This is a genomic window from Mesorhizobium sp. M1182, assembly GCF_040318335.1.
In the GTDB taxonomy this organism is placed as follows: Bacteria; Pseudomonadota; Alphaproteobacteria; order Rhizobiales; family Rhizobiaceae; genus Mesorhizobium.
The window spans coordinates 1-54,675 of record NZ_JAMYMD010000037.1; the positions used below are offsets into that span (position 1 = coordinate 1).

At 62.3% G+C, this 54,675-nt stretch carries 57 protein-coding genes and 1 tRNA gene; 28 read left to right on the forward strand and 30 right to left on the reverse strand.

What is annotated here, in order from left to right; all coding sequences use genetic code 11:
• The first annotated feature begins 345 nt into the window (after positions 1–345).
• Entirely contained in the window at positions 346–1,233 is an 888-nt protein-coding gene (locus NKH33_RS28175; RefSeq protein WP_352922545.1) for an alpha/beta fold hydrolase, read from the forward strand.
• A 314-nt stretch (positions 1,234–1,547) separates the two neighbouring features.
• On the opposite strand, the gene NKH33_RS28180 is transcribed toward NKH33_RS28175, so the two are convergent.
• From NKH33_RS28180 to NKH33_RS28195, 4 genes are all read right to left on the reverse strand, one after another.
• On the reverse strand, positions 1,548–2,606 hold the full coding sequence (locus NKH33_RS28180; protein ID WP_502906780.1) for a tyrosine-type recombinase/integrase: 1,059 nt from the start codon (positions 2,604–2,606) through the stop codon (positions 1,548–1,550).
• A gap of 238 nt (positions 2,607–2,844) precedes the next feature.
• Positions 2,845–4,014, reverse strand: a complete 1,170-nt coding sequence (locus NKH33_RS28185) for a porin (protein WP_352922548.1) — start codon at positions 4,012–4,014, stop codon at positions 2,845–2,847.
• 98 nt (positions 4,015–4,112) lie between these two features.
• Positions 4,113–4,364 (reverse strand): GIY-YIG nuclease family protein, encoded by a 252-nt coding sequence (locus NKH33_RS28190; RefSeq protein WP_352922550.1) that lies wholly within the window; start codon positions 4,362–4,364, stop codon positions 4,113–4,115.
• Positions 4,365–4,457: 93 nt separating this feature from the next.
• Positions 4,458–4,548, reverse strand: a tRNA-Ser gene (locus NKH33_RS28195).
• 449 nt (positions 4,549–4,997) lie between these two features.
• On the opposite strand from NKH33_RS28195, the gene NKH33_RS28200 reads away from it, so the two are divergent.
• Positions 4,998–6,149, forward strand: a complete 1,152-nt coding sequence (locus tag NKH33_RS28200) for a porin (protein ID WP_352922553.1) — start codon at positions 4,998–5,000, stop codon at positions 6,147–6,149.
• A 230-nt stretch (positions 6,150–6,379) separates the two neighbouring features.
• On the opposite strand, the gene NKH33_RS28205 is transcribed toward NKH33_RS28200, so the two are convergent.
• Positions 6,380–8,032, reverse strand: coding sequence for a tetratricopeptide repeat-containing sulfotransferase family protein (locus NKH33_RS28205; protein WP_352922556.1), 1,653 nt, complete (start codon positions 8,030–8,032; stop codon positions 6,380–6,382).
• 121 nt (positions 8,033–8,153) lie between these two features.
• Between NKH33_RS28205 and NKH33_RS28210 the strand changes: the two genes are divergently transcribed.
• Entirely contained in the window at positions 8,154–9,260 is a 1,107-nt protein-coding gene (locus NKH33_RS28210; protein ID WP_352922559.1) for a pyridoxal phosphate-dependent aminotransferase, read from the forward strand.
• A 32-nt stretch (positions 9,261–9,292) separates the two neighbouring features.
• Here NKH33_RS28210 and NKH33_RS28215 read toward each other — a convergent pair whose 3' ends face one another.
• Both NKH33_RS28215 and NKH33_RS28220 read right to left on the reverse strand, forming a co-directional pair.
• Positions 9,293–9,562: a MarR family winged helix-turn-helix transcriptional regulator gene (locus NKH33_RS28215; protein WP_352922622.1), complete on the reverse strand. Its 270-nt coding sequence runs from the start codon at positions 9,560–9,562 to the stop codon at positions 9,293–9,295.
• Entirely contained in the window at positions 9,514–9,792 is a 279-nt protein-coding gene (locus NKH33_RS28220; protein WP_352922562.1) for a hypothetical protein, read from the reverse strand. The genes NKH33_RS28215 and NKH33_RS28220 overlap by 49 nt, the downstream gene beginning before the upstream one ends.
• A gap of 198 nt (positions 9,793–9,990) precedes the next feature.
• Between NKH33_RS28220 and NKH33_RS28225 the strand changes: the two genes are divergently transcribed.
• From NKH33_RS28225 to NKH33_RS28275, 11 genes are all read left to right on the forward strand, one after another.
• Entirely contained in the window at positions 9,991–10,269 is a 279-nt protein-coding gene (locus NKH33_RS28225) for an acylphosphatase (RefSeq protein WP_352922565.1), read from the forward strand.
• Between the two features lie 148 nt (positions 10,270–10,417).
• Complete coding sequence (locus NKH33_RS28230; RefSeq protein WP_352922567.1) at positions 10,418–11,080, forward strand: TetR/AcrR family transcriptional regulator; 663 nt, start codon at positions 10,418–10,420, stop codon at positions 11,078–11,080.
• Between the two features lie 47 nt (positions 11,081–11,127).
• A complete protein-coding gene (locus NKH33_RS28235) occupies positions 11,128–12,291 on the forward strand; it encodes an isovaleryl-CoA dehydrogenase (RefSeq protein ID WP_352922570.1) in 1,164 nt (387 codons plus the stop codon).
• An 82-nt stretch (positions 12,292–12,373) separates the two neighbouring features.
• Positions 12,374–12,766: an AbrB/MazE/SpoVT family DNA-binding domain-containing protein gene (locus NKH33_RS28240; RefSeq protein WP_352922572.1), complete on the forward strand. Its 393-nt coding sequence runs from the start codon at positions 12,374–12,376 to the stop codon at positions 12,764–12,766.
• Positions 12,763–13,146: a type II toxin-antitoxin system VapC family toxin gene (locus NKH33_RS28245; protein WP_352922575.1), complete on the forward strand. Its 384-nt coding sequence runs from the start codon at positions 12,763–12,765 to the stop codon at positions 13,144–13,146. The genes NKH33_RS28240 and NKH33_RS28245 overlap by 4 nt, the downstream gene beginning before the upstream one ends.
• Positions 13,147–13,150: 4 nt before the next feature.
• Positions 13,151–14,758 carry a carboxyl transferase domain-containing protein gene (locus NKH33_RS28250; RefSeq protein WP_352922578.1) on the forward strand — a complete coding sequence of 536 codons (1,608 nt, stop codon included), beginning with the start codon at positions 13,151–13,153 and terminating at the stop codon, positions 14,756–14,758.
• 1 nt (position 14,759) lies between these two features.
• Positions 14,760–15,290 (forward strand): O-acetyl-ADP-ribose deacetylase, encoded by a 531-nt coding sequence (locus tag NKH33_RS28255; protein WP_352922580.1) that lies wholly within the window; start codon positions 14,760–14,762, stop codon positions 15,288–15,290.
• A gap of 115 nt (positions 15,291–15,405) precedes the next feature.
• On the forward strand, positions 15,406–15,780 hold the full coding sequence (locus tag NKH33_RS28260) for a hypothetical protein (protein ID WP_352566208.1): 375 nt from the start codon (positions 15,406–15,408) through the stop codon (positions 15,778–15,780).
• A 29-nt stretch (positions 15,781–15,809) separates the two neighbouring features.
• A complete protein-coding gene (locus NKH33_RS28265) occupies positions 15,810–16,190 on the forward strand; it encodes a hypothetical protein (protein ID WP_245274740.1) in 381 nt (126 codons plus the stop codon).
• A 43-nt stretch (positions 16,191–16,233) separates the two neighbouring features.
• A complete protein-coding gene (locus NKH33_RS28270) occupies positions 16,234–16,608 on the forward strand; it encodes a hypothetical protein (protein ID WP_023677798.1) in 375 nt (124 codons plus the stop codon).
• Positions 16,609–16,719: 111 nt separating this feature from the next.
• A complete protein-coding gene (locus NKH33_RS28275; RefSeq protein ID WP_352922583.1) occupies positions 16,720–18,708 on the forward strand; it encodes an acetyl/propionyl/methylcrotonyl-CoA carboxylase subunit alpha in 1,989 nt (662 codons plus the stop codon).
• A 99-nt stretch (positions 18,709–18,807) separates the two neighbouring features.
• Here the strand turns inward: NKH33_RS28275 and NKH33_RS28280 are convergent, their stop codons facing one another.
• Together NKH33_RS28280 and NKH33_RS28285 are read right to left on the reverse strand one after the other, a co-directional pair.
• The gene (locus NKH33_RS28280) at positions 18,808–19,929 is read right to left on the reverse strand and encodes a branched-chain amino acid ABC transporter substrate-binding protein (RefSeq protein WP_352471026.1); all 1,122 of its coding nucleotides are present in this window, start codon (positions 19,927–19,929) and stop codon (positions 18,808–18,810) included.
• 390 nt (positions 19,930–20,319) lie between these two features.
• On the reverse strand, positions 20,320–20,586 hold the full coding sequence (locus NKH33_RS28285; RefSeq protein ID WP_010915070.1) for an SEL1-like repeat protein: 267 nt from the start codon (positions 20,584–20,586) through the stop codon (positions 20,320–20,322).
• Positions 20,587–21,045: 459 nt separating this feature from the next.
• Here NKH33_RS28285 and NKH33_RS28290 point away from each other — a divergent pair, with 459 nt between their 5' ends.
• The 5 genes from NKH33_RS28290 (at position 21,046) to NKH33_RS28310 (ending at position 24,691) form a co-directional block, all read left to right on the forward strand.
• A complete protein-coding gene (locus tag NKH33_RS28290) occupies positions 21,046–21,390 on the forward strand; it encodes a DUF2147 domain-containing protein (RefSeq protein WP_023677801.1) in 345 nt (114 codons plus the stop codon).
• Between the two features lie 210 nt (positions 21,391–21,600).
• Positions 21,601–21,753 carry a hypothetical protein gene (locus NKH33_RS28295; RefSeq protein ID WP_023718367.1) on the forward strand — a complete coding sequence of 51 codons (153 nt, stop codon included), beginning with the start codon at positions 21,601–21,603 and terminating at the stop codon, positions 21,751–21,753.
• A 41-nt stretch (positions 21,754–21,794) separates the two neighbouring features.
• Positions 21,795–21,989: a hypothetical protein gene (locus NKH33_RS28300; RefSeq protein ID WP_352922586.1), complete on the forward strand. Its 195-nt coding sequence runs from the start codon at positions 21,795–21,797 to the stop codon at positions 21,987–21,989.
• Positions 21,990–22,070: 81 nt separating this feature from the next.
• The gene (locus NKH33_RS28305) at positions 22,071–23,573 is read left to right on the forward strand and encodes an AMP nucleosidase (protein WP_352922587.1); all 1,503 of its coding nucleotides are present in this window, start codon (positions 22,071–22,073) and stop codon (positions 23,571–23,573) included.
• 80 nt (positions 23,574–23,653) lie between these two features.
• The gene (locus NKH33_RS28310; RefSeq protein WP_352922589.1) at positions 23,654–24,691 is read left to right on the forward strand and encodes an endonuclease/exonuclease/phosphatase family protein; all 1,038 of its coding nucleotides are present in this window, start codon (positions 23,654–23,656) and stop codon (positions 24,689–24,691) included.
• Between the two features lie 30 nt (positions 24,692–24,721).
• On the opposite strand, the gene NKH33_RS28315 is transcribed toward NKH33_RS28310, so the two are convergent.
• From NKH33_RS28315 to NKH33_RS28325, 3 genes are all read right to left on the reverse strand, one after another.
• Positions 24,722–25,318, reverse strand: a complete 597-nt coding sequence (locus tag NKH33_RS28315) for a DUF922 domain-containing protein (protein ID WP_352620715.1) — start codon at positions 25,316–25,318, stop codon at positions 24,722–24,724.
• 111 nt (positions 25,319–25,429) lie between these two features.
• Positions 25,430–27,109 (reverse strand): electron transfer flavoprotein-ubiquinone oxidoreductase, encoded by a 1,680-nt coding sequence (locus NKH33_RS28320; protein ID WP_352471023.1) that lies wholly within the window; start codon positions 27,107–27,109, stop codon positions 25,430–25,432.
• 106 nt (positions 27,110–27,215) lie between these two features.
• Positions 27,216–27,398 (reverse strand): hypothetical protein, encoded by a 183-nt coding sequence (locus NKH33_RS28325; RefSeq protein WP_198023574.1) that lies wholly within the window; start codon positions 27,396–27,398, stop codon positions 27,216–27,218.
• Here NKH33_RS28325 and NKH33_RS28330 point away from each other — a divergent pair.
• The 3 genes from NKH33_RS28330 to NKH33_RS28340 all read left to right on the forward strand — a co-directional run bounded on the left by NKH33_RS28330 (position 27,349) and on the right by NKH33_RS28340 (position 29,833).
• The gene (locus NKH33_RS28330) at positions 27,349–27,993 is read left to right on the forward strand and encodes a hypothetical protein (RefSeq protein ID WP_023677808.1); all 645 of its coding nucleotides are present in this window, start codon (positions 27,349–27,351) and stop codon (positions 27,991–27,993) included. The two genes, NKH33_RS28325 and NKH33_RS28330, sit on opposite strands and share 50 nt — an antisense overlap.
• Positions 27,994–28,030: 37 nt before the next feature.
• Positions 28,031–28,912, forward strand: a complete 882-nt coding sequence (locus NKH33_RS28335; protein ID WP_352922591.1) for a uracil-DNA glycosylase — start codon at positions 28,031–28,033, stop codon at positions 28,910–28,912.
• 105 nt (positions 28,913–29,017) lie between these two features.
• The gene (locus NKH33_RS28340) at positions 29,018–29,833 is read left to right on the forward strand and encodes a helix-turn-helix domain-containing protein (RefSeq protein WP_352471021.1); all 816 of its coding nucleotides are present in this window, start codon (positions 29,018–29,020) and stop codon (positions 29,831–29,833) included.
• On the opposite strand, the gene NKH33_RS28345 is transcribed toward NKH33_RS28340, so the two are convergent.
• Complete coding sequence (locus NKH33_RS28345; RefSeq protein ID WP_352540752.1) at positions 29,834–30,787, reverse strand: DMT family transporter; 954 nt, start codon at positions 30,785–30,787, stop codon at positions 29,834–29,836. It abuts the gene before it with no gap.
• A 20-nt stretch (positions 30,788–30,807) separates the two neighbouring features.
• Positions 30,808–31,032, reverse strand: coding sequence for a hypothetical protein (locus NKH33_RS28350; RefSeq protein WP_352685916.1), 225 nt, complete (start codon positions 31,030–31,032; stop codon positions 30,808–30,810).
• A gap of 154 nt (positions 31,033–31,186) precedes the next feature.
• Between NKH33_RS28350 and pepN the strand changes: the two genes are divergently transcribed.
• On the forward strand, positions 31,187–33,832 hold the full coding sequence (gene pepN / locus NKH33_RS28355) for an aminopeptidase N (RefSeq protein ID WP_352922594.1): 2,646 nt from the start codon (positions 31,187–31,189) through the stop codon (positions 33,830–33,832).
• Between the two features lie 188 nt (positions 33,833–34,020).
• The gene (locus tag NKH33_RS28360; RefSeq protein ID WP_352922597.1) at positions 34,021–36,345 is read left to right on the forward strand and encodes a PAS domain-containing sensor histidine kinase; all 2,325 of its coding nucleotides are present in this window, start codon (positions 34,021–34,023) and stop codon (positions 36,343–36,345) included.
• A gap of 50 nt (positions 36,346–36,395) precedes the next feature.
• Here NKH33_RS28360 and NKH33_RS28365 read toward each other — a convergent pair whose 3' ends face one another.
• From NKH33_RS28365 to NKH33_RS28430, 14 genes are all read right to left on the reverse strand, one after another.
• A complete protein-coding gene (locus tag NKH33_RS28365; protein ID WP_352685904.1) occupies positions 36,396–36,875 on the reverse strand; it encodes an EF-hand domain-containing protein in 480 nt (159 codons plus the stop codon).
• Between the two features lie 145 nt (positions 36,876–37,020).
• Positions 37,021–39,987, reverse strand: a complete 2,967-nt coding sequence (locus NKH33_RS28370) for a bifunctional [glutamine synthetase] adenylyltransferase/[glutamine synthetase]-adenylyl-L-tyrosine phosphorylase (protein WP_352922599.1) — start codon at positions 39,985–39,987, stop codon at positions 37,021–37,023.
• Positions 39,987–41,456, reverse strand: a complete 1,470-nt coding sequence (locus tag NKH33_RS28375; protein ID WP_352922602.1) for a sensor histidine kinase — start codon at positions 41,454–41,456, stop codon at positions 39,987–39,989. The genes NKH33_RS28370 and NKH33_RS28375 overlap by 1 nt, the downstream gene beginning before the upstream one ends.
• Before the next feature lie 6 nt (positions 41,457–41,462).
• The gene (locus NKH33_RS28380; RefSeq protein WP_254819962.1) at positions 41,463–42,137 is read right to left on the reverse strand and encodes a response regulator transcription factor; all 675 of its coding nucleotides are present in this window, start codon (positions 42,135–42,137) and stop codon (positions 41,463–41,465) included.
• 399 nt (positions 42,138–42,536) lie between these two features.
• Entirely contained in the window at positions 42,537–44,093 is a 1,557-nt protein-coding gene (locus tag NKH33_RS28385; RefSeq protein ID WP_352922605.1) for a Do family serine endopeptidase, read from the reverse strand.
• Positions 44,094–44,209: 116 nt separating this feature from the next.
• Positions 44,210–44,674, reverse strand: a complete 465-nt coding sequence (locus NKH33_RS28390) for a cytochrome c-type biogenesis protein (RefSeq protein ID WP_352616899.1) — start codon at positions 44,672–44,674, stop codon at positions 44,210–44,212.
• The gene (locus NKH33_RS28395) at positions 44,671–46,659 is read right to left on the reverse strand and encodes a heme lyase CcmF/NrfE family subunit (RefSeq protein ID WP_352922608.1); all 1,989 of its coding nucleotides are present in this window, start codon (positions 46,657–46,659) and stop codon (positions 44,671–44,673) included. The genes NKH33_RS28390 and NKH33_RS28395 overlap by 4 nt, the downstream gene beginning before the upstream one ends.
• 14 nt (positions 46,660–46,673) lie before the next feature.
• The gene (gene ccmE, locus NKH33_RS28400) at positions 46,674–47,117 is read right to left on the reverse strand and encodes a cytochrome c maturation protein CcmE (protein ID WP_352471012.1); all 444 of its coding nucleotides are present in this window, start codon (positions 47,115–47,117) and stop codon (positions 46,674–46,676) included.
• 3 nt (positions 47,118–47,120) lie between these two features.
• A complete protein-coding gene (ccmI, locus tag NKH33_RS28405) occupies positions 47,121–48,257 on the reverse strand; it encodes a c-type cytochrome biogenesis protein CcmI (protein ID WP_352616903.1) in 1,137 nt (378 codons plus the stop codon).
• A 279-nt stretch (positions 48,258–48,536) separates the two neighbouring features.
• The gene (locus NKH33_RS28410; RefSeq protein ID WP_023677823.1) at positions 48,537–48,971 is read right to left on the reverse strand and encodes an RT0821/Lpp0805 family surface protein; all 435 of its coding nucleotides are present in this window, start codon (positions 48,969–48,971) and stop codon (positions 48,537–48,539) included.
• 121 nt (positions 48,972–49,092) lie between these two features.
• The gene (locus tag NKH33_RS28415; RefSeq protein ID WP_352471109.1) at positions 49,093–50,520 is read right to left on the reverse strand and encodes an ATP-binding protein; all 1,428 of its coding nucleotides are present in this window, start codon (positions 50,518–50,520) and stop codon (positions 49,093–49,095) included.
• A gap of 10 nt (positions 50,521–50,530) precedes the next feature.
• Positions 50,531–51,196: a response regulator transcription factor gene (locus NKH33_RS28420; protein WP_023718390.1), complete on the reverse strand. Its 666-nt coding sequence runs from the start codon at positions 51,194–51,196 to the stop codon at positions 50,531–50,533.
• A gap of 64 nt (positions 51,197–51,260) precedes the next feature.
• On the reverse strand, positions 51,261–51,560 hold the full coding sequence (locus tag NKH33_RS28425; RefSeq protein ID WP_352471009.1) for a hypothetical protein: 300 nt from the start codon (positions 51,558–51,560) through the stop codon (positions 51,261–51,263).
• Between the two features lie 380 nt (positions 51,561–51,940).
• A complete protein-coding gene (locus NKH33_RS28430; RefSeq protein ID WP_352922611.1) occupies positions 51,941–52,351 on the reverse strand; it encodes a DUF3168 domain-containing protein in 411 nt (136 codons plus the stop codon).
• A 276-nt stretch (positions 52,352–52,627) separates the two neighbouring features.
• Between NKH33_RS28430 and NKH33_RS28435 the strand changes: the two genes are divergently transcribed.
• Together NKH33_RS28435 and NKH33_RS28440 are read left to right on the forward strand one after the other, a co-directional pair.
• Complete coding sequence (locus NKH33_RS28435; protein ID WP_352471007.1) at positions 52,628–52,843, forward strand: hypothetical protein; 216 nt, start codon at positions 52,628–52,630, stop codon at positions 52,841–52,843.
• 43 nt (positions 52,844–52,886) lie between these two features.
• On the forward strand, positions 52,887–53,078 hold the full coding sequence (locus NKH33_RS28440) for a hypothetical protein (RefSeq protein ID WP_352501784.1): 192 nt from the start codon (positions 52,887–52,889) through the stop codon (positions 53,076–53,078).
• A 30-nt stretch (positions 53,079–53,108) separates the two neighbouring features.
• Here NKH33_RS28440 and NKH33_RS28445 read toward each other — a convergent pair whose 3' ends face one another.
• A complete protein-coding gene (locus tag NKH33_RS28445; protein WP_352922614.1) occupies positions 53,109–53,375 on the reverse strand; it encodes a DUF1488 family protein in 267 nt (88 codons plus the stop codon).
• A complete protein-coding gene (locus tag NKH33_RS28450; RefSeq protein ID WP_352471005.1) occupies positions 53,372–53,644 on the reverse strand; it encodes a hypothetical protein in 273 nt (90 codons plus the stop codon). Before NKH33_RS28450 ends, NKH33_RS28445 begins: the two co-directional genes overlap by 4 nt.
• A gap of 242 nt (positions 53,645–53,886) precedes the next feature.
• On the opposite strand from NKH33_RS28450, the gene NKH33_RS28455 reads away from it, so the two are divergent.
• Both NKH33_RS28455 and NKH33_RS28460 read left to right on the forward strand, forming a co-directional pair.
• A complete protein-coding gene (locus tag NKH33_RS28455) occupies positions 53,887–54,225 on the forward strand; it encodes a co-chaperone GroES (protein WP_352471004.1) in 339 nt (112 codons plus the stop codon).
• A gap of 101 nt (positions 54,226–54,326) precedes the next feature.
• The coding region (locus NKH33_RS28460) for a TCP-1/cpn60 chaperonin family protein (RefSeq protein ID WP_352922617.1) at positions 54,327–54,675 on the forward strand (349 nt) is incomplete at its 3' end.

Sequence of the window (54,675 nt, forward strand, 5' to 3'; positions counted from 1 at the left end):
GGCATCCCGAACCTCCCGGCGCAAAGCGCGCCAAACTGTTCGCGATGTCCTCGCACACCTGTTCGCGATGTCTCCGGTCCAAACAGGGGGGAGGGGTCAGGGGTGGGGGTCCGTCGTAGAGCGAAAGCCTCGACTTTCCATCTGCAATAGCCCTGCCCCCAAGTGGGAGATCGGCAGCTTCGGGGACAGTGCCTTTCTGCATCCTACGAAACCTGGCGAAAGCGACTATGGCAGCCAATCTTCCCGTTGAGGGACCTCCAACGCCGGCGCCTTCCCTATTTGACCTTACCTGCCCCTCGCCTGTAGCAATCGAAGCGATCCGGCGGTGAGAGGAACGGAGTCTACATGCCCATCGAGCAGGGTTTTTCCGATTTCTTCTACGCCGCGCCGGACGGGCTGTGCCTGCACGCCCGCATCTACGGCGAAGCGAATTCCGGCGGTTGGCCAGTCGTTTGTCTGCCTGGCCTGACCCGCAATTGCCGTGATTTTCACGATTTGGCGCTTTATCTGTCGACGCAGGCGAGGCGTAGGGTTGTCGCCTTCGATTATCGCGGGCGCGGGCAGTCCGCCTACGATGCCGATATCGGCCATTACAATATCGGCATCGAAGCGGGGGATATTCTCGCCGGGCTGGCTGCACTTGGCGTCGACGAGGCTGCCTTCATCGGCACCTCGCGCGGTGGACTGATCATCCATGTGCTCGGGGCGATGCGGCTGGCCTTGCTGAAGGCCATCGTCCTCAACGACATCGGCCCGGTGATCGACTCGCAAGGTCTCGCCCATATCCGCTCCTACCTCGACCCCGCGCCAAGGCCGAAGACGTACGCGGAGGTGGTCTGCGGCCTGCGCAGCACCCATGGCGCGGATTTTGCGGCGCTGACCGATGCGGATTGGGAGCGGATGGTATCAGCCCTCTACCGCGAGACCGAGGAGGGATTTCTGCCCGATTTCGATCCGAAACTGGTCGAGACACTGGCGGGGCTCGATCCCAGCCGGCCGCTGCCAGATCTGTGGCCACAGTTCGACGCACTGGCGGCCATCCCGATGCTCGTCATACGCGGCGCCAATTCGAAGCTGCTGTCCGCTGAAACGCTCGAGCAGATGCGGACGCGCCATACCGATATCGAGACGATCACCGCCGACGGCCAGGGGCATGCACCGTTTTTGGACTCCGGGATCCTGCCGAGCAGGATCGCTGGTTTTCTTGACCGGGCGGAGCAGCGGGGTGGTTAGAAGTAAAGCTCGGCCGAGCGAAGTAATTCACGCGCAAGTTTTGCGTCGGTCAAAGCATTCCGGCGGCCGTTGACAGTTCCGCTGGAATTAGCGGTGAAATAATTTTATCGATGTCGGCGCTGCCCCTCATCCGCCTGCCGGCACCTTCTCCCCGTATGGCGACGGGGAGAAGGGAGGTATCTGCAACGCTGGGGATTAGCGAAATCTTTCCAAGAGCGCCTTTCTCCCCGTCGCTATACGGGGAGAAATGCCCCGCAGGGCAATGAGGGGCAGCGCAACCCTGAGCGGCTGGCTGATATCTCACGTCAGATCCGTCAGGATTTGGCGCTTCTCTTCGCTCGCTTTGGGGCCTTGCTTGCGGCCGGCTCGCCTTTTGGCCCTCGCCTTGCCGGAGGTGGAGCAGACAAAGCGCTTGCGCCGCCACTGTCCGCGCCACTGCACCGCGGCGTCTCCAGCACAGTGACGCAGCCATCGAGGTCGTTGGTGGCCAGATGCGCGTAGCGCATGGTCATCGACAGCGTCTGGTGGCCGAGCCACATCTGCACACGCCTGATATCGATGCCGCCCTGGACCAGACGCGAGGCACAAGTATGGCGCAATATATGCGGCACGACCTGATCGTCGGCGCCAAGCCCGACCTCGGCCTTGGCATCGTTCCAGATGGCGCGAAACTGCGCCTGGCTGAGCTTGGTGAACGGGCCTTTGGGCCGGCGGCCCTCGGTGGCCGGCAGCTTGATCACCTCTTTTACCCGCTCGGTCATCGGAATGGTGCGGCTGCGGCCGGATTTGGTGATCCAGAAACTGACGCGGTGCTCCTGGATATCGTTCCAGATCAAACCCAGCGCTTCGCCGAGGCGGCAACCGGTGTCGACGAGAAAGACGGAAAGCCGATAAGCGTCCTCGCTGCGGCTCTTGATGGCGGCGAACAGCCTGGCTTCCTCGTCCCTTTCGAGGAAACGAATCCGTCCCGCCCGCTCCTTCTGGCGACGGAACTCGGGCAGGCTGTGGATATCTCCCATCTTGTGAGCCTTGCGCAGCAGTTTGCTGAGGGCAGCCATCTTCCGGTTGATGGTTGCGTTGCTGTTGCCGCGCTGGCGCAAGGTGCCGATAAGATTGTCGAGGGTGCTTTGGTCAAAGGCGCTGAAACGCTCCCCAAGGAGGATCTCGTCTATTTCGCCGATGAAGGAGCTGACATTGTATTTGTGCCGCCCGTCATCCCAAAGTATGTCCCGGTATGCTGAAAACAGTTCTCCGATCCTGTGCGACTTTACTTCTCGTATCTTGTTATAACTGTATTTTATCTTGGCAGTTTGAGAAGAAAACATCGAAAAATGATCAGAGGTTCCTCCCTCTTGAATCGCATCGTTCGTCATTATTCGCCACACCCCCGAGTGGATAGGCCTAGACCTACCTGCTTGGCGGTGCCCTTTCAAGAGTTTTAAGCGCTGCGGCCGATTTCATCCACCAGTGGCGGATCCCAACGACATCGTTCCACAACCCTGTTCAGCTACCGAACCCCCTTTTCCTTCTGTTTGCTACCAGTCGCGAAAACAAAAACAGCCCGGGCGTTAAAGCGCCCGGGCTGGATTTCATTTGCCTTAAGTCCAGCCCTTAGAACGAGCGCTGGAAGCGGAGGAAGCCGCCAACGGCGTTTTTCTTGTCGCCCGGGATGCCGGTCCAGTTGTATTCATAACCGGGCAGCGAGTCGCTATCGATGTGGTGGCTGTTATGAGCCCAGTCCACTTCGGCCGTGATCGTCATGCCGGGAACGATGTCGTAGGCGATATTGGCAGCGACACCAGCTTCCTTGGCTTCGTCATACGACGCCTGCAGGTTGAACGAGGTCTTCTCGTTGATGGTGTAGGTACCACCACCCCAGACTGCCCAGTTGCCGCCCCACTGCTTGTAGAAGTTGCGCGGGACATTGTCGTCAGAGCCGTAGCCGGCCATCAAGAACAGCGCCAGATTCTGCATCGGCGTGACGTCGAGGCGAATCTTGCCGGCCCACTCTTCCAGGCTGCTGTCATAGGCAACAACACCGCTGATGGAGCCCCAGCCCTGCGTGTACTTCACGCCGCCGACGACATACGGGACATAGCTGTCGATCGAGTCGTGACCGAGGCCGCTGAAGTCGAAATTAACGAAGCCTTCACCGGTTTCCAAGGAGGCCACCGCCGAGAAGCCGTTGCCGGCATCGAAGTAATACTGGACGACGTTGGTATCGAAGCCGCCGTAGGGAACGATCGTATCCTGGATGACATTGCCGGCGTAGCCGGTGAACGTGTTGAAGGCTGTTTCGTCCTTACCGACGCGGAGACCGCCGAGCTGGATCCAGGCGAAGTTCAGCGAAACGCCTCTGCTGCCAAAGTCGGAATAGCCACTAGCGTAACCGGTTCCCCAGTTAAACCGGGTCTCGGTGTAGGTCTTCAAGGTGCCCATCTCGGTTTCCTGGCCGGTGTAGGTCCTCAGCGTGAAGCGAGCCTGCTTGTAGTAGCCGTCGTTGGTGCTGGGATCGCCATTTATACCATCCAACAGGTCCTGGTACCTGGCGCCGTCGAACGAGCCTTGCTGGCCAACGCTGATGTCATAGCGGACGTAGCCGCCGATGCGCAGGCAGATTTCGGTGCCGGGGATGTAGTAGTAACCAGCGCCGTAGACGTCGCAAATCTTGACGTATTCAGCGGGTTCCGGCTCGGCGACGACGACGGCGTCGGCGGCGCGCGCACCGGAAACTGCGATCAGTGCCGCAGCGGAGCCGAGAAGAAGGCTCTTGATGTTCATTTTCTGACCTCCAGTCAGAATCGAGGGCGGAGGTCGGCAAAAAGCAGCTCGTTCGGCTGTTTTTTGATTATATTTCAAATAGACAAGTCCTAAGGTCGTCAGTGAGGCCCTGTCCGCCAAAAACGCTTGCTGGCGAAGGCCTTGCCTGAACCGGTCTTGAAATATCGCTCGAGTTGCCGTGCGTTGGCCTCGGTTTCAACCCCGACGTAGGACTTCAAAGTTACAGGCAGATAGGCCTTGGTCGAAGTCACATAGCCTGATCGATGCGATTCGAAACAGCGTCGAAGGTCGTTGGTCGACCCGACGTAGACATCGCCGTTACGAAGTTGCAGGAAATAGACGTACCACATGGTCCCCTACGCTACTTCGTAGCTTCGGGCGACACCCTACGCCCAAAATGCGGGTCCGGGTGGCCTGCCACCCGAAGCCCGCAGGGCGTAGGGTGGCGGAGAGGATGGGATTCGAACCCACGAGAAGCTTTTGACCTCTACTCCCTTAGCAGGGGAGCGCCTTCGACCACTCGGCCACCTCTCCGTTGCGCCGGTGGATAAAGAAAAGCGCCGGCACAATCAACAAGCTGACGCTATTATCCTTGAAAAATCGACCCTTCGCCAAAGCGCCGCGCGGCGATGTGGCGATTCTACGGCAATTCCCTGGTTCGCGACTCGGGCCATGGTCACATTTCGGGCTGACCATCGCCGGAATCCGCGGTTTGCAACGGCTTGCGAAGGGCCGTTGGTTAACGGGAGCTTTCGGAGTGAGGCCAAATCGTGTCATTTGTGCAACAACGCCGGGGTATAGCGCCAACACAAACCTTTTGCCGGTACGATCGTGGTTGAACGCCGCCGTCTCATGGGTAATGTCGGGTTTGAAGGAGCGGCGCGGTGCGCATCTTTTTCGGTAGTGGGGATGGGGCAGGGAACGCTGTCCTTCAGCAAAGAATACCCAGACCCGTTTTTTAACTTTTGACTGGAGGTCAGAAAATGAACATCAAGAGCCTTCTTCTCGGCTCCGCTGCGGCACTGATCGCAGTTTCCGGTGCGCGCGCCGCCGACGCCGTCGTCGTCGCCGAGCCGGAACCCGCTGAATACGTCAAGATCTGCGACGTCTACGGCGCTGGCTACTTCTACATCCCCGGCACCGAAACCTGCCTGCGCATCGGCGGCTACGTCCGCTATGACATTGGCATCGGCGACGTCGGCTCATTCGACGGTGCAAAGACTACCGATCAGCAGGACGGCGACTCGCAGGATACCTACTACAAGCACGCCCGCTTCACGCTGAAGACCTGGACCGGCCAGGAAACCGAGCTCGGTACCTTGAAGACCTACACCGAGACCCGCTTCAACTGGGGTAACCACAACGATTACCTTGATGACAACTTCAATGGCGGTACGAGTGTTTCGCTGAACTTTGCCTGGGTCCAGCTCGGTGGTTTGCGCGTCGGTAAGGACGAATCGGCCTTCGATACCTTCATCGGCTACGCCGGCAACGTCATCCAGGATACGCTGGTCCCTTACGGCGGCTTCGACACCAACGTCGTCCAGTATTACTTCGATGCTGGCAACGGCTTCTCGGCCGTGGCTTCGTTGGAAACCGGTTCGGGCAGTGCCGCCGCAGATCCTGGCATTTTCCAAGACAGCAACAGCGGCAATGATTCCATCGACAGCTATGTCCCGTATGTCGTCGGCGGTCTCAAATACACGCAGGGCTGGGGCTCGATCACCGGTGTTGCCGCCTATGACAGCACCTGGGAAGAGTGGGCCGGCAAGGTTCGCCTCGACGTTACGCCGATACAGAACCTGACACTGTTCGTCATGGCCGGTTACGGTTCTGACGACAACATCGACCGCAACTTCTACAAGCAGTGGGGCGGCAACTGGGCAGTCTGGGGTGGTGGCACCTACACCATCAACGAGAAGACCTCGTTCAATCTCCAGGCCTCGGTTGACGACGACAAGAACTACGGCGTCGCGGCTAACGTCGCTTACGACATCGTGCCCGGCTTCACGATCACGGCTGAAGTCGATTGGGCCCACGACGGTCAGTTTGATAAAGCCTATGATCGCAACTGGACCAATGCCGACGACAAGGACAGTATTGGCGGCATGCTCCGCTTCCAGCGCTCATTCTAACAGTCCGAGCCAGATTGAGATTGAACCCGGCGGGCGACCGCCGGGTTTTTCTATCAGGGCGACTCCGCTATCAAGCCGCGTGAGCATGGCGCCGGTTACAGGTCGCGATCGTTCTCTGCCAGTTGCTGAGAAATTCTACCGACTGATATCTGGCCGCACGCTGGAAATCAGCCGTAAGCCTGCGCGGTTCAGATATCACGATCCACGCAATGTGGACCGCCAACTCCAAATCAAATCTCGGCGAGATCGCCAAGCGACTGGATCAGCGGCTGGATCGTACTCTCATACTTTTTCCAGCGTTTGACCGATGATGTATAGATCGGCTGCCGCACCTGCCAGCGGCTGGGGGTATTGACCGACCTGTCCTTCTCGAAAAAGCGAAGGCAGGAATCGTCCCACGGCAAGCCGAGATGATCGATGAGACGGCGCGATTGAGCCTCCTGATCCGCAACCAGCGTTTCGTAGCGGCTTTCGAAGATACGTCCGGGAAAGATCTTGTCCCAATGCCGTATCAGACGATCATATTCCCGGTAATACAGTCCGAGAGTCTCAAGGTCGGCGTTGTAACCATGCTCCTTGCTGAAATTCAGGACGAAGCACGAGACGCAATTGTCGATGGCATCGCGGCGGCAATGAATGATGCTCGCGTTGGGAAAGAGAATTCCGATCAAGCCGACAAGCTCGAAGTTGTGAGGCATCTTGTCGACGATGCGCAACGCGCCAGGCGCGTGTTGACGCAGATAGGACAGGTATTCTTCGGCCAGCGATCTCGACTGATCCCTCGTCATCGACATGATCGAACTGCGCAGGTCCTCATCCGAGTGCGTTCTAAAGCCCATCGAGCTTGCGATTCGCCGCAGCTTCGTAAGCTCCCCGGCGCCATGAACATCCGGATGGCTCGCACAGATTTGCTCGGTGAGCGTCGTCCCCGACCGGGGCATGCCCAGCACAAACACGGGCAACGCGGACGGGCTACCGTGGCCGGCTTTGGTTGCCAATAGTGACGGGGTGAATATCTCGATCATGGAATCGACACTGCGGCGGTAGGACGCCAGGTCATAATCGTGGCCAACGGCCTTTTTTGCCTTCTGGAAGTGATCCATCGCCTCTTCATAACGCTGAAGATCGTTCAGCACTTTGCCTGCGGCGTGATGGAGCTGCGATGCAATATCCGGGTCAAGCTTGGGATTGGAGAGTTCGCGCAGGATAGAGTCGAGCTCGGCAGGTTTTTCGGTGAATTTGCGCGTGTCGACCAGGCTATTGTAGGCCTCTCCAACATCGACGCGACGTTCGATTGCCTGCTTCAGATACGCTCCGGCTTCGTCCATGCGACCGACGCTGGTGAGCGCACCAGCCAGACCAATCCGGACCATGGGATGGTCGCCGTTGATCTTTAGCGCCTTCTCGTAAAGGGGCAAAGCCATCTCGGCCTTGTCGAAGTTGACGTAGGCACGTGCTAGTCCGCAAAGCGCTTCCACCAGGTCGGGCTTCAATTCGCAGGCGCGCTGCAGGTGCCTGATCGCAAGCAAGCTGTCGCCAAGCTTCAGACCGGCCTCTCCCAGGCTAAGGTGGAAATATGGATTCTGAGGCGTCTGGCTTACTGCCCGCGCAAAATATTTGAGAGCCAACTCGTCGTCGATACCGAGCCCCAACGTGCCGAGGATGTAGAGCGAAAGCGGGTGGTTGGGCGTGCGGGCGAGAACGCGATGGCATAATTCCTCCGCCTCCGGGAGCCGCTTGGCTTGCTGAAGTTCGAGCGCCTGTCGCAACAGCATGTCGTCGGCCGGCGCGCGCGACGGCGGTTTCGCTTTCGGCGGTTGCACGTTCGGCGCCGAACGTGACTTTATATGTTTGGACCAAGCGGGCGGCAGTCGGTTGCTCATCATGTCTCGCTAGCAAAATGGTCCGGTAGAATCCAGCCTGACCGTTGCCGCTGGCCCTGGAACTTGCGCAGGCCCAGCCAGCAGGCTAGCAAGAAGGCCCCTTTTCGAACGAGCCTTTGCCATGCGCCCTCCCCTTACGCCACTTATCGCCGCGCTTCCTTCCACGGTGCCGTTTGTCGGCCCTGAGGCACAGGAGCGCGACCGCGGCCGCGCCTTTCGCGCCCGTATCGGCGCCAATGAGAGCAGCTTTGGCCCTTCGCCGCGCGTCGTTGCCCGTATGGCCGAGATTGCCGGCGACATGTGGATGTACTGCGACCCTGACAATCACGATTTGAAGGTAGCCGTGGCCCGGCATCTCGGTGTCGGCGCCGAAAACGTCATCGTCGGCGAAGGCATAGACGGGCTGCTCAGCCTGGTTGCGCGCATGTATGTGGCGCCGGGCGATGCGGTGGTGACCTCGCTCGGCGCCTATCCGACCTTCAACTTTCACGTTGCCGGCGTCGGCGGCCGGCTGGTCGCAGTGCCCTACGAGAACGATCGGGAAAACCTCGACGGCCTGCTGGCGGCAGTGGCCAGGGAAAAGGCGCCACTGGTCTACCTGTCCAATCCGGACAATCCGATGGGCAGCTGGTGGGAAGCCGCCGAGCTCAGCCGCTTCATCGAAGCCTTGCCGGAGACCACAACGCTGGTGCTCGACGAAGCCTATGGCGAATTAGGGCCAGCCTCAGCGCTGCCGCCGATCGATGTCGCGCGGCCGAACGTCATCCGCATGCGCACCTTCTCCAAGGCCTATGGGCTGGCCGGCATACGCTGCGGCTATGCGGTGGCCGAGGCCCAGGTGATTCGGGACTTTGAGAAGATCCGCAACCACTATGGCGTCAGCCGCATGGCGCAGATCGCCGGTGTCGAGGCGCTTGCCGATCAGGCCTGGCTGGATAGCGTGGTGGCGCGGGTCGCCGCCGGCCGTCGACGTATTGCCGCAATAGCCGAAGCGAACGGGCTGAAGCCGCTGGCTTCGGCGACCAATTTCGTCACCATCGACTGCGGCCGCGACGGCGCCTTCGCACTGAAAGTGCTGCAGGCGCTGTTGTCACGCGACGTCTTCATCCGCAAGCCGATGGTGCCGGTTCTCGACCGCTGTATCCGGGTCAGTGTCGGCCTCGACCACGAACTCGACATCTTTGCCGAGGAACTGCCTGGCGCACTGGCGGCAGCGCGGGGGAACTGAAGAGCGCAACGCCGGGATTCCAGTGCTGCCCGCTATTTCTCTCCGAGCAGGCGCATGACGCGCTTCAAGGCGTCCGATAATTCGGCAGCCGCGTCATCGGCGAGGCCGGCCGTCAGCCGGGCGAGTTCGCGATCCGCCGCAGCCTGAAGCCTGGCGAGCTCAGCACTTCCGCGAGCGGTCAGCGACAGGATACGTCTGCGCCGATCGGCTGGGTCAGAGCGTGTCTCGGTCAGGCCAGCGGCGGCGAACCTCCTCAGGACGCGCGAGACATAGGCCGGATCGAGCCGGAGTTCGGCAGCGATTTCGGAGGCCGCCGGCCGTAGATCGAGGTGGAACGCCCGTGCAAGAACCCTGCCTCACCGCCGCTATTGGCGACAGCGCGGGATCGACCGCCCAATTCGAACAGCAGCCGCGCCTCGCCCAGCGTATAGGCGCTGTGCGTCAAGGTCAGGTCGAGCAGCCCGATCAGGCGCGTGTAGAAGCGATTGAAGCCACGTATCTCCGCGACAAGGGCATTCCGATCGGCCGGCATGTCGACCTCCTTCGGACGGACCGCTCCGTCAGGGCCATGATCGCCTAATTATTTGACTTAGTCAATCATTAATGGAGACGCCGCCTATTTCGCACGTGAAGCTGGCGGATAGCGACCGGAGAGAGACCTTCGATGCACGTTGCGCGGTTGAATTTGCACGGCGATGCGCCAGACTCGACTCAAAGGATGGAGAGCGCGATGACCGATCGTACGGTGCAGGTACGCATCTACGGCAAGGTGCAAGGCGTCAGCTACCGGGTCTGGGCGCGGCGCGAGGCGTCGGCGCTTGGCCTTGCCGGGTGGGTGCGCAACGAAGTTGACGGCTCGGTGACAGCCTTGATCGCAGGGACCGGTGCGGCGGTCTCGACAATGATCGAACGGTTTTGGCAAGGACCGCCGGGGGCAGCAGTTTCGAAGGTCGATGTCGAGGAGATCGAGTCACGCAACATGTCCGCGGGTTTCAGGATTGTTGCCTAGCAAGGCATGATCCTGCTCATTCGCTTCCATCGCACAAATCTCCAGGGTGCAGATAGAGCAAACCTGAAGCCATTGCCCTGCGCGGACATGCCTCGGTCCTTGAATTAATTGAACGTTTGTTTTATTGTCCGCGAAAAGGCGGCTTGTCATGGCGCGTACGACCGGTTCCGACGGAGAGAAGACCGAAGCTGCGATCCGCGAGGCGGCGGTCAACCTGATTGCGCGTCTCGGCTACGAGGCGATGTCGATGCGCCAGCTGGCGGCCGAGGTCGGCGTCCAGGCAGCGGCGCTGTACCGCTACTTCCCGACCAAGCAGGACCTTCTGTTCATGCTGATGAGTGAGCATATGGAAGGCTTGATCGAGGCGTGGCGCGCAACACGCCCTGTCGGCGCCGATCCGGCAGCGCGGCTTGCCGCTTATGTCGAAAACCACATCGCTTTCCATATCGAACGCCGCCACTCCACCCATGTCTCGAACATGGAGCTGCGCAGCCTGTCGCATAAAAAACTCACGCAGATCCTGCGCATGCGCACGGCCTACGAGAAGGAGCTGCGCGCCATCCTGCGCGACGGCGTCGAAGCGGGGTTATTCAGCATCGAAGACACCGGGCTCACCGCCATGGCGCTGATCCAGATGATGACCGGCGTCATCGTCTGGTTCCGGCCGGGCGAACGGCTGTCGATCGCCGAAGTCACCGCTACATATCTAGCAATGACAATGCGCCTTGTTGGAGCAAAGAGCGATGGCGCGTCAACGAGCTACGACGCCGCGCCTCTATTCGGGCGCGCAAAGGACGCTCTAGCAACTTGATTTCGCGCATGATCCCGATTTCGGGATCGTGCGCCGGGAGGAACGGCATGTACATGCATACGCTCAACTTCGGGCTTGACGAAGACATCGAGGCGCTGCGCGACCTGGTGCGGCGCTTCGCCCAGGAAAAGATCGCACCGATCGCCGCCGAGATCGACCGCTCGAACGAATTCCCGGCACATCTGTGGGCGGAGCTCGGCGGGCTCGGCCTGCTCGGCATCACCGCCGATCCCGATTTCGGCGGCAGCGGCATGGGCTACCTCGCCCATGTCGTGGCGATGGAGGAGATTTCGCGCGCCTCGGCCTCGGTCGGCCTCTCCTACGGCGCCCATTCCAACCTCTGCGTCAACCAGATCAACCGCTGGGCAACGGAGGCGCAGAAGGAAAAGTATCTGCCTTCGCTCTGCAGCGGCGAAAAAGTCGGCGCACTGGCGATGTCGGAATCGGGTGCCGGCTCCGATGTGGTGTCGCTCCGCCTGCGCGCCGAAAGGCGCAACGACCGCTATGTGCTCAACGGCACCAAAATGTGGATCACCAACGGGCCGGATGCCGAGACGCTGGTCGTCTACGCCAAGACCGATCCGGAACTCAATTCGCGCGGCATCACCGCTTTCATCGTCGAAAAGGCTTTTGCCGGTTTTTCCGTGGCGCAAAAGCTCGACAAGCTTGGCATGCGCGGCTCGAACACCGGCGAGCTGGTGTTCGAGGATGTCGAAGTGCCGTTTGATAATGTGCTGCACGAGGAAGGGCGCGGCGTCGAGGTGCTGATGTCGGGCCTCGACTACGAACGCGCCGTGCTGGCCGGCGGCCCGGTCGGGCTGATGGCGGCCTGCCTCGATGTGGCGATACCGTACGTGCATGAACGCAGGCAGTTCGGTCAGCCGATCGGCGAATTCCAGCTGGTGCAAGGCAAGCTCGCCGACATGTATGCGACGATGAACGCGGCGCGCGCCTACGTCTATGCCGTGGCCGCCGCCTGCGATCGCGGTGAGACGGCCCGCAAGGACGCCGCCGGCTGTATCCTCTTCGCCGCCGAAAAGGCGACGCTGATGGCGCTCGACGCGATCCAGCTTTTGGGCGGCAACGGCTACATCAACGATTACCCGACCGGCCGGCTTTTGCGCGACGCCAAGCTTTATGAGATCGGCGCCGGCACTAGCGAAATCCGTCGCTGGCTGATCGGGCGGGAAATCATGGTGGAGGGCGCCTGATGGCGTCTTTTTGAGATTTTGCCAGAAGCCGCACAATGTGGCACACTTCGGAATATGTGCCATAACACAGGCGAGACGGACCATGGCTGGCAAAACGGGAAAGTCGGGATTTGACGAAGATCCGCAAGCACGGTTCGATGCCGGCGCTCGCCAACCACAGCTTCGTGCTCCGGCGAAACGCGAGCGTGTCAAGCTTGGCGAGGGCGGGCGCTTCGTCATTCCTGCCGCGATGCGCGAGGAGATGGGCGTGAAGCCTGGCGAGGACATGATCCTGCATGTCGAAAACGGCGAGCTGCGGGTAAGATCGTGGCTGCAGAATCTGCGACGCGTCCAGGCCGAATTGTCGGCGTTGAAACAGCCCGGTGAAAGCGTCGTCGACGAATTTCTGAAAGAGCGACGGGAAGAGCAGCGTCGAAGCGACAAGCGTCTCGACCGGCTTCACGCCGACGGGACAACGGGAAAGCGGACGAAATGAAGCCCTACGTCATGGACAGTTCGGCGGCGCTCGCAATCCTGCTCAACGAGCAAGGCACCGACAATGCTTTGGGGTTCGCGCTGGACGCACAATGCAGTTCGGTCAATGCGGCCGAAATCATCGCCAAGCTGATCGACAAGGGACGCAGCATGGAACAGGCCGCGGACGACCTCGCCAGTCTCGGCATGCCGATCGCCGTTTTCGACGACGCGATGGGCATCGCCGCCGGGCAGCTTCGCCAATTGACGCGGCATCGCGGCTTGTCGCTGGGCGATCGGGCTTGCCTGGCGCTGGCAATTCGCGAGAATGCCATTGCCGTCACCGCTGATCGCGATTGGGGCGACCTCGATGTCGGCTGCAAGATCGAGCTGATCCGGTAGCGCCATGGCCCCCCTCACCTCTCAGATGTCGTCCGCCTCCGATGCCTTCCGCGGCAATGCCGAGCGCATGCGGGCGCTAGTCGCCGATATTGCTGAAAAAGCCGCCGCCATCGAGCGCGGTGGCTCGGAAGAGGCGCGTGAGCGGCACGTCTCCCGCGGCAAGCTCCTGCCGCGGCAACGCCTAGCCCAATTGCTCGATACAGGCTCGCCCTTCCTCGAAATCGGCCAGTTCGCGGCATGGTCGATGTATGGCGAGGACATCCCTTCGGCCGGCCTCATCGCCGGCATCGGCCGCGTCGAAGGCACCGAAGTGATGGTCGTCGTCAATGACGCCACGGTGAAGGGCGGAACCTATTATCCACTGACGGTGAAGAAGCATCTGCGTGCACAGGAGATCGCATTGCAGAACAATCTGCCTTGCGTCTATCTGGTCGACAGCGGCGGCGCCAATCTGCCCAACCAGGACGAGGTGTTTCCCGACCGCGATCATTTCGGCCGCATCTTCTACAACCAGGCCAACATGTCGGCCGCCGGCATTCCGCAGATCGCCTGCGTCATGGGTTCGTGCACGGCCGGCGGCGCCTATGTGCCTGCGATGTCGGACGAGACAATCATGGTGCGCAACCAGGCAACCATCTTTCTCGGCGGGCCGCCGCTGGTGAAGGCGGCCACCGGCGAGGACGTCACCGCCGAGGACCTCGGTGGCGCCGACGTGCACACAAGGCTTTCCGGCGTTGCCGACCACTATGCGCTCGACGACGAGCATGCGCTGGCCATATGCCGGCGTATCGTCAAAAACCTGAATCGGAACAAGAATGTAAGCCTTGCCTTACAGAAATCGATTCCACCGCTTCACGATCCACATGAACTCTACGGCATCGTTCCGACGGATCTGCGCCAGCCCTACGACGTGCGCGAGGTGATCGCCCGCACCGTCGACGGCTCCGAGTTCGATGAGTTCAAGCAGAATTATGGCACCACGCTTGTCACCGGTTTTGCCCATCTCAGCGGCATGCCGGTCGGCATCGTCGCCAACAATGGCGTGCTGTTTTCGGAAAGCGCGCTAAAGGGCGCGCATTTCATCGAGCTGTGCTGCCAGCGCAGGATCCCGCTGATTTTCCTGCAGAACATCACCGGCTTCATGGTCGGGCGAAAATACGAGGCCGGCGGCATCGCCAAGGACGGCGCCAAGCTGGTCATGGCGGTCGCAACGGCCAAGGTGCCGAAGGTGACCGTGATCATCGGCGGCTCGTTCGGTGCCGGCAATTACGGCATGTGCGGACGCGCCTATTCGCCACGCTTCCTGTGGATGTGGCCGAATGCCCGCATTTCGGTGATGGGCGGCGAGCAGGCGGCAACGGTGCTGGCCGTGGTCAAGCGCGAAGGCATCGAGCGCAAGGGCGGGGAATGGAGCGCTGAGGAGGAAGCGAAATTCAAGAAGCCGATCCTGATGAAGTACGAGCACGAGGGACACCCGCTCTATTCGTCGGCAAGGCTCTGGGACGACGGCATCATCGACCCGGCCAAGACCCGCGAGGTGCTGGCGCTCAGCCTTTCGGCCGCGCTCAACGCCGAGATCGAGGAGACAAAATTCGGCGTGTTCAGGATGTGAGATGAGCGAAATCGGCCAGAGGATTCGCATTCAAACCGGCGACATCACGAAGCTGGCGGTCGATGCCATCGTCAACGCCGCCAATACCTCTCTTCTCGGAGGCGGCGGCGTCGACGGCGCTATCCACCGCGCGGCCGGCCCCGAGCTTGTGGCAGAATGCCGGACCTTGCATGGCTGCAAGGTCGGAGACGTAAAAATCACCAAGGGCTACAGGCTGCCCGCGCGCTACGTCATTCATACGGTCGGGCCGGTCTGGCAAGGTGGCAGCAAAGGAGAAGCCGAACTGCTCGCCTCCTGCTATCGCCGGTCGCTCGAAATCGCCGCCGCAAAGGACTGCCGGACGGTGGCGTTTCCTGCGATCTCGACCGGGGCCTACCGCTATCCGAAGGATCAGGCGACGCAAATTGCTGTCGGGACCGTGAGCGCCTTCATCGGCCAGAACATCGCTCCGGAAACCGTCATTTTCTGCTGCTTCGACGAGCCGACGGCCGAATTGTATCAGCGGGTCGTCGCTGCACTCGGCAGGGTGTGACCCTGCGCGGGAGACAACCCACCACATCTCCAGACTATTTTTTGCTTCTCGATCTGGCCAGACGAAAGAATCACGGCTATTGATCATCGCAAATACCAATGGGGATTGGGCGAAGATGAGGCGGCGCGTTTTTCAGAGAACAACTGTGCATTTACTTGCAGGGTTGCTTATATTAGTGACCCCTGGCATCGGCGCAGCGCAGTCGCTGGCGGGAAGCAAGGGCGAGACCCGTTTCTATCCCTATTTGCCGCAGAGCCCGAAGGATCCGTGTACCAGGGCCTACAAGGCCTATGTAGCGGCCGGCGGCCATTCAGCCTATGCAACCACTCCGTATTCCCGGGTGCGTTTTCTGTACATCATCTGCGGCTCGCGCTTGAATGCACCGTCACAGCAAGCTGCCGAAGAATTGGCGTTGAAATCCTGTCAGGCCGCCCGCAACAGTTACAGAGTTACAACAGGCGGCGGCTGCGAAATCGCTGCCTCCAAGTAGGCGAATATATTTCAGTGTTTGGGGTTCAAATGGGTTTGGCAATGAAATCTTTATCAATCAAGCGAGCAACCATGTCGGTACTTGCACTGCTTGTGGCCTCTGCACCGAATGTCGGCGCCGCCGAATCGCTGGCGGGAAGCAAGGGCGACAGCCGCTTTCCGGTCTATTTTGCACCGGGTACAATCGGAGGCTGCGGCAAGAATTACAAGGACTATGTGGCGGCTGGCGGTCACTCGGCCTATGCGATGACGCCATTCAACTGGGCAACCGAATTCACTATTTGCGGTGCTTATCTGAATGCAACATCCCAGAAGGCTGCGGAGGCGCTGGCGTTGAAATCCTGCCAGTCCGCGCGCAGCAAGTACAAGGTCACGACTGCAGGGGCCTGCGCCATAGCTGCCTCCAAATAGACCGACACTCGTCGGCCTTCGACATATTCAATGGGTGGGAAAAATGAAATCTATAAGCGTCAAACAAGCAGTCTTCTCGCTAATAACCGGGTTGCTTCTAATCTCGAGCCCCAATGTCGGCGCGGCGGAATCGCTGGCTGGAAGCAAGGGCGACGTCCGCTTCTACCCGTATTTTCCGGCGACCGCGGATCGGCCATGCACCAAGGCATATAAGGCCTATGTGGCGGCCAGCGGCCATTCAGCTTATGCGACCACTCCGTATTCCCGGGTGCGTTCGTTGTACATCCTGTGCGGCTCGCGCTTGAATGCGCCCTCGCAAAAGGCTGCCGAGGATATGGCGATGAAATCCTGCCAGGTCACCCGCGACCGTTACAGGGTCACGACCGGGGGAGCTTGCGAAATCGCGGCCTCAAAGTAGGCAGGCCTCGCTTGCCTACCCTTTGACCGCCAGACTACAAAGCAGGGCATTGCCGCAGTTCGCGTGACGAGAATTCGCGCCGTTGGCGGCAGCTCTGCCTGTGGAGGCCCGATGTTCGCCAAGATCCTGATCGCCAACCGTGGCGAGATCGCCTGCCGGGTGATCCGCTCGGCACGCAGGATGGGTGTGCGCAGCATCGCCGTGTATTCCGACGCCGACGCTCACGCCCTGCATGTCGAAATGGCCGACGAAGCGGTGCATATCGGCGCCTCTCCCGCCAACGAAAGCTATCTGCGCGGCGACAAGATCATCGCGGCGGCCTTGGCCACAGGTGCCGAGGCCATCCATCCGGGCTACGGCTTTCTTTCGGAAAACCCCGATTTCGTCGACCAGGTGGTCGCGGCGGGGCTGATCTTCATTGGGCCGTCGGCGGCCTCGATCCGTGCCATGGGACTGAAGGACGCGGCCAAGCGGCTGATGGAAAAGGCCGGCGTGCCTGTCGTTCCGGGCTATCACGGCGAAGCGCAGGAGATCGTGTTGCTCGCCTCCAAGGCGCGCGAGATAGGCTACCCCGTACTGATCAAGGCGCGCGCCGGCGGCGGCGGCAAAGGCATGCGGCGCGTCGAGCATCCCGATGATTTTTCGGAAGCACTGTCGGGCGCGCGGCGCGAGGCGAAAGCCGCGTTCGGTGACGACCGCGTCTTGGTGGAAAAATATGTCGACAAGCCGCGCCACATCGAAGTGCAGGTGTTTGGTGACAATTTCGGCAACGCCGTGCATCTTCACGAACGCGACTGCTCGGCGCAGCGCCGCCACCAGAAGGTGATCGAGGAGGCGCCTGCCCCCGGCATGACGCCGGCACTGCGCAAGGCGATGACGGAGGCGGCGGTGAAAGCCGCCAAGGCAATCCACTATTCCGGCGCCGGTACCATCGAGTTCATCGTCGATGCCTCGCAAGGTCTGAAGGCCGACCGTTTCTGGTTCATGGAAATGAACACCCGTCTGCAGGTCGAGCACCCCGTCACCGAAATGGTTACCGGCATCGACCTGGTCGAGTGGCAGTTGCGGGTAGCCGCCGGCGAAAAACTGCCGAAGACGCAGAGCGAGATCGCGCTCTCCGGCCACGCCTTCGAGGCGCGCATCTATGCCGAGGACGCGGCAAGAGGGTTTTTGCCGGCGACCGGCACCTTGCACCATTTGAAATTTCCGCAGCCGGCACCGGAGGGTGCGACCATGCGCGTCGAAACCGGTGTACGCGCTGGCGATGCGATTTCGCCGTTCTACGATCCGATGATCGCCAAGCTGATCGTTCATGGCAAGGACAGACGGACGGCGCTCATCGCGCTTGGCACGGCACTGTCGCAGACCGAAATCGCCGGCTCGACGGTCAACACTGGCTTTCTTGCCGCGCTGGCCGCTGATGCGGATTTTGCGGCGGGCGATGTCGATACCGGCCTGATCGCCAGGCACCAGCAGGCGTTGACGGCGGTTCCGCCGCCGAGCGGTGAGACGATTGCCGCCGCGGCACTTGCCGCGTCCGGTGCGCGCGACTTGCCGTCCTCGGACGATCCCTGGTCGTCACTGGCCGGCTATGCGCATTTCCACGCTGTAGCGCGGAGCACCCTGCTGAAGTTTGGCGAGCAGGAGATCGGCGCGCGCGTGTCGGTGCGGCCGGACGGGCGGTTCGAGGTGGCGCTGGATGCGCCCTATGACAGCGTCAATTCGCGGGATCTCCGCGCGGCGCCTCGCCTCGCCCGCTGGCCGGGCCACGTCACGGTCTTCGATGGCGCCATCGGCTACGGTTTTGCCGTGCCGGATCCGCTGGCCCGAGCCGACGAAGCCGCCGCCGCTTCCGTCAGCCTGCGCGCTCCAATGCCCGGCCTGGTCAAATTGGTGCGTGCAGGCAAAGGCGAGTCCGTGATCAAGGGCCAGCCGCTGCTGATCCTGGAGGCGATGAAGATGGAGCACACCATTGCCGCGCCCCATGACGGGGTTATCGCCGAGATTGCTGCCGAAGGCGCGCAGGTAACCGACGGCACCGTGCTGGTTCGCTTTGTCGAGGAACCTCAGTTGACTGCTGTTTCCCTATCCACGAAGTGATCTCGAACGCGTGACAAAGGCGTCGCCAAAAAAAATGTGGCCGGGTTTGACCCCCGGCCATGTTCGATTACAGCAGCGCGTCTTGCGGCGCCGCGGCCATCACGGTTGGATCGGCGCGTATTTGCCGTCATGCCACTGGTTGATGTCGTAGCTCGCGTTCTTGAGGTCGCCCTTCTCGTCGAAGGTGACCGAGCCGACAACCGTGCTGATCGGCTGGCCGTTCTTTAACGCTTCGGCGACTTTTGCCGGATCGTCGCTGCCGGCGCGTTTGATGCCTTCGGCGAAGGCCTGGATCACCGCATAGGAAAACAGCGTGAAGCCCTCAGGCACGAAGCCGCCGGCCTTGATCTTGGCGATGGCCTCCTTGGCTTCGGGCTTCGCCTGCGGATTCGATGGGAAGACGAACATGGTGCCTTCGCCGGCCGGACCGGCAACCTGCCAGAATTCCGGCGAAGCGATCGAGTCCGGCATGATCAACTGGAACTTGAGGTTCTGCTCCGCCGACTGGCGCAGGATCAGGCCGGCTTCGGGGTGATAGCCGCCGAAATAGACGACGTCGGCTTTCAGCTCCTTGAGCTTGGTAACAAGAGCGGAATAGTCCTTCTCGCCAGCGTTGATGCCCTCGTAGAGGATTTCATTGAGACCGTTCTGGTTCATCGTTGCCTTCACGGCATCGGCCACGCCCTGCCCATAGGCGCTCTTGTCGTGCAGGATGACGACTTTCTTGCCGGCATATTTCTTGGCGATCCAGGGACCGATGAAAGCGCCCTGCGCATCGTCGCGCGTGTAGAGGCGCATGATCGTCGGCCAGCCGGCTTTCGCCGCTGCATCGGTCAACACCGGGTTCGAGGAAGCCGGACTCATCATCAGCGCACCGGCTTCGGCGTAGACAGCGGAGGCCGGGATGCTGGAGCCCGAGCAGGCGTGGCCATCGATGAACTTGACACCGTTGGCGATGATGCGGTTGGCGACCGAAACCGCCTGCTTCGGATCGCACTGGTCATCCTCGATGTCGAGCTTGATCTGGCGGCCGTCGACGCCGCCCGCCGCGTTGATCGCGTCGGCGGCGGCTTGCGCGCCTTGCTTAAACTGATCGCCGATGTTGGCAAGCTGACCGGTCATCGGTCCGACCACCGAAAAGGTGATGTCATCGGCGAAGGCGACCGGCGCGGTCATCATCAGGCCAAATATGGCTGCGCTGAAAATACTGAATTTCTTCATGGTGACACAACTCCTCCACTCTCGCGCGACCATCCCGGCCGCGCCTCTTCCAGAATGGCGGGAGAATTTCATCCTTCACCGGAGCTGTCTAGACGCATCGTCGGCGCTCGATTGGGCCTGTAATGCGCTGTTCCAAAGACAAAGCCGCGCCAGCCTTGTTCCGGCCGGTCGCAGCTTTTCTCATCGAGTTCCCGAGGTATCCCCACCAGGATCCGCTCGCCTTCCCTGTTTGTACGGTTTATGGCGCGGCTCGTCCGCCGTGTTCTTGATCTTGTTGGCCCGGCCGTCTTGCGCGGCCTTGATTTTTCGGGCCCGGCCCTCTGCGCGGCCTTGACCCGAAGCGTCCCTGTCGTGAGGTCAGTACCCCTTGTGAGGTCGATGCCGGCGAATTCAGTGCATCGTCATCCATTCGCGAGCTTCGCGCAGCGCCTTGGCGATCTCGACCTTCGACATGGCGGCAGACAATTCGGAGCGCAGTTCCGCGGCGCGGGCCGAACCCTTGATCGCGGCGATGTTGAACCATTTGTGGGCGGCGACGACGTCGGTCTCGCAATCGCGACCAGTCGCATACATCATGCCCAACTCGAAAAGAATATCGGCCTGGGCGGTTGCCCCCATGGCGCCGAAGCCGGCTTCAAGCATTTCAAAACGTGCCATTTCAAATCCCCTGTTCTGGCTCCCGAGAGCTGTCTCCGTATGTCCCTCGGTGTCCTTGATTACCGTCGGGGGCGGCCGCTCTTTCGATGCTTTCGAGAATGCCCCGGAGGCTTAAATCCGTCGTTAAATGGCGTGCTTAATTTGAGGAAAACAAAGCTAAAACAAGAGGTAAACGCGAAAATTCGTTAAGGATACAAATCCAGCAATCGCGCCGGTTTGCACAAGATTTGAAGAAAACTTGCGAGGCGCGGATCAAGACTCCGCTAACCACAGAAGACAAAGACGTGTGCGGCCCGTTTCATTTTTCGCCGGCGCGGCCGATCGGGAGCGGGCAAAAACCCGCAACCCTTCCGTCGCGGCACCGCTTTTGTTTTTCCGGGAGCTGGACTAGCTTACGTTTGCGTAAGGGGCAGACACCCGGGACGGAGCCCGATTGGACTTACCTGAGGGAGGAAAGACATGTTTCGACAAGTGAGCCTGGCCCTCGCGGCCGCAATAATGATGACCGGCGCGGCGTGGGCCGATCCGATCGAAGGCAATTGGAAAACGCAAGCCGGATCGACTGCCGCCATTTCGGGTGGCGGCGGGGCATTTTCGATTACGCTCAAATCCGGCAAATTTGCCGGCAAGAACATCGGTTCACTGAAGGTTGCCGGCGACAACAAATATGCCGGCACCATAACCGACCCGGAAACCGACAAGACCTATTCGGGCAAGGCTTCGCTTTCCGGCAGTTCGCTCAAGATGAGCGGCTGCGTGCTCGGCGGGCTGATCTGCAAGAGCCAGACCTGGCACAAGCTCTGATCGTGCCCTTCCTGCCGGGTTGAGCGGGGCCAGTCGGCCCCGTTTTCATGTTATCGGTCTCGCAGCCATGGCGTCGCCATGGGTCGCTGCACTCAAGGCGGACCCTCTCAGAGATCATCAACCATTTTTGAACCCCAGATGAACGCCGGGATCAGAGCCGGTTCACGCTGGGCAAGGCATTGTCATGCGTGTTGAAGGAGACACCGCGCAATGCTTGCCCGCCGCTTCACCATCGTCTGCCTGCTGATGAGCCTGTTCGGCATGTTGTTCGCCGTCCTTGTCGCCGAAGCCGGCCGCCCGGCCCGCGCCTGGGACGTCGCCATTTCCTGCCGGCTCGGTTGCCCGAACCAGCTTCGCCACTGAAACGACAAAGAGCTGAACCTTTAGAGAAAAGCAAAACGCCAATGAACCGCCTCGCCGCCAACACCCTCAAGACGCTTCGGCTGCTGCCGCGCGCGGCGCTCATCCTGACTGTTCTTTCGGTACCGGTACTGGCGGTGCCGACGATGCGCACCAATGCCGGCTCGACGATCGAGGCGCCTGCGTTGAGGAAGTCAGGCCTCGGCTTTGTGCTGCTGGTTAGCCTTCAGCGCGCTTAGCAGACCGAAAAAACGCCGACAGCGCGTATTGAGGCCGCCTTACCCCCTCCCAACCGCGCGTCCAACTCTCTATATTGGGTCATGGAAAAGCGAATCTATCCCCAAGCCATTGAATCGGTGGTCACGCCGGAGCCGTTTGGCCGGCAGAGCTTCAACGACGCCAAGAAGGCCGTCGCCGCCCTACAGGTGCTTTACGACCGCAACACCAAGTTCCTGCGCGATTCGTTTGCCGCGCTCGCCGCGGGCGGCGACAACAACAAACGCTACCGCGCTTTCTATCCGGAGATCGGCGTCACCACGAGTTCCTTCACGCAAATCGACTCGCGGCAGGCCTATGGCCACATGCCGACGCCGGGGCATTTCTCAACCACCGTCACCCAGCCTGCTCTTTTCGAAAGCTACCTCACCGAACAGCTTCGGCTAATCATGCGCAACCACGGCGTTCCCGTCACGGTTTCGGAATCGACCACTCCCATCCCGCTGCATTTCGCCTTCCTCGAAGGCACCCATGTCGACGGCGCTGCTGCCGAACGCATCAAACGGCCGATCCGTGACCTGTTCGACGTGCCGGATCTCGACGGCACCGACGACCAGATCGCCAACGGCACGTTCGAAGTGGCATTGGGCGAGGCACGGCCGCTGGCGCCGTTCACCGCGCAACGCATCGATTATTCGCTGCACCGGATGTCGCACTATACGGCGACCAGCCCCCAGCATTTCCAGAACTTCGTGCTGTTCACCAACTACCAATTCTATATTGACGAATTCGTCGCCCGTGCACGCGAATTGATGGCCAATGGCGGTGATGGATATGTCGAGTTCGTCGAGCCGGGCAACATCGTGACCAAAGCAGGGGACGGCGCGCCCGGTGAGGGTGCCGCGCCGCCTCGCCTGCCGCAGATGCCGGCCTATCATCTGAAGAAGCCGAATCATGGCGGCATCACCATGGTCAATATCGGCGTTGGGCCTTCCAACGCCAAGACGATCACCGACCATATCGCGGTGCTCCGGCCGCATGCCTGGGTGATGCTCGGCCATTGCGCCGGCCTGCGCAACACGCAGGCGCTCGGGGATTATGTGCTGGCCCATGCCTATGTACGAGAAGACCATGTCCTCGACGACGATCTTCCGGTCTGGGTGCCGATCCCGCCGCTAGCCGAAATCCAGGTAGCTCTGCAGGAAGCGGTCGCCGAGGTCACCGGGCTTTCCGGATATGATCTCAAGCGCATCATGCGCACTGGCACCGTCGCCACTATCGACAACCGCAATTGGGAGCTGCGCGACCAGCGCGGGCCGGTCCAGCGGCTGTCGCAGTCGCGGGCGATCGCGCTCGACATGGAATCGGCGACGATCGCCGCCAACGGCTTCCGCTTCCGGGTGCCCTATGGCACGCTGCTTTGCGTATCCGACAAGCCGCTGCATGGCGAATTGAAGTTGCCGGGCATGGCGACCGAGTTCTACAAGCGGCAAGTAGCGCAGCACCTGACCATCGGCATCAGGGCGATGGAGAAGCTGGCTGAAATGCCGATGGACCGACTGCATTCGCGCAAACTCAGGAGCTTTTCGGAAACTGCCTTCCAGTAAATGCCGAATCGCATGTGTCGGTCCAGGTCAGGACATTTCGTCATCTTGATTGAGCCGCACTTCTGCCGATAGACAAAGCGATGGCACGTGTTCGGGACATGACGGTTGCGCTGGCATTCGTCGCAATGCTTGCACTCTCGGCCGCGCTGGTGGCCGGGTTCTTCGGATCGCTGCATCCGGCCCTCGATTCCTTTGCTCATTTCCGCGTCCATTTTTCGGTGCTGATGGCGCTTTGCGCGCTGCCGCTGCTCGCCACCTCGTTTCGCCTGCAGGCCGCGGTCGCATTGCTGTTTGCGATAGCCTCCTTTGCCACCACGCAGAATGCCTTGCCGCTTTCGCGGCTATGGCAGGTGCAGGCCGCCTACGAAGCCAAACTCGGTGACGAGCCAGTCTACCGCCTGCTGCAGATGAACCTCAGGTTCAACAATCCAACGCCTGAGAAGGTGCTGTCGCTGATCGGCCGGACCCAGCCTGATGTTATCACCCTCGACGAGGTGTCCGAAACGTGGAAGGCAAAGCTTGGGCTGCTATCCGGCGGCTATCCCTACCGGATCCTCTGCCCATATCCCAATGGCGTGTTCGGCGTTGCGCTGCTGTCCAGACGACCGTTTGCCATAGGCACGGAGCCGCACTGCGACAGCCGCGGCGCGATGGCGATCGCCACGGTCGATTTCGGCGGAACCGACGTCGATGTCGCCGCCATCCACCTCACCTGGCCATGGCCGCACAACCAATCACGGCAGATTGGAGGGTTGTCTGGCGAAATCGCCTCGCTTGGCGAGACGTCAATCCTGGCAGGCGACTGCAACGCAGCGCCATGGAGCGCCGCCGTCCGGCGCGTCGCATCGCTTGGCAAGCTGACTGTAATGCCGTCGGTCGGGCCGACCTGGCTCTACAGAAGGCTGCCGGATTTCCTGCGCTTCGCCGGACTGCCGATCGACCAGGTCTTCAGCAAGGGCGCCATTGTTATCCATTCGGCGTCGACCCTTGAGGACACCGGCTCAGACCATCTGCCGATGCTGGTGGAGTTTTCGCTACGGTCGGATGAACAAAAGCCGCTCGACGAGCACCAGACGGCGACCGCGCTTGCAGCGCTGCCTGGCGGGACGCGAAGCTGAAAATCCGCAGTCCAATCTCGACCTGGCTTATTACTGGCCCACAAAAGCGCGGATGAGGTGCTCGACAGGGCCGCCGTCGCGATGCTCGTGCGCATCGAAGGCGATCTGCTTTGCCTCGTATTCGGCATAGATGGCATTGATCCGGCGCTTTGCCTCGCGACGTGCCTCGAAACAGTGCGGGTCATCACCGACTGTCAGCCCTCGAAGCGACTTTTCGGTGGCCCGCATCATCTGTCTGGCGATGCGGCCATGGGTCTCTTCATGGGCGCGGACGCCAGCGAAGAACCGCTTCCAGCGCTTCTGCAGCGCAGGCGACGTGGCTGAGACTAGTTTGGGATAGGTGTAGAAGAGATTGAGCGTCCCGTTGGCCTGGCGCAGGCGGCAGACGCCGTTTTCCCGATGGGCGTCGAAGGTCCAATCATCGACGCTGTAGCCGGTCTGCGCGATGGCGTGGGTCATGAAGCCGTGCTTCGGCCCACTGCGATCCATGGCCTCGATCAGGGCCGCGCCGGTGGTTCCGGCAATGCTGTAAGTTCGTGTCTTGACCAGCACCTTAGTGCCGGCCAAGGCTGCAGGGGCGCACAATGCCCCGATCGCCACAACGCTCGTCAGAACTGCCAGGCGCATTTTTCCTTCCTCCCTGTCGCCGCAGAAAGGAAACACAGGCAGGCGGTTTATTCAACAATCCTACGGTTGCGCTGCTCCTCATCTTGTCTAGTCCGGAGCAAACCTTGTGACTTACATGTTCTGGTAGACCGGGCCCTCGCCGCCCTGTGGCGGCACCCAATTTATGTTCTGGTTCGGATCCTTGATATCGCAAGTCTTGCAGTGCACGCAGTTCTGCGCGTTGATGACGAAGCGCACATCCTTGGCCGCAGGATCGGCGGCGGCATTGCCATCCTTGTCGACCCATTCGTAGACGCTGGCCGGGCAGTAACGCGTCGAGGGTCCCGCATAGACGTCATGCTCAGAGCGCTTCTGCAGGTCCATGTCGGCGACGAGCAGATGCACCGGCTCGTTCTCCTCGTGGTTGGTGTTGGACAGGAACACCGACGACAGCCGGTCGAAGGTCAGCACCCCGTCCGGCTTCGGGTAGGCGATCTTCTGGTGCGCGGCGGCCGGTTCCAGCGTCGCATAGTCGGCCCTGCCGTGCTTCATCGTGCCGAAGGGCGAGAAGCCGAACAGCGTGTTCAGCCACATGTCGAGGCCGCCAAGGCCGACGCCGACAATGGTGCCGAAGCGCGACCATAGCGGCTTGACATTGCGCACTTTCTTCAGGTCCTTGCCGATATCGGTGGCGCGCCAGGCGGCCTCGTAGGAGGCCAGCTCGTCATTGGTGCGGCCGGCGGCTATCGCATCACAGACATGCTCGGCCGCCAGCATTCCGGAGAGCACGGCATTGTGCGAGCCCTTGATGCGCGGCACGTTGACGAAGCCGGCTGCGCAGCCGATCAGCGCACCGCCAGGGAAGGACAGTTTCGGCACCGATTGCCAGCCGCCTTCGGTGATGGCGCGGGCACCATAGCCCAGCCGCTTGGCACCCTCGAAGGTGCCGCGGATCGCCGGATGGGTCTTGAAGCGCTGAAACTCGTCAAAGGGCGACAGATAGGGATTCTTGTAGTTCAGGTGAACGACGAAGCCGACTGCCACCTGGTTGTCCTCGAGATGGTAGAGGAAGGAGCCGCCGCCGGTCTTCAAATCGAGCGGCCAGCCGAAGGAATGCTGGACAAGGCCCGGCCGGTGGTTTTCCGGTTTGATCTGCCAGAGTTCCTTGAGGCCGATGCCGTATTTTCCGGGCTCACGACCGTCGGAAAGGTGGTATTTGGCGATCAGTTGCTTGGCCAGCGAGCCGCGCGCGCCCTCGCCGATCAAGACATATTTGCCCATCAGCGCCATGCCCGGCGCAAAGCCCGGACCGTGCGTGCCGTCCTTCTCGACGCCCATGTCGCCGGTGACGACGCCAGTGACCGCACCGGCCTCGTTGTAGAGCAGGCCGACCGCGGCAAAGCCCGGATAGATCTCGACGCCCAGCGCCTCGGCCTTGGTCGCCAGCCAGCGGCAGACATTGCCGAGCGAGACGATATAGTTGCCGTGATTGTTCATCAGCGGCGGCATCAGGATATTGGGCAGACGGAACGAACCGGCGGGGCCGAGAACCAGGAAATGGTCGTCGGTGACCGGCGTCCTGAAGGGATGACCCTCCTCTTCGCGCCAGCCGGGCAGCAGCCGGTCGATGCCGATCGGATCGACGACGGCGCCGGACAGGATGTGCGCGCCGACTTCGCCGCCCTTTTCCAGCACGACGACGGAAAGCTCGGGATTGACCTGCTTGAGACGGATCGCGGCGGCGAGGCCGGCCGGGCCGGCGCCGACGATGACCACGTCGAATTCCATGCTTTCGCGTTCGATATCGCTCATCGATCCCTCACTGGCTCGCTATTCCCGGCATCTTGCTGGCTCACGCGCTGCATAGCGCATCAAATAGCGACGGGAAACCGGCGCGGACGTGACAATACCGATTTCATCAAAAAGTCGCGTCCTGCCGCACAGATTCGCGGTGACGAGCATCAATCTTCAATCCTATTCCGTTTGCACAGATATGTCGCACTGATGTTTTTAATTGTTCGACGGCTTGCTTATCGGCCATACTTCCCGCCATGCGCATATTCGGGCCGGCTGGCTTTTCATCGACGCGCTTTTTTTTCACGCCCGGCCGGTTTTGCCGTGCGGCGCTCTTGGCGCTTCTGCCACTGACGGCCCTCGATGCCCGTGCCGAGCAGCAACTGGTCTGGGCGACCGGCGCCTATTCCTTTTCCGACGAGCGCGGCGGTTTCCGCATCACCGGGGCTTCCGGCATCGGCACGAAAGAGGATCCGCTGGTCATCACCGAAGAGCTGAATTCAGCGACGCCGGTAACGCTGGCCATTCGCACGACAAGGCCGATCCAGCCGTTCGGCAAGGCGGGAGACTTCGCCAATGGTCTGATGTATATGCGCATCGACGTGCTCAACAATAGCGGCCAAGCCTGGGTCGAGTTCCAGTTCGAACTCCAGGAGATCCTCGACCAGCCGAGCGTGTTCGGCGACGGCCTGTCGTTCGACCAGCGCAACAAAACGCCCGAAAATATCTGGTCGAGCAGCTACGCCGATTTCGACCGCAATTTCGAACCGTATGATCGCCTGCTGTTCAAGAACGGCAAGATCGACCCGCTGAAGACCGCCAGCTTTTATTTCCTGATCACCGACTACACGCCGCGCTGGACGTTCTATCTGGTGCAGGATCCGCGCATACCGTCGAGCTGAACTTGCAAATTCAAGCTCCGCGGCCGAATGTGAGACCATGACTGCCGCCCCCCACACTAGCCGAGCCGATCTCGCCGAGCTGCTGGCCTTCTACGCCAGCGCCGGCGTCGACGAGGCGCTTGAAGAACAGCCGGTAAACAGGTTTGCAGAAGCCAGGCCGCCCGAGCGGGTGCCTGCGGCGGCCGCTCTGCCGGCCGGTGAAAATGCATCGCCTCATCGGTCGACGAGCGTGTCGCGCGCCGAAATGGGCGAGAGACCGAATACGGCACCGGCAGTGCGAACGTCCCCGGCCATGTCAACGGTGCCCGACGAGGCGCAGGCGGCATTGGCGCGGCAACTGGCGAGATCGGCGGCAAACCTCGACGAGCTTCGCCAGCACATGGCGGCATTCGACGGCTGCAATCTTAAATTCACCGCCAAGAACCTGGTGTTCGCCGACGGCAATCCGACTGCCGCGGTGATGCTGGTCGGCGAAGCGCCGGGCCGCGACGAGGACATAGAGGGCTTGCCGTTCGTCGGCCGCTCGGGCCGGCTGCTCGACCGCATGCTGGCCGCGATCGGTCTTGACCGGACATCTGCCTACATCGCCAACGTGATTCCCTGGCGGCCGCCGGGCAACCGCACGCCGACGCCGCACGAGACCGAGATCTGCCGGCCGTTCATCGAGCGGCAGATCGAACTGGTCAATCCGAAGGTGCTGGTCAATCTCGGCGGCCCGTCGGCAAAGACCCTGCTCAACACCTCCGAAGGCATATTGCGGCTGCGCGGCAACTGGCGCGTCCACACGACCCCGTCTGGCGTCGCCATTCCCGCCATGCCGACCCTGCATCCGGCCTATTTGTTGAGAACGCCTGCGCACAAGAAGCTGGCGTGGCGGGATTTCCTCGAAGTGAAGGCGAAGTTGCGGGCACTTGGGTAACGGTGCAGAATGCGTCTTCCGTCCTCCCCTTGCGAGGAAGGAAGGGCGGCATCATGATCTCGCAGGTAATTGAAATGCGCCCACTGCCGGCCTAGTCATCTCGTTATGACAGCAGCCCAGATTTCCGCCGGCAGTCTCATTCGCGAATGGCGTACACGCCGGCGCATGAGCCAGCTCGACCTCGCCATGGAGGCCGAGATCTCGCAGCGGCATCTGAGTTTCGTTGAAAGCGGCCGCGCCGCACCCTCGCGTGACATGGTGCTGCATCTGGCGGAGCAGCTTTCGATCCCGCTCAGGCAGCGCAACCAGCTGCTGCTGGCCGCCGGCTTTGCCCCGAGCTTCAGCGAACGACCACTTGACGATGCCTCGATGGCACCGGCGATGGCGGCGGTCGAGACCGTGCTCAAGGCGCACGAGCCGTTCCCGGCGCTTGCCGTCGACCGGCATTGGAACCTGGTGTCGGCGAACGCCGCCATCGGCCCGTTCCTCGCCAATGTCGCCGACGCCTCCCTGCTGAAGCCGCCGGTCAACGTTTTGCGCCTCAGCCTGCATCCCGGCGGCATCGCGCCGCGCATCGTCAACCTTGCGGAATGGCGGACGCATCTTCTGGAGCGGCTGAAGCGGCAGAACGACGCTGCCGCCGATCCGGTTCTGGTCGAGCTCGAGCGCGAGCTTCGGGCCTATCCGTCCGGCCTTAAAAGCAGCCGGCCGGCGCCGGTCGAACCGAACGCGATTGTCCATCCGCTCAAGCTTGCCCATGGCGACGCGGTGCTGTCGTTCATCAGCACCATCACCGTGTTCGGCACGCCGCTCGACGTGACGCTGGCGGAGCTGGCGATCGAATCTTTTTTCCCCGCCGACGAGCAGACGCGGGCGGTGTTGATGCGGCTGGCGAAAGAGCGGACCGACGCAGCGGGCTGATCACCCTTCCGGCGCGACGGCCTTGCGGGTGCGGGTGCGTTCGAGACCCAGCTGGCGCTCGCGCCAGATGATGAAAATCCCCGCCGCAACCACGATCATGCCGCCGACCAGCATGTTGATCGTGGCGATATCGCCAAAGACCAGATAGCCGACGACGACGCCGAGGATCATCGAAGTGTATTCGAAAGGTGCTACGACGGAAGCCTCGGCATGGCGATAGGCCGAGGTCATCAGAATCTGGCCAAGCCCGCCGCAAAAACCCGCGGCAATCAGAAGCCCCGCCTGTGCTGGCGTCAGCGCCTGCCAGCCGAATGGCAGCGAAAGCAGCGCCATGACGCTCGCGGTTACCGAAAACCACAGCACGATGGTCGCCGTCCGCTCGCTCTGGACGAGGTTGCGAACCAGGAGCATGGCGATGGCCGAGATCGCCGCGGCTATCAGGGCGGCGATGACGCCAAGCACCTCCTGATCGCCAAGGGCAGCGCCCGAACTGAGCAGCGTCAGTTCCGGCCACGAGATGATCAGCACCCCGACCAGGCCGACGGCAACCGCACTCCAGCGATAGATGCGGATGGCTTCGCCGAGGAAGATCGAACTGAACACCACGACCAGCAGCGGCTGCGCGTAGTTCAGTGTGATCGCCTCCGGCAGCGGCAGCCGCGTCAGCGCGAAGAAGCCGAGCCCCATGGCACAGACACCGACGACGCCGCGCGCAATGTGGTTGAGCGGGCGCTTTGTCGAAAAGGCGGTTCCGAGTTTTCCCTGGAAGGCGAGGAAGGCGATGATCGGAAAAATGGCAAAGAAGGAGCGGAAGAAGACGATCTGGCCCGCCGGCACGGTGCCTGCCGCCTTGATGCAGGACGACATGCCGACGAAGACCGCCACCGATACGATCTTGAGCAAGATCCCGGTCAGCGTGCTGTGCTCGCCGGCAAGGTCGCCAGCTGCAAGCACTGGCAAGTCCGGTCTGGCTGTCACGCCCCTTTTGCTTCCTCGATCGCCGCCCAGATGCACGCCGGCGTTGCCGGCATGTCGATATGCCTGATGCCGTAGGTGCGGTAGAGCGCGTCGGTCACCGCATTGAGCGCGGCAGGCGTCGATCCGATCGTACCCGCCTCCCGCGCGCCCTTGATGAAGGCCATATCCTCGCGACGCGACAAAGAGGCGCTCGTTCCGAATTTCGGCGTGACGACGGTCATGGAAGCCTCGCGATGATGCTTGGGAAATGATCGCCTGAAATAGACGTCGCTGCAGTTTTGTCGAGGGAACGTTTCGTGTAAAGAGCGCAGACTTCAAATTATTTGGACCAGCGGACCCGCCCGCCGCTCCCGGATCGACAGGAAAAATCAAGGAATGCGCACAGATACCGGCCAGGTCTTCAAGCTCGAAGACTATCGCCCCAGTGATTATCTCATTCCGGAAACCAGCCTGACTTTCCGCCTTTCGCCTGAAGCAACGCATGTGACCGCCGTGCTGACGGTCGAACGCCGCGACGGGATTGCGGCGTCGGTGCCACTGGTGCTGGATGGCGACGGGCTGACGCTCCGCGGCATTGCCATCGACGGCCAGGAGCCGAGCCCTGCGGATTTTCTCGTCACGCCCGATCAACTGACAATCATCAGCCCCCCTGCGACAAGGCGCTTCCAGCTAAGAATTGAAACCGTGTTGGCGCCGGCGCAGAACGAAGCGCTGATGGGCCTCTATCGCTCGAGCGACGTCTATTGCACGCAATGCGAGGCCGAAGGCTTTCGCCGCATCACTTATTTCCTCGACCGTCCCGACATCCTGTCGGTCTATACGGTGCGTATCGAAGCTGAGCGCAATGAGGCGCCGCTGCTTTTGTCCAACGGCAACCCGGCCGGCAGCGGCGAGCTTGCCGGCGGCTGGCACTATGCGGTCTGGCACGACCCCTTCCCCAAGCCGTCCTATTTGTTTGCGCTGGTGGCGGGCGACCTCGGCAAGATCTCGGACAGTTTTGTCACCCTGTCTGGCCGCAAGGTCGAGCTCGGAATCTATGTCGAACCGGGCAAGGAGAGGCTCGCCGGCTACGCCATGGACGCTTTGAAACGGTCGATGAAATGGGACGAGGAGGCATTCGGCCGCGAATACGACCTCGATGTCTTCAACATCGTCGCTGTGTCCGACTTCAATATGGGCGCAATGGAGAACAAGGGTCTCAACATCTTCAACGACAAATATGTGCTGGCCGACCAGGAAACCGCGACCGACGCCGATTTCGCCAATATCGAGGCCATCATTGCCCATGAGTATTTCCACAATTGGACAGGTAACAGAATCACTTGCCGCGACTGGTTCCAGCTTTGCCTGAAGGAAGGCCTGACGGTTTTCCGCGACCACGAATTCTCCGCCGATCAGCGCTCGCGCGCCGTCAAGCGCATCGCCGAGGTTCGTACGCTGCGCGCCCATCAGTTTCCCGAGGACCAAGGGCCGCTGGCGCATCCGGTCCGGCCTCGCCGCTACCGCGAGATCAACAATTTCTACACGGCGACGGTCTACGAAAAAGGCTCGGAAGTCGTGCGCATGATCCATACCATCCTCGGCGCCGAGACGTTCCGCGCCGGCATGGACCTCTACTTCGAACGTCACGACGGCCAGGCGGCGACGATTGAAGACTTCATCAAAGTGTTCGAAGACGTCTCGGGTCGCGACCTGTCGCAGTTTTCGCTGTGGTATCATCAGGCCGGTACGCCGAACCTGACCGTCAGTTCGGCGTATAATCCGGCAGCGCGGGAATTCACGCTCGAAATCGAGCAGTCGGTGCCGCCAACGCCGTCGGAAAGCCGCAAGCGGCTGATGCACATTCCGCTTGCCTTCGGCCTGGTTGGCGCCGGTGGCGAGGCGATAGCCCACAGCGGCGCCGAAGGGGCGAACGTCGAGGACGGTGTCGTCCATATCCGCAAACGCCGCCATGTCGTCAGGTTTTCCGGGATTGCCGAGCGTCCAGCCATGTCGCTCAACCGCGGCTTTTCGGCGCCGGTGACACTTTCGGTCGAGCAGCGGCCCGACGACCAGTTTTTTCTGGCTGGCCACGACAGCGACGCCTTCTCGCGCTGGCAGTCGTTCAACTCGCTTTTGACCGATGCGCTGATTGCAGCCTTCCGCCAGATCCTGGACCACAAGCAACCCGAGTTCAGCGCCCGGCTGACCGGGCTTGCCGGCAAGACAGCCGGCGACGAAGCGCTCGAACCCGCCTATCGGGCACTGGCGCTGGCGCTGCCCGGCGAGGCCGATATCGCCCGCGACATCGGCAAGAACATCGACCCCGACGCCATTTTCGCGGCGCGCGAGGCGCTGGCGGTTGCAATCGCCGAGGCCAACCGCGAGATATTCTCCAAATTTTACGATCGGCTTGCCGACACTGGTCCGTTCAGCCCGGACGCGGCCAGTGCCGGGCGGCGGGCGCTGCGCAATGTCCTGCTGGACTATCTCTCCTTGCTGCCGGGAGGTGCGGAACTCGCTGCCGGGCACTTCCAATCGGCTACCAACATGACCGACCGGGCCGCGGCGTTGACCGTGCTTGCGCACCGTCACCATGGCTCACCGGAGGCGACCAAGGCGCTGGCGGATTTCGAGGCGAAATATGCAACCGATCCGCTGGTCATGGACAAATGGTTCCAGATCCAGGCCAGCGTGCCCGGCCCGCAAACCGTCGACGCGGTGCGCGCCTTGACAGGCCACCCTGCGTTCTCGATGGCCAACCCGAACCGGGTACGGGCACTCATCGGCACGTTTTCCAGCGCCAACCAGACCGGCTTCCATCGCACCGACGGCCAAGGCTACCGGCTTTTCGTCGAAACGGTGCTGCAGGTCGAAAAACGCAACCCGCAGGTGGCCGCCAGGCTGGCGACGGCGCTCAGGTCGTGGCGCTCGCTCGAACCGGTGCGGCAGGCCAAGGCAAGGGAGGCGTTGCTTTCGATCGCCAATACCGAGAAGCTGTCGGCCGATTTGCGAGACATCGTCGAGCGCACCCTGGCGTAAGCGACCTCCGTTGTCCCCTTGTGGGAAAAAGGGAAGACCCCCCGAAAACCCCATTATTTTAGTCGATTTTTAATCTTTTTTCGCCGCGCCTCTGGACAAGGCGAATCACCTTTGATTCTTTAGTGACGATTCGGAAGTGCGGCGTTGCCGGATCGTCAAGCGGGACAGAAAATCGGGGAGTGCCATTTATGGCGAAGGCGGACGCGTGGGGCGCGCCCGGTGGGACGGCGTTTGAGCGTCGCGAGGCGCGAAGCGACGGTCTCGCGGGCAATACGCGGCTCATTGCCGAACCTGCCTACCGACGGCTGCTGGCAGCCGAGCCGCTGTTGCGGCGATCGATCCCGGCCCTCATCATCATGTTTCTGTTGATCATCGCAGTACTGCGCTTTCTGTCGCTGATGAACGAGCGCGACGAGATCGAGCGCGACGCCAAGGCGATCCTTGCGCTGGCCGCCGGCCACCTGGCCAGTTCGATCGCCGACGCGACCATGATTTCCGCGCCCGGCGCGATCCAGGACCTGCTGGAGAGCACCGGTCGTCAGGGCGCGATGGGCCGAAGCCACGTACTGGCGATCACCGATAGCGCCTTCAAGATCATTGCCGTATCGCCGCAGTCGATGCACTGGGAGGGGCGATCGCTCGATGGCGTCGTGCAGGGCGGGCAGCCGCTGTTCATGTTCGGCGACCGCGCCGGGGTAATGGAGGTCAACATCGGCGGACAGGACTGGTACGCGGCAGTGAGCCTGGCGAATGGCCGAAGGGGTGCCGCGGCAGCGTTCGTGCCGCAGGAGGCAGTTTTTGACGCCTGGCGCAAGACGGTCTCACTCAACGTCACGCTGTTCGTGCTGACGGCCGGCGTGCTGATCATCATCCTCTACGCCTATTTCGGCCAGGCGGCGCGCGCCCAGGCCGCCGATCGCATCTATCTCGAAGCCCACCAGCGCATCGACATGGCGCTGGTGCGCGGCCGCTGCGGCCTGTGGGATTGGGACATGGTGCGCGGCAAGATGTACTGGTCGCGCTCGATGTACGACATGCTGGGCTACGAGCCTTGTGACACGATGCTGTCGTTCGGCGAAGTCGATGAAATCATTCATCCCGAGGACGGCGATTTGTTCGAACTCGCCAACAGGATCGTCGCACGCGAGATCGACCATATCGACCAGGTGTTCCGGATGCGCCATGCCGACGGGCAATGGGTTTGGATGCGCGCAAGAGCACACGTTATCGACCCGGAAGCGCCGGAGATCCAGCTGATCGGCATCGCCGTCGACGTCACCGAGCAGCGGCATCTGGCGCTGCGCTCCGAAGCGGCGGACCTGCGCCTGAGGACGGCCATCGAAAACATCAACGAATCTTTCGTGCTGTGGGATTCGTCCGAGCGCCTGATCATGTGCAATTCCAAATACCAGCAGGACAACGGCCTGTTGGATCGCGACGTGATGCCGGGCGCTCCGCGCGCCGTTCTGGAGGAACGCATGCTGGCCTTCGCCTCGGAGCGGCGGCTTGCCAACACCAACGGACCGCAGGGAGGCGTGACCTTCGAGCGCCAGCTTGCCGACGGCCGCTGGCTGCAGGTGAACGAGTTGCGGACAAGGGACGGCGGTACCGTCTCCGTCGGCTCCGACATCACCCAGATCAAGCTGCACCAGGAGAAGCTGGTCGACAGCGAGCGCCGGCTGATGGCGACAATCCATGACCTCAGCCTTGCCCGCCGCGCGGAAGAAGAACGGGCTCGTGAGCTCGTCGAACTCAATCGCAAATACATGAAGGAAACCGAGCGCGCCGAAGCGGCGAACCGGGCTAAATCCGAATTCCTGGCCAACATGTCGCACGAGTTGCGCACCCCGCTCAACGCGATCATCGGCTTCTCGGAACTGATGGAACGGCGGCTGTTCGGGCCGCTGGGTTCGCCGCGCTACGAAGAGTATGCCACCGACATCAACGGCAGCGGCAAATATCTTCTCGGTGTGATCAATGACATCCTCGACATGTCGAAGATCGAGGCCGGCCAGTTCGCCCTGGATCAGGAAGAAATCGATCTCTGCCCGCTCATCAGGGAGACGGTTCGCGTCGTTTCTCTGCAGGCGGCGGAAAAGTCGATCACCGTCGAAACCCGCATCGCCGATTCGCTGACGCTGTTCGCCGACCGCAGGGCGATCAAGCAGATCCTCATCAACCTTCTGTCCAATGCGGTGAAGTTCACCGGGCAAGGCGGCCACATCTCGGTCAGAGCCCGCAGCATTTCCAGCGCGCTGATCCTGACGATCGAGGACAATGGCTGCGGCATCCCGAAGGCGGCGTTGAGCAAGCTCGGGCGGCCATTCGAACAGGTGCAAAACCAGTTCTCCAAGAGCCATGCCGGCTCCGGCCTCGGCCTCGCCATCTCGCGCTCGCTGGCCGAGCTTCAGGGTGGCGCGTTGAAGATCCGCTCGACCGAAAGCGTCGGAACGATCGTCTCGGTACGCATCCCGATCAAGAAAGCCCCGCAGGCGGTCAGGGCCGCTGCCTGAATGACAAAATAACGCTCCGGCGGCTCGCACCGCCGGAGCGTTATCAATTCTCACTGCATGCCGTCACTGCCATCATTGCCCTCGCCGTCCCATTGGCGGTGACCGCCGGGACCCTTCGGCAGTTCGTTCTTCTCGATTTTCCCGTCATTGTCACGGTCGAGCATGGCGAAGACCTTCTTCTGGCGGGTTGTGATGTCATCCGCGGTCAGCGTGCCGTCGCCCTTGGTGTCGTAACGGGCGATGATGCGCCTGGCCATCTGCTCGAAGCGTGCTTTCTCCAGCGCGTCGGCGAGCTGTGCCACGGTCAGCTTGCCGCCATTGTCGGCGACCATCTTCTTCAGCCGCGCGTTCATGGCGTCGGAGAACTGGTCGAAGGTGATGGTGCCGTCATTGTCGTTCATGACCTTGCCGAGGCGCATCATCGTGCCGTCGCGCGGCCCGGCCCCGGAGTGCTCGTCTGCATAGGCAGCGGTGCCGACGGCGCCGGCCAGGGCTGCGAAAACGAGTGCAAGTCTGGTTGTCTTTCTCATGGTCTTCTCCTGTTGTATCGTCACCCCCGATGCTAGAGCGGCGGACCTTCAATCCCCCGCTCTATCTCTTTGATTGAACATCGGAACCTCCCAAAGCAGGTCGCAATTTTGGGCCCAATGCTCTCGCCCGTACGGCTGGTTGCCGTCACGGTTCTTTCGCACGAAGCAGAAGGTCGAAATCCTTTCTGACCTTCTGCGACGTCTCCCCGAGATGCGCTTCAAGCACCCCGAAATCCGGCAGGTCGGTGACGGCCAGAAGCAGATCCGAAAGCCCTGGCGGAACGTCGTCGCGTTCGAACGCGCCGGTGAGGCAAAGCCGTATCATCTGGGTCAGAGCCAGATAGAGCGAATAGGCATCCACCAGTTCCTGCCTGACCTGGGCGCTGGCGAAATCCGGCGCCAGGCGCGACAGGACCTCAGCCGTGCCGGTGGCCCTGCGGCCTGCCTCGATCTTTCCGGTGATCAGCGCAACCTGGGCAATGAATTCGAGATCGATGAGGCCGCCCGGGATCAGCTTGATGTCCCAGGGATCGCGCGGCGGCTTCTCCTTGTCGACCATGGCGCGCATCTCGGATGCCTCGGCCATCACCTTGGCTGGATCGCGCGGCAGAGCGAGCACTGCGGCAACCTCTCCCTCGACCTCGCGGCAGAGCTCGGCATCGCCGCCGATCGCGCGGGCGCGCGCCAGCGCCATGTGCTCCCATGTCCAGGCGTCCTGGCGCTGATACTTCTTGAAGGCGTCGACATGGGTGGCCACCGGCCCCTTGTTGCCGGACGGCCGCAGGCGAAGGTCGAGCTCGTAGAGCACGCCCTCGGCGGTCGGCGCGGAAACGGCGGCGATCAGCCGCTGTGTCAGCCGGCTGTAGTAATGCGACGGGGCAAGCGGCTTGTCGCCGTCGGACTCCTCCGCATCGGCGTCGTGATCGTAGAGCAGGATGAGGTCGACGTCGGAGCCCGCCGTCAGTTCGCGGCTGCCGAGCTTGCCCATGCCGAGCAGCGCGACCCGGCCGCCGGCAATATAGCCATGACGCAAAGCGAATTCCGCCATCACCGCCTGCAATGCTGCCTCGATGGTCAGGTCGGCGAGATCGGAAAAAGCGCGGCCGGCGCGCGGCGGGTCGATCGACCCGGCAAGCAGCCTGACGCCGATCAGGAATTTTTGCTCCGAAGCAAAGATGCGCAGCCGGTCGAGCACGTCTTCATAGGCTCTGTCGCCTTCGAGGAAGGCGGCAAGGCGCGCCGACAGATAGGCGCGGTTTGGCAGTTCGCTCAGCAGCGCCGGATCGAGCAGCCCATCGAAGACATGCGGCCGGCGCGTGATGATGGCGGCCAGCCGCGGTGCCGCGCCCATGATAGTCGCCATCAGCTTCAGCAAAGCCGGATTCGACTGCAGCAGCGAAAACAGCTGGATGCCGGCAGGCAGGCCGGCAAGGAATTCGTCGAAGCGGATCACTGCCTCGTCCGCCCGCCGCGTCTGACCGAAGGCTTGCAGCAGCGCCGGCGTCAGTTCGGTCAGCCGCTCGCGCGCCTCCGCCGACCGGGTGACGCGGTAGCGGCCGAAGTGCCAGCCGCGGATAACCCGGCAGATGTCGCTCGGCCGCTGGAAGCCGAGCCGCTGCAAGGTCTGCAAGGTATCGGGATCGTCGACGTCCCCGGTAAAGACCAGATTGCCGATGCCGGCCGAAAGCTCCGGCGCGGTTTCGAACAGCGCTGCGTAGTGGCGCTCGACCTGGTGCAGCGCCGCGCGGAACGTTTCGGCAAAGCCTGCCGCATCGGCAAAGCCCAGCATGCGGGCGACGCGCTCCAGCCCCTCTTCGTCCTCCGGCAGGATATGCGTCTGCTGGTCGGCAACCATCTGGATGGCATGTTCGACGCGGCGCAGGAACCAGTATTGCCTGGTGAGCGCATCGCGCGCGTCGGCGGTGATCCAGCCGCGCGCGGCGAGCTCGCCGAGCATCGGCACGGTCTCGCGGCCGCGCAGTTCGGGAAAGCGGCCGCCGGCGATAAGCTGCTGGGTCTGGACGAAGAACTCGATCTCGCGGATGCCGCCGCGACCGAGCTTGACATTGTGGCCTTTGACCGCGACCTCGCCATGGCCTTTGTGGGCATGGATCTGGCGCTTGATCGAATGGACGTCGGCAATCGCCGCATAGTCCATGTATTTGCGCCAGATATAGGGCTGGAGTTCCTTCAGGAACGCGGCGCCGGCGGCAAGATCGCCAGCCACCGGGCGGGCCTTGATCATGGCGGCGCGCTCCCAGTTCTGGCCGCGCGCCTCATAGTAGCGCAGCGCCGCCTCGACCGGGATCGCCAGCGGCGTCGAGCCGGGGTCGGGACGAAGCCTGAGATCGGTGCGGAAGACGTAACCGTGCTCGGTGCGGTCCTGGAGGATACGGACAAGCCGGCGGGTCAGGCGCGAAAACAGCTCTGTGGCATCGAGCGGATCGACGACGGCAGGCGCATCGGGGTCGAAGAAGACGACGAGGTCGATGTCGGAGGAGAAGTTCAGCTCATGCGCGCCGAGCTTGCCCATGCCAAGCAGAATCCAGCCCGAGCGTCGCGCCGGATTTTTGGCATCCGGCAATCGGAGCTTGCCTTGCTCATGCGCGTCGCGGAGCAGGAAATCGACAGCCGCACGCGTGCAGGCGTCGGCAAGGTCGCTCAGTCGCCGCACCGTCAGCGAGGTCTCGGCCTCGCCGGCGAGATCGGCCAAGGCGATCAGGAAATGCGCCTCCGCCTTACATTGGCGCAGCTCCATCATCAGGCTGCTTTCGGAGACGGCCTCTACGCGTGCCGCCTTGTCGACCGCGGCGCCGATCGATGACAGCCGCGCCTCGACGCTCCCGTCGAAAAGCGCATCGAGTATGCGTGGCCGGCGGCGCGCGGTATCGCGCAGGAACGGCGACAGGTCGAACACGGCGGCGAGGAAATCCTGGACGACCCCCTTGCCGGCGAGAAATTTCGCCAGTCGCGGCAATTCCTTTTGCCGCGCGGCGTCGGCGATCTCCGACAATTCCTGCCTGGCGCGGCTTGCATCCAGTGGAACGAGCTCTACCGCCGGCTTCAACAGCCAGTCCGTTTCGAGGCGTCGCACTGCTATCCTTGCAACCATCAGCGATCGTCCCGCCCGGGAAAACTCATGACGACCGACAATCCGGGATTGCCGGGCAGAAGCTCAAGCCGTCCATTGTGGAATGTCATGATCGCCTTGGCGAGACTCAAGCCAAGGCCGGATCCCGGCTGCGAGCGGCTCTTTTCCAGCCGCACGAAACGCTCGGTCACCCTGGCGCGGTCGACATCGTCGGGAATGCCCTGGCCGTTGTCGGAGACGGCGAGTCTGATCTCGCTACCGACACGCTCCAGCGTCACGCGAACCGTAGGCCTGGAGGTCGAGTCGGTCGAATATTTGATCGCGTTGTCGACGATGTTGGACAGCGCCTGGCCAATCAGCTCGCGATTGCCGTTGACGGCGAAGGAACCTTGCACCGAAGTTTCGAGCGTCACGCCCGCCTCCTCCGCTACCGGCTCGTAGAGTTCGACGACGTCGTGCACGGCAGCGGCCAGATCAACCCTGGTGGTGCTTTCCGAGGAATAGCCGGCTTCCAGTCGCGAGATCATCAGGATGGCGTTGAAGGTCTTTATCAGCTGATCGGATTCGGCGATCGTTCCTTCCAGCGCCTGCCGGTAGTCGCTGGTGTTGTGCTTGCCGGAAAGCGTCGCCTCGGCGCGATTGCGCAGCCTGGTGAGCGGCGTTTTCAGGTCGTGGGCGATGTTGTCGGAGACCTGCTTCAGGCCCTCGTTCAGCGTGGCGATCCTGGCCAGCATGGAATTGAGGTTTTCCGACAGCCGGTCGAACTCGTCGCCGGCGCCGGTGACCGGCAGCCGGCCGGAAAGATCGCCGCCCATGATGCGGCGGCTCGCCTCCGACACGCTGTCGATGCGCTTCAGCGCCGCGCGCCCGACGAAGAACCAGATCAGCAGCCCGCCGACGCCCATCATGCCGAGCGCCAGCATCAGAGCGCGGCGAATGACGGCGCGGAAGCGCTCCGGCTCGCCGAGGTCGCGGCCGACCAGCATGATCATCTGGTTGGGCAGGCGCAGCACCAGGGCAATGGCGTTATGGCCCTTCTCGCCTTCGGCCTGTACTTCGCTCTGGGCGGGCTCGTTCGGGTCGGAGACCGGGTTGCGCTGCCGCTCGAGCTCGCCCTCGCCGAAGCGGCGGTAGGAGAACGGCTCGGTGGTCCAGCCCTCGGCCTCGATCACGCCCGGCTCCAGACTCTGCACGTTGCCGGTCAGGATCTGGCCGTTGGCATCGGCGATCAGATAGAGATTGGCGCCGGGCTGGCGGGAGCGCTGCTCGACGACGCGGACCAGCAGCGGGAGGCCGCCGCGCTGATAGGCGCGGGCGAGGCCGAGCACCTCGTCGTTGATCGTCTCCTGCGTCTGGGCGGTCAGCATGCGTGCCGAGAGCGAGGTCATGTACAAGACCAGCAACACCGCGCACAGCGCAAAAAGCAGAAGATAAAGCGCCGAAAGCCGCGCTGCCGTCGTCTTCATGATGGCCGGCACGGAAAGAGCCATGGGGTTCTAGCCGCTTTTCAGCATGTAGCCGGCGCCGCGAACCGTGTGCAGGATCGGCTTGTCGAAGCCCTTCTCGATCTTGCCCCGCAGCCGCGAGATATGAACGTCGATGACGTTGGTCTGCGGATCGAAATGGTAGTCCCAGACATTCTCGAGCAGCATGGTGCGCGTCACCACCTGGCCGGCATGGCGCATCAAATATTCCAGCAGGCGGAACTCGCGCGGCTGCAGCGTTATCTCGCGCCCGGCGCGGCGCACCGAGTGCGACAGCCGGTCGAGTTCGAGATCACCGACCCGGTAGACGGTTTCGGCTTCCCTGGCGCTGGCGCGGCGGTTCAGCACCTCGACGCGGGCGAGCAGTTCCGAAAAGGCGTAGGGTTTGGTCAGATAGTCGTCGCCGCCGGCGCGCAGACCGGTGACCCGGTCGTCGACTTCGCCGAGCGCCGACAGGATCAGCACGGGCGTCGTATTGCCCCGGGACCTGAGCCCGGCAATGACGGACAGGCCGTCGCGGCGCGGCATCATGCGATCAACGACCATGACGTCATAGTCGCCGGAATCGGCGAGCGCGAAGCCGGTTTCGCCGTCGCCGGCGACATGGGCGGTATGGCCGGCCTCGGCGAACGCCTTCTGCAGGTAGTCGGCTGCCTCGCGATCGTCTTCTATGACGAGAATCTTCATAGAACCGTTATACGCGATTTCGCTGGAAGATTGAGTGGCCGGCATATGCATCGTGGCCTTCTCCATGGCGTATCGCGAACAAAGTGATTCAGGGATACGCGGTAAGTCTTTGTTTTAGCATGTCGTAGCCTAAAACCGCTTCACGCCTTGAGCGGCATGTTCGAGCGGCAGCGGGCGATGGGAGGCCCGCTGCCGCTGGGGCGGAACACGATGACTGACGAACGTATTCAGGCCCCGTGCTTTCCCGTGCGGCGGCTCGGGGGTGTTGAAAACCGCCGCACCGGAAAAGTCGACCACTAGAGCGCCGCGCGTCCTCTTGGACGCGCAAAGGACGCTCTAGCACCTTGAATCGGCGCATGAGCCTTTCCGAAAACGGAATACGTGTTCGGGGTCATGCGCTCAGCCCTTCGCGACAGGCAGTGCGACGAAGCGGTTGCTGTCGTCGCGGGTGATCTGCATCAGCACCGCCTTGCGGCCGGACTTCACCGCGTCGGCCATCGCCTTGTCGACGTCGCCGGCGCCGTTCACTTCCGCCGAATTGACGGAGGTGATGACGTCGCCGGGCTGGATGCCGCGATCGGCGGCATCGCTGTCGGGGTCGACATCGGTCACCACAAGGCCCTTGCCATTGTCAGACTTGGTGACGGTCAGGCCGAGATCGGCGAGCGTGTCGGTCTTCGGCGCGGGGGCAGGCTGCTGGTCGGCCGAGGCCTGCTTGTCGCTCGACGGCAGCTTGCCGAGATCGACCTTGACCGCCTCGCTCTTGCCGTTGCGCCACACCGTGAGATCGACAGATTTGCCGGGCGGGTAAGCGCCGATCAGGCGGGCGAGTTCCTTCGGCGAAGCAACGTCCTTGCCGTCCACCTGGGTGATCACGTCACCGGCGGTGATGCCGGCCTTCTTGCCGGGACCGTTGTCCTGCGCGCTGGCAACGAGCGCGCCCTTGCCGGACCCAAGGCCAAGCGACTCGGCGATTTCGGGCGTGACCGGCTGGATTTCGACACCGAGCCAGCCGCGCTGGACTGTACCGTTCTTCATCAGATCCTGCACGACCTGCTTGGCGGTCGAAGCGGGAATGTCGAAGGCAATGCCGACGCTGCCGCCCGACGGCGAGAAGATCGCGGTGTTGATGCCGACAACCTGGCCGTTGAGGTTGAAGGTCGGGCCACCCGAATTGCCGCGGTTCACCGAGGCGTCGATCTGGATGAAGTCGTCATAGGGACCGGCGCCGATGTCGCGGCCGCGGGCCGAAACGATGCCTGCGGTAACCGTGCCGCCGAGGCCGAACGGATTGCCGACAGCCACCACCCAGTCGCCGACGCGAACCTTGGAATCATCGGCGAAGTCGACATAGGTGAACTTGTTGCCGTCATCGACCTTGAGCACCGCAAGATCGGTGCGCGGATCGGTGCCGATCAGCTTGGCGTCGAGTTCCTTGCCGTCATTGGTCACCACGGTGAAGGCGGTGCCCTCCTCGACGACATGGTTGTTGGTGACGAGATAGCCGTCATCGGAGATGAAGAAACCGGACCCTTGCGCCACCGGCCGCGGCTGGTCGTTGTTGCGGTCACGGTGTCCAAAACGGCGCATTCCGTTCGGGCCCTGATCGCCGCCTTGATCGCCAAAGCCGCGGAATTCGCGGAAGAACCGGCGCAGCTGCGGGTTGTCGGGAAGATTGCCTAGACCGTCCTCGTCGTCCATCTGGCCGGAACCGTCATCGGCCGTCGACTGGATCTTGGCCTTGACGCGCACGCTGACGACCGCCGGCGAAACGCGCTCGACCACATCGGCGAAGCTCGGGACCTGCGGTGCCTCGACACGCACGGCGTCGGCCAGCACCGGGGCTGTCCCGGTGGCAACAGCACCAAAGCCGATCGCGCCGGCAATGGCCAGGGATGCGGCTGCGGCCAAAAGGCGTTTGCGGGTGCGTAGATATGAATTGGGGGCAACATTCATGGTTATCGTATCCTCTTTTCAAGGGACGCCCCTTGATTGGCATCCTCGACAAAGGAAATAGAGGGCCGCACATTACGGCGCCATTTCCGGTACATGAAACTTTCGTAATGTATCGATCAATCGCGGCGGAGCATCTTGTCCAGCGCCGCCTGTTCCTCGGCAGTTAATGCAGCGGTCACCGTCGAACGGCGCGAGCGGGCGGCCAGCAGGATGAATGTCCCGCCAACGAGCAGCAGAAGAACTGGCGTCCCCCAGAGCAAAACATTGCGCAGATTGAAGCGTGGCTTCAGCAGCACGAATTCGCCGTAGCGCGAAACGACATAGTCCATCACCTGCCGGTCGGTATCGCCGGCGACCAGGCGCTGGCGCACAAGGACGCGCAGGTCGCGGGCGAGGTCGGCATCGGACTCGTCGATCGACTGGTTCTGGCAGACCATGCAGCGCAGGCCTTCCGACAATGCGCGCGCCCTCGCCTCGAGTGCCGGGTCGGCCAGCACCTCGTCCGGCTTGACGGCCTGCGCGGCGCCGGCGAACAACAGTGCCAGCAGCAGGACCAGCGAGGCCAGCGTGGCCCTTTTCATTGCAGGCTCGCCGACGGCACGCCGGCCGCAGCCTTGCGGCGCGACGGTGCGCCGACGCGCAGGCGGCGGTCGAGCAGCGACATCGCCGCGCCCGCCATCATCACCAGTCCGCCGCCCCAGATCAGCGTCACCAGCGGCTTCCACCACAGACGAACGACCACAGAGCCATCGCTGCCCTCGTCGCCAAGCGAAAGATAGAGCTGGCTGAAGCCGATCGTCCTGATGCCGGATTCGGTCGTGGTCATCTGGCGCACCGGATATGAGCGCTTGGCCGAGGTGATCTCGCCTGCGACGCTGCCGTCGGCGCCAAGCAGGGTGAAGCGGCCGCGATCCTCACTGTAGTTAGGCCCCTGGGCCGGGTAGAGCCCCTCGAAGCGCAGCTTGTGGCCGGACAGTTCGACGGTCTCGCCGGCATGCATCGACAGGATTTTTTCGGTGCCGAAACAAAGCGTGCCGACAATGCCGAGCGTTGTCAGCCCGAGGCCGAGATGCGCAAGCGCTGTGCCGAAGACCGAGCGCGGCAGGCCGGCGAAGCGCCTGAGCATGGTGGCGGGCGCGACGGTGCCGAAGCCGGATTTGACGGCGAGATCGGTGAGCGCGCCGCAGATCAGCCAGAAGGCAAGGCCGACACCGAGTGCCGCCAACACCGAAGCGCCATCGATGAACAGGGCCGTCACCAGCACGGCGAGCAGCGCCGCCGCGAAAGCCGCCATCAGGCGCTGGGCGACCGCGAAAATGTCACCGCGCTTCCAGGCGAGGAGCGGCCCGAACGGCACGACGACCAAGAGCGGCACCATCAGCGGGCCGAATGTCAGGTTGAAGAACGGCGCGCCGACCGAAATCTTGTCGGCAGACAGGGCTTCGACCACGAGCGGGTAGAGCGTGCCGACCAGCACGGTGGCGGTGGCGGTGGTCAGGAACAGATTGTTCAGGACCAGCGCGCCTTCGCGCGAGATCGGGTGAAACAGGCCGCCGGCCGTCAGCCGGGAGGCGCGCAAGGCAAACAGCGCCAGCGAGCCGCCGATGAACAGCGTCAGGATGCAGAGGATGAACACGCCTCGCGTCGGATCGGTGGCGAATGCGTGCACCGAGGTCAGCACGCCGGAGCGCACCAGGAAGGTGCCGAGCAGCGACAGTGAGAAGGTCAGGATCGCCAGAAGCAGCGTCCAGATCTTCAGCGCCGAGCGCTTTTCCATGACGATCGCCGAATGCAGCAGCGCCGTGCCCGCCAGCCACGGCATGAAGGATGCGTTCTCGACCGGATCCCAGAACCAGAAGCCGCCCCAGCCGAGCTCGTAATAGGCCCAGTAGGAGCCCATGGCGATGCCGCCGGTGAGGAACATCCAGGCAACCAATGTCCACGGCCTTACCCAGCGCGCCCACGAAGCGTCAATGCGGCCCTCGATGAGGGCAGCGACAGAGAAGGAAAAGCAGATCGAGAAACCGACATAGCCGAGATAAAGCAGCGGCGGATGGATGGCGAGGCCGAGGTCCTGCAGGATCGGGTTGAGATCGCGGCCCTCGATAGGCGCCGGATTGAGCCTGACGAACGGGTTCGACGTCGTCAGGATGAACAGGAAGAAAGTGGCGCCGATCGCTCCCTGCACGGCAAGCACATTGGCCCGGAGCGTCGCCGGAAGATTGCCGCCGAAGACGGCGACGAGCGCGCCGAAGAAGGTCAGGATCAGCACCCAGAGCAGCATCGAACCTTCGTGATTGCCCCAGGTTCCGGTGATCTTGTAGATCAGCGGCTGCAGCGAATGCGAGTTCTCCCAGACGCTCTCAACCGAGAAGTCGGAGCCGGCGTAGGCGGTTGCCAGCGCCATGAAAGACAGCGCCGTCAAGGAAAAGCCGGTCAGCGCGGCCGGTGCGCCGACGGCCATCATCTTGTGGTTGCCGGTGCGCGCACCGAACAGGGGCACCATCGTCTGCACCAGGGCCAGCGCAAACGCCAGGACCAGGGCGAAATGTCCGGTTTCAACCATTGTCACCGCACCCGCTAGTCACTCTTGCTCTCCTGCCATACGCCCTTGGCCTTGAGGCCGTCGGCCACTTCCTTGGGCATATAGGTCTCGTCATGCTTGGCCAGCACGCTGTCGGCGACAAAGATTCCGTCAGGGCCAAACGAGCCTTCGGTGATCACGCCCTGCCCTTCCCGGAAGAGGTCGGGAAGAATGCCGGTATAGGTGACCTTGACGTCCTTCTGGTTGTCGGTCACCGAAAAGGCGACGGTGGCGCCTTGGCCACGCTCGACCGTGCCTTTTTCGACGAGACCGCCGAGCCTGATGCGCTGGCCCGGCTGAAGGCTGGCGGTGGCCAGATCGGCCGGCATGTAGAAATAGGAGGCCTTCTGGCCAAGCGCATAGAAGGTCAGCCCGGTGGCAACACCGAGAAACCCCAGCCCCGCTGCGATCACCGACAGTCGTTTCTGCTTGCGCGTCATCGTCTACTCCGTCGCCGTCACGCCAAGCGAGGCGGCAAAGGCGGTGAATTTCCTGGCCTGGTCACTGTCCGCGCCAAAGACGGCGATACCGCGATTGAGCGCGTCACGCGCCTGATCTGTCTTGCCCAGCACGGCATAGGAACGAACGAGCTGCATCCACCCTTCCTCGTCGCGCGGATTTTGCCGAAGCCTTTCGTCGAGGCCGGCAACCATGGTGCTGATCATGGCTTGCCGGTCCTGCGGCGACATCGAGGAGGCAGCATCGATATCCTCGGCGCTCGGCCCTTTCGCGGGCGCCTCAGAAGCGACGCTGCGGGCGGCGGATTCGGCCAGCGCCTGCTCGACGGCGCCGCGCCACGGCGAGCCCTGCGGCAAGGCGGCAAGCATCTTTTGCCAGGCCGCCGTGGCTTCAGCTATGCGGCCTTCCTGTGCCATGCCCATGGCGAGATAGAACGCGGCCTTCGGATTGGCCGGATCGAGCTTCAACGCCGCCTCGAAAGCCGCCTGCGCTTCGGCGGAGACAATGCCGCCGGCCGCATTGGCGATCGCCTCGCCAAGACCCGCCTGGCGGGCGGCGCTGTCGCCGTCGAGGCGGATGGCGTTGCGATAGGCGGTCACCGCATCGGCGTATCGCTGCATGCGCAGATAGACCGGCGCCAGCACGTCCCAGCCGCGGCCATCGGATGGGTTGGCCGCCAGGTGCGCCTCGGCGCGGGCTATCAGCTCGTCGACCGAGCTGTCGGCGGGGTTCTTGGCCAGGCGTTCGCTGAGCGGCTGCGACGGCAGGTCGGGTGAGCCGAGCTGGCCATAGAGGCCCCAGCTGACCAGCGGAACCAGCAGCACGGCCGCCGTCGCCACCAGCCTTGTCGACCGCGACGGCTGCGTCGCCGTCTCGTCGGCGTGGCCGGCATTGCTCAGGCGAAGGATGCGGCGGGCGATTTCGGCGCGTGCCTCTTCGGCCTCCATTGGCCGGATCAGGCCACGCGCCATATCGCGGTCAAGCTCGGCCAGCTGGTCGCGATAGACTTCAAGGTCGTGATCGCCGGCAGCGGACGCGTTCTTCGATCCGCCGGCCAACGGCAGCAGCACCGCCAAGCTTGCGCCCAGCGTCAGGAGTGCGGCTATGACCCAAAACAGCATGGCTCTTCCAATAGAACGAGACCCTTGCCCTGCCAACACAAGCGTGCTGCGACGCTTTGGCGGGGCCGCTCCGATCGATAATGCATGTCGCGCAAAAGTGTGCAGCGGTTTTGCGATAACGACCATGCATCAAAACAAGAACCTATAGCGCGTCGCATGACGCCGGTCGAACGCGACGCGCTTTAGTGCCGGACCGGTATCGGCGGATCGACGGCCGGGCGTCTTTGTTTTTGCGCAATTCCGGACGGAAAACCGTTTCACACTTTTCCTGGAATTGCTCTACGTCAGCGGCGTCCAGCTGCCGTCGGCATTGCGGCAGGCGGTTCCGCGCGCGGTGGCGCCGGCGGTGCCGGTAAACACCGTATGGGTGTATTGCCGGCAGTCCTGCGAGCCGACGCGATAGGGCTGGGCGGCGACCACTTCGCCGCGATGGGCCGAACTGTCGCTCTTCCAAGCCACTTTCTGGCCGCTCGCCGTGTATTCAAGCGCCTTGTATTCCGCCTCGAGCGCGCTGCGCTTCTCGGTCTCGCTCAGGCCGGCGCCGATAGAACCGCCGACGAGGCCGCCGCCCATGGCGGAGATGATCGTCGTCGCCACCTTGGCGCCGCTGGGGGGCGTCGCGGCCGGCGTCACCGTAACGGCCGGGCCCTTGCCGAGCGTCGTGCAGCCGGAGACGGCGAGCAGGGCGGAAACGAGCGCGACGCGAATCTTCATGCCAATACCGGCTTTCTTGAGCTGGACCGCCGCGCTGTCAGCAGCTGGCGCGGCCATAATGTCGATGTTTGTCGGAAATTTGGCCGCAGCCAGCCACCTGGAAAAGCAATCTGGAAAAGCATTACTGAAGGCTCCGCAATCGAACCATCGCCTTCAATCCACCCATGATGGATCGTTCCAGCGCCAGAGAGCCTCCATACTCGTTGACAAGGTCGGCGACAATGGCAAGTCCGAGCCCGCTGCCCGGTTTTGTCTCGTCGAGCCGCCGGCCGCGCTGCAACACCTCGCGCGCCTTGTCGTCGGGAATGCCGGGGCCGTCATCCTCGATGCTGATCTCGAACAGGTTGGCTGCGCCTTCCGTGCCAGCGCCACCTTTGCTGGAGATTGGCTTGACCGAAACGGCGACCGCGCTCCTTGCCCATTTCATCGCATTGTCGAGCAGATTGCCGAGCAGCTCCTCCAGGTCCTCGCGTTCGCCGGCAAAGACGATGTCGGTGGCCGGCAGCGACAGCGACAGCGCCGTCTGCGGGTTGAGCTTTTGCAGCACCCGAACCATGCGCTGGACCAGCGGCGCCACCGGCGTACGGTAGACGACGCTGTCGCGCTGCGCGGCGACGCGGGCACGTTGCAGATAATGGTCCACTTGCTTTTGCATGGAAGCGGCCTGCTCGGCGATCAGCTGGCCCTTGGCGCCACCCAGCGCCCGTCCCTCGTTGAGCAGCACGGCAAGCGGCGTCTTCAGCGAGTGCGCGAGGTTGCCGACCTGCGTGCGCGACCGCTCGACGATACGCCTGTTGTTCTCGATCAGCGCATTGGTCTCGTTGGCGAGCGGCTCTATCTCGGCCGGGAAACGGCCGTCTAGGCGCTGCGCGGTTCCTTCGCGCACCATGGCAAGCGCATTCCTGACCCGGCGCAGCGGCTGCAGGCCGAGCAGGATGGCAATCGCATTGATGGCGATCATGCCGACGCCGAACAGCGACAGATAGGTCAAAAGGCGCCGCTGGAAGGTGGCGATTTCCTGCTCGAGCTCGGTCTGGTTGCCCATGACACGGAAGCGCGCGGCGCGGTTTTTCGCATCGAGCACGAACTCGCTCTCGAACACCTCCAACTGCTCGCCTTCGATGCCGTCCGCTGAATAGCTGCGCTGGAAGCTGGCATTGAAGGGCACCTCGGCAACGCTTGGCGACGGGATCGCCTTGGTCATCGACGACGAATGGAGATCGCCGTGCACGCCTTCCGAGGCAGGCTCGACCGACCAGTACCAGCCGGAATTCGGTTCCGAGAACCTCAAATCACCAAGGTCGGGGGCGCCGGTCAATTGGCCGCTTTCAGAAACGCCGACGGAGCCGATCAGGTTGAACAGATGCGCCGAAAGCAGGCTGTCGAAACCGCGCTCGCTGGCCTGGCGATAGAGCGTGGTGATCAAGGTGAAGATGACGACCAGAGTGAGGATCGCCCAGACGGTGGAAAAGGCGATGACGCGAAACGCCACCGAACGCGGCCATGACCGCAGCGACGGCGTGTTCGAGACGGCGGGTTTTGTAGGCAGCGGTTCCGCGTTACGCCTCCGGCTTACGCATGCGGTAGCCCATGCCGCGAACAGTTTCGATCATGTCGATGCCCATCTTCTTGCGAAGCCGTCCGACAAAGACCTCGATCGTGTTGGAATCGCGGTCGAAATCCTGGTCGTAGAGATGCTCGACCAGCTCGGTCCGGGACACCACCTCGCCCATGTGGTGCATCAAATAGGCAAGCAAGCGGAATTCGTGCGAGGTCAGCTTCAGCGGCACGCCGTCGACGTCGGCCTTGGAGGCCTTGGTGTCGAGGCGGAGCGGCCCGCAGGTCAGTTCGGACGAAGCGTGCCCGGCAGCACGCCGGATCAAGGCCCGCACCCTGGCCAGGATTTCCTCGATGTGGAAGGGTTTGGTGACGTAGTCGTCGGCGCCGGCGTCGATGCCGGCAACCTTGTCGCTCCAGCGGTCGCGTGCCGTCAGGATCAGCACCGGCATCTTGCGGCCGCCGCGCCGCCATCGCTCGACCACGCTGATGCCGTCCATCTGCGGCAGGCCGATGTCGAGCACCACGGCATCGTAAGGCTCGGTGTCGCCGAGAAAGTGCCCTTCCTCGCCGTCGAAAGCGCGGTCGACGACATAGCCGGCATCGACCAGCGCGTCGCCGATCTGCCGGTTGAGATCCTTGTCATCTTCGACGACGAGTACGCGCATGCGGGAGGCCTGTTGAAGCTGTTCAGATATAGGCCGATTCCGGCAGTCTGGGAAACGGCACGGTTCAGTTCAGCGGAACGACGATCTCCGAGCGACGCGGACGCTGCCCTTCCTTGCCCGGAACCAGCACGACGATGACGCAGACGGGCTGGCCGCCGCGTGTCGACTGCGAGGCCTTGGCCAAGGTGCCGCCATTCTGCTCGGCCACCTGCTGGCCGATCGCATAGCAGTCGGAGGCGGCGAGGACGACCGGTTGGGGCTGCTCGGGCACGACAACGGGGATCGCCATCGCCTGCGACGCAAGCAGACCGGCGGCTGACAGCGCCAGTGCCGCGGTCCGGAAGTGGGAGCGAAGGGTTTTCATGGTCAGCGTTCTAACGCGCCGGTGCTGAACGTGATATGAACGGTGAACGCTCGAATGCATGCCCGCCACACCCCTGAAGCGCGAGATTACCGGATTGCCATTTCGCCGCCCATCCCGCGAAATTGCCAAGTTTAACCTAGCCCTCCGATCCTTCGCCGACAACCGGGCATCGTTTGGCAGTGAAAGGCAATCGCTTCAGGTTTGCCCCGACTTCGATAATCGATCCGGCAACCGAAGGCAGATTCAGGCGAACCGACCGGAAATAAAAACCCGCCTCTGCGGCGGGTCGCTGGCGCCATCAGCACCATAGGCGAATTAGTAGCATAGCTGCCGGCACAAAGCAAGAACAAAATTGCCGGATTGTAAAAAATGCCCGATGGTCAGCCCTCGTCCTTGATCACGGCGCGGAAGCGCAGCAGCCCGTGATGGGCCGAAAGGTCCTCGTCGTAGCGGGCTTCGGCGAATTCGAGCTTGAGGTAGGCGCGGCGATGTTCGCCGAGCGAGAGAGCCGTATCGCGCAGGCGGGTGCTAACAAGGTCCATGATGTCATTGGTTTCCTTGCTGGCCTCTGATTTCGACCAGACATGCAACGTCAGCAACTGTTCTGCGTCGTTCTCCATTCCCGTTGCCCAATCGTAGACGCTGGTGCGGCCGAAGGTCATGTGGGCGAACGCAACATTTTCCGGCGCACGGTCGAACAATCGTGCGTCGCCCAGTGCCGCCGATAAATCGGGATCGTCATTCACTGCCTCGAATATGGCCTTCTGCAATTCGACGGCCGGCGCGGTCATCGTCTTTCCCTTCGTCCGTCGCGTCGACCTCCCGGCTGCGTAGCTGCGTTGCATGAAGGCATCCCGCCAAAGCGCGAATCAGCGCGTCTCATGCGGATTATGAACCTTCATGATCTCGGCAATAAGCCCTGCTCCTGGAATGCGCGACGCCCCGGCCGTCCGCGCCACGGACCCTTGAGGGTGATGCCAACCTGCGCGAAGTCATTTGGCATGCAGGAGTTCGACAAAAGGATGCTATGACGATGTCTGGTTTCCAGACATTCGAGGTCGTTTTTCGTGCGCGAGCCGTCGCTGCTGCCTGTCTTCGGAAAGCTTGGGGCCAAGGCGCCGCCGGTCGCGATTGCGGCGTCGACCATGTCGATGACCGTCAAGAGTCTGGTCAACCACACTCGGGAGGTGCTCTCGGCGTACGGTAGCCTGGCCCTGAAGCTGTCCGTCGTTTTGTGGACGGTGCTTGTCGTGGCGGCAGTATTCTTCATCGCCCAGGCCTGATCGAGCGACATTCATTGATTGGGCGGAAACGAAAGGACCCAAGATGGCAAAGCGCTACGCGCTCCGTATGGAACATCCTCACAGCTGGACCGTCTTCGACGTCTTCACCGGCCAGCCGGTCGAGCTCAAGCAGCAACTCACGGCCAGTTTGAACACGCGCGATGCGGACGCGATGGTCGACCGGCTGAACGGTCGCGACGTCAAGCGGCGAGCGAAGGCGGACCGGAAGCCCTGACAAAGCGTCTTGTGGACGGATCGCGACGGACTAGCGAAAATCGGCCGCAGTCAGCACATATATGCTCCTGCGGGTGCGGGCATAGGCATTCCTGGCGACATCGTGGATCGAGTTGGAAGCCGTGTCGAAGGCTGCCAGGTAGGTAGCTTCTGAGGCCGCCGTTCCCGGCTGCATCTTGCAGATGGCATCGGTTGCGACAGAGAAGGAAATCTGGAACATCCCGTCATGGCCGACGAAGCGGATGCGTTTGCTTGCCTCGTCGTAGCTGCGGCTGGGATTGGGAAATGTCAGGCTCATGATTTCGCCTCCGTCGATGCAGATACGGCCTTCTTGACTGCCCGTGACGCCCGCTTCTTCTTTGGTGCGACCGGATTCAGAGCTTCCGCCGCGCGGTCCGCCTCTTCCTTGGCCAGTCGCAATTCCCTCAGCCTTGCCGTTTTGATGCTCCTCGCCTTGGCTTCCGAGAGATATTCGGCAGTTGCTTTGTTCCGCTCCGCCGTCTTCTTTTGATTTTCCATGAAGCGGGCCTGAGCTTTTTCCATGATGTTCTGATTGCCTTCGGCCATCGGTAAAATCTCCCTTGCAGCGAAAGTCGTGAATGTGAATTCACCATAAAATAGGTGTTCAAAGATAGAAATTCAATTTCATTAATATTCGGCAAGGCCCGAACACCAGGGGATAACCAGGCAAGATAATACGTTCAATATTTCATGTGCCCTATGAATATTTTTTGGCGCTCCTATCAATCGAGTGCCAGGGCGCCTATAGAGAGGGGCGGCCGCCTAAGCTGGCCCCAGAAAGAGTCCCCATGAAATTCCGGCCACTCCACGATCGCGTCGTCATTCGGCGCGCCGAAAGCGACACCAAATCCAAGGGCGGCATCATCATCCCCGACAATGCCAAAGAAAAACCGCAGGAAGGCGAAGTGATCGCTGTCGGGCCGGGCGCGCGGGACGAAAGCGGCGCGCTGATCCCGCTCGACGTCAAGGCCGGCGACCTCATTCTGTTCGGCAAATGGTCCGGCACCGAGGTCAAGATAGACGGCGAGGACCTTCTGATCATGAAGGAGGCCGATATCATGGGCATCATCGAAAAAAGCGAGACGGGCATCATCGACAAGACCGTGGCTGCCAAGAAGGCCGCCTGATTGGAAGGCCGCGCGCCCTCCCGCGCGCGCGCAAAGGACGCTCCGAGCTTTGATTCAGGCGCTGCAAGCGCCTTGCCACGACAACCGAACTGGAAAAGATCATGTCTGCCAAGGAAATCAAATTCTCCACCGACGCGCGTGACCGCATGCTGCGCGGCGTCGAAATCCTCAACAACGCCGTCAAGGTGACGCTCGGCCCCAAAGGCCGCAACGTCATTATCGACAAGGCCTACGGCGCGCCGCGCGTCACCAAGGACGGGGTGGCCGTGGCAAAGGAAATCGAGCTTTCCGACAAGTTCGAAAACATGGGCGCGCAGATGGTGCGCGAAGTGGCCTCGAAGACCAACGACCTCGCCGGCGACGGCACCACCACCGCCACGGTGCTTGCCGCTTCCATCCTGCGCGAGGGCGCCAAATTCGTTGCCGCCGGCATGAACCCGATGGACCTCA

Excerpts from the sequence above, each read along its gene's own strand:
- NKH33_RS28265 (WP_245274740.1), top strand. The coding sequence starts at position 15,810 with ATGGGTTTGGCAATGAAATCTTTATCAATCAAGCGAGCAACCATGTCG.
- NKH33_RS28225 (WP_352922565.1), top strand. The coding sequence starts at position 9,991 with ATGACCGATCGTACGGTGCAGGTACGCATCTACGGCAAGGTGCAAGGC.
- NKH33_RS28180 (WP_502906780.1), bottom strand. The coding sequence starts at position 2,606 with ATGACGAACGATGCGATTCAAGAGGGAGGAACCTCTGATCATTTTTCG.
- NKH33_RS28310 (WP_352922589.1), top strand. The coding sequence starts at position 23,654 with ATGGCACGTGTTCGGGACATGACGGTTGCGCTGGCATTCGTCGCAATG.
- NKH33_RS28390 (WP_352616899.1), bottom strand. The coding sequence starts at position 44,674 with ATGAAAAGGGCCACGCTGGCCTCGCTGGTCCTGCTGCTGGCACTGTTG.
- NKH33_RS28315 (WP_352620715.1), bottom strand. The coding sequence starts at position 25,318 with ATGCGCCTGGCAGTTCTGACGAGCGTTGTGGCGATCGGGGCATTGTGC.
- NKH33_RS28365 (WP_352685904.1), bottom strand. The coding sequence starts at position 36,875 with ATGAGAAAGACAACCAGACTTGCACTCGTTTTCGCAGCCCTGGCCGGC.
- NKH33_RS28420 (WP_023718390.1), bottom strand. The coding sequence starts at position 51,196 with ATGCGCGTACTCGTCGTCGAAGATGACAAGGATCTCAACCGGCAGATC.
- NKH33_RS28240 (WP_352922572.1), top strand. The coding sequence starts at position 12,374 with ATGGCTGGCAAAACGGGAAAGTCGGGATTTGACGAAGATCCGCAAGCA.
- NKH33_RS28455 (WP_352471004.1), top strand. The coding sequence starts at position 53,887 with ATGAAATTCCGGCCACTCCACGATCGCGTCGTCATTCGGCGCGCCGAA.
- NKH33_RS28385 (WP_352922605.1), bottom strand. The coding sequence starts at position 44,093 with ATGAATGTTGCCCCCAATTCATATCTACGCACCCGCAAACGCCTTTTG.
- NKH33_RS28205 (WP_352922556.1), bottom strand. The coding sequence starts at position 8,032 with ATGAGCAACCGACTGCCGCCCGCTTGGTCCAAACATATAAAGTCACGT.
- NKH33_RS28220 (WP_352922562.1), bottom strand. The coding sequence starts at position 9,792 with ATGCCGGCCGATCGGAATGCCCTTGTCGCGGAGATACGTGGCTTCAAT.
- NKH33_RS28350 (WP_352685916.1), bottom strand. The coding sequence starts at position 31,032 with ATGACCGTCGTCACGCCGAAATTCGGAACGAGCGCCTCTTTGTCGCGT.
- NKH33_RS28255 (WP_352922580.1), top strand. The coding sequence starts at position 14,760 with ATGAGCGAAATCGGCCAGAGGATTCGCATTCAAACCGGCGACATCACG.
- ccmE (WP_352471012.1), bottom strand. The coding sequence starts at position 47,117 with ATGACGCGCAAGCAGAAACGACTGTCGGTGATCGCAGCGGGGCTGGGG.
- NKH33_RS28375 (WP_352922602.1), bottom strand. The coding sequence starts at position 41,456 with ATGGCTCTTTCCGTGCCGGCCATCATGAAGACGACGGCAGCGCGGCTT.
- NKH33_RS28370 (WP_352922599.1), bottom strand. The coding sequence starts at position 39,987 with ATGGTTGCAAGGATAGCAGTGCGACGCCTCGAAACGGACTGGCTGTTG.
- NKH33_RS28440 (WP_352501784.1), top strand. The coding sequence starts at position 52,887 with ATGGCAAAGCGCTACGCGCTCCGTATGGAACATCCTCACAGCTGGACC.
- NKH33_RS28185 (WP_352922548.1), bottom strand. The coding sequence starts at position 4,014 with ATGAACATCAAGAGCCTTCTTCTCGGCTCCGCTGCGGCACTGATCGCA.
- NKH33_RS28190 (WP_352922550.1), bottom strand. The coding sequence starts at position 4,364 with ATGTGGTACGTCTATTTCCTGCAACTTCGTAACGGCGATGTCTACGTC.
- NKH33_RS28430 (WP_352922611.1), bottom strand. The coding sequence starts at position 52,351 with ATGACCGCGCCGGCCGTCGAATTGCAGAAGGCCATATTCGAGGCAGTG.
- NKH33_RS28200 (WP_352922553.1), top strand. The coding sequence starts at position 4,998 with ATGAACATCAAGAGCCTTCTTCTCGGCTCCGCTGCGGCACTGATCGCA.
- NKH33_RS28230 (WP_352922567.1), top strand. The coding sequence starts at position 10,418 with ATGGCGCGTACGACCGGTTCCGACGGAGAGAAGACCGAAGCTGCGATC.
- NKH33_RS28380 (WP_254819962.1), bottom strand. The coding sequence starts at position 42,137 with ATGAAGATTCTCGTCATAGAAGACGATCGCGAGGCAGCCGACTACCTG.
- NKH33_RS28280 (WP_352471026.1), bottom strand. The coding sequence starts at position 19,929 with ATGAAGAAATTCAGTATTTTCAGCGCAGCCATATTTGGCCTGATGATG.
- NKH33_RS28445 (WP_352922614.1), bottom strand. The coding sequence starts at position 53,375 with ATGAGCCTGACATTTCCCAATCCCAGCCGCAGCTACGACGAGGCAAGC.
- NKH33_RS28295 (WP_023718367.1), top strand. The coding sequence starts at position 21,601 with ATGCTTGCCCGCCGCTTCACCATCGTCTGCCTGCTGATGAGCCTGTTC.
- ccmI (WP_352616903.1), bottom strand. The coding sequence starts at position 48,257 with ATGCTGTTTTGGGTCATAGCCGCACTCCTGACGCTGGGCGCAAGCTTG.
- NKH33_RS28335 (WP_352922591.1), top strand. The coding sequence starts at position 28,031 with ATGACTGCCGCCCCCCACACTAGCCGAGCCGATCTCGCCGAGCTGCTG.
- NKH33_RS28285 (WP_010915070.1), bottom strand. The coding sequence starts at position 20,586 with ATGGCACGTTTTGAAATGCTTGAAGCCGGCTTCGGCGCCATGGGGGCA.
- NKH33_RS28340 (WP_352471021.1), top strand. The coding sequence starts at position 29,018 with ATGACAGCAGCCCAGATTTCCGCCGGCAGTCTCATTCGCGAATGGCGT.
- NKH33_RS28305 (WP_352922587.1), top strand. The coding sequence starts at position 22,071 with ATGGAAAAGCGAATCTATCCCCAAGCCATTGAATCGGTGGTCACGCCG.
- NKH33_RS28275 (WP_352922583.1), top strand. The coding sequence starts at position 16,720 with ATGTTCGCCAAGATCCTGATCGCCAACCGTGGCGAGATCGCCTGCCGG.
- NKH33_RS28175 (WP_352922545.1), top strand. The coding sequence starts at position 346 with ATGCCCATCGAGCAGGGTTTTTCCGATTTCTTCTACGCCGCGCCGGAC.
- pepN (WP_352922594.1), top strand. The coding sequence starts at position 31,187 with ATGCGCACAGATACCGGCCAGGTCTTCAAGCTCGAAGACTATCGCCCC.
- NKH33_RS28360 (WP_352922597.1), top strand. The coding sequence starts at position 34,021 with ATGGCGAAGGCGGACGCGTGGGGCGCGCCCGGTGGGACGGCGTTTGAG.
- NKH33_RS28395 (WP_352922608.1), bottom strand. The coding sequence starts at position 46,659 with ATGGTTGAAACCGGACATTTCGCCCTGGTCCTGGCGTTTGCGCTGGCC.
- NKH33_RS28330 (WP_023677808.1), top strand. The coding sequence starts at position 27,349 with ATGCGCATATTCGGGCCGGCTGGCTTTTCATCGACGCGCTTTTTTTTC.
- NKH33_RS28250 (WP_352922578.1), top strand. The coding sequence starts at position 13,151 with ATGGCCCCCCTCACCTCTCAGATGTCGTCCGCCTCCGATGCCTTCCGC.
- NKH33_RS28320 (WP_352471023.1), bottom strand. The coding sequence starts at position 27,109 with ATGAGCGATATCGAACGCGAAAGCATGGAATTCGACGTGGTCATCGTC.
- NKH33_RS28245 (WP_352922575.1), top strand. The coding sequence starts at position 12,763 with ATGAAGCCCTACGTCATGGACAGTTCGGCGGCGCTCGCAATCCTGCTC.
- NKH33_RS28260 (WP_352566208.1), top strand. The coding sequence starts at position 15,406 with ATGAGGCGGCGCGTTTTTCAGAGAACAACTGTGCATTTACTTGCAGGG.
- NKH33_RS28300 (WP_352922586.1), top strand. The coding sequence starts at position 21,795 with ATGAACCGCCTCGCCGCCAACACCCTCAAGACGCTTCGGCTGCTGCCG.
- NKH33_RS28270 (WP_023677798.1), top strand. The coding sequence starts at position 16,234 with ATGAAATCTATAAGCGTCAAACAAGCAGTCTTCTCGCTAATAACCGGG.
- NKH33_RS28290 (WP_023677801.1), top strand. The coding sequence starts at position 21,046 with ATGTTTCGACAAGTGAGCCTGGCCCTCGCGGCCGCAATAATGATGACC.
- NKH33_RS28410 (WP_023677823.1), bottom strand. The coding sequence starts at position 48,971 with ATGAAGATTCGCGTCGCGCTCGTTTCCGCCCTGCTCGCCGTCTCCGGC.
- NKH33_RS28425 (WP_352471009.1), bottom strand. The coding sequence starts at position 51,560 with ATGAAAACCCTTCGCTCCCACTTCCGGACCGCGGCACTGGCGCTGTCA.
- NKH33_RS28235 (WP_352922570.1), top strand. The coding sequence starts at position 11,128 with ATGTACATGCATACGCTCAACTTCGGGCTTGACGAAGACATCGAGGCG.
- NKH33_RS28210 (WP_352922559.1), top strand. The coding sequence starts at position 8,154 with ATGCGCCCTCCCCTTACGCCACTTATCGCCGCGCTTCCTTCCACGGTG.
- NKH33_RS28450 (WP_352471005.1), bottom strand. The coding sequence starts at position 53,644 with ATGGCCGAAGGCAATCAGAACATCATGGAAAAAGCTCAGGCCCGCTTC.